At 56.8% G+C, this 57,671-nt stretch carries 54 protein-coding genes and 1 other RNA gene (2 of these 55 cut by a window edge); 31 read left to right on the forward strand and 24 right to left on the reverse strand.

Annotation, left to right across the window (positions count from 1 at the left end; translation table 11 throughout):
• From kdsC to RZ35_RS14755, 3 genes are all read right to left on the reverse strand, one after another.
• Positions 1 to 546 carry the 5' portion of a 3-deoxy-manno-octulosonate-8-phosphatase KdsC gene (kdsC, locus tag RZ35_RS14745; protein ID WP_026744014.1) on the reverse strand. 21 nt of this gene lie to the left of the window's left edge, so the window shows 546 of its 567 coding nt (coding positions 1-546); the start codon lies at positions 544 to 546; its stop codon lies beyond the left edge, outside the window.
• Positions 547 to 617: 71 nt separating this feature from the next.
• Entirely contained in the window at positions 618 to 1,604 is a 987-nt protein-coding gene (kdsD, locus tag RZ35_RS14750; RefSeq protein ID WP_026744015.1) for an arabinose-5-phosphate isomerase KdsD, read from the reverse strand.
• Between the two features lie 32 nt (positions 1,605 to 1,636).
• Positions 1,637 to 2,599, reverse strand: a complete 963-nt coding sequence (locus tag RZ35_RS14755; RefSeq protein WP_026744016.1) for a calcium/sodium antiporter — start codon at positions 2,597 to 2,599, stop codon at positions 1,637 to 1,639.
• Positions 2,600 to 2,877: 278 nt separating this feature from the next.
• Between RZ35_RS14755 and mlaF the strand changes: the two genes are divergently transcribed.
• The 7 genes from mlaF to murA all read left to right on the forward strand — a co-directional run bounded on the left by mlaF (position 2,878) and on the right by murA (position 7,671).
• Positions 2,878 to 3,690, forward strand: coding sequence for a phospholipid ABC transporter ATP-binding protein MlaF (gene mlaF, locus RZ35_RS14760; RefSeq protein WP_026744017.1), 813 nt, complete (start codon positions 2,878 to 2,880; stop codon positions 3,688 to 3,690).
• A 7-nt stretch (positions 3,691 to 3,697) separates the two neighbouring features.
• Positions 3,698 to 4,480, forward strand: a complete 783-nt coding sequence (gene mlaE, locus RZ35_RS14765; RefSeq protein ID WP_026744018.1) for a lipid asymmetry maintenance ABC transporter permease subunit MlaE — start codon at positions 3,698 to 3,700, stop codon at positions 4,478 to 4,480.
• Positions 4,481 to 4,483: 3 nt separating this feature from the next.
• Entirely contained in the window at positions 4,484 to 5,035 is a 552-nt protein-coding gene (gene mlaD, locus RZ35_RS14770) for an outer membrane lipid asymmetry maintenance protein MlaD (RefSeq protein ID WP_026744019.1), read from the forward strand.
• 12 nt (positions 5,036 to 5,047) lie between these two features.
• Positions 5,048 to 5,683: a phospholipid-binding protein MlaC gene (gene mlaC, locus RZ35_RS14775; protein WP_026740701.1), complete on the forward strand. Its 636-nt coding sequence runs from the start codon at positions 5,048 to 5,050 to the stop codon at positions 5,681 to 5,683.
• Complete coding sequence (gene mlaB, locus RZ35_RS14780) at positions 5,676 to 5,978, forward strand: lipid asymmetry maintenance protein MlaB (RefSeq protein WP_026740702.1); 303 nt, start codon at positions 5,676 to 5,678, stop codon at positions 5,976 to 5,978. Before mlaC ends, mlaB begins: the two co-directional genes overlap by 8 nt.
• Before the next feature lie 132 nt (positions 5,979 to 6,110).
• The gene (gene ibaG, locus RZ35_RS14785) at positions 6,111 to 6,365 is read left to right on the forward strand and encodes a BolA family iron metabolism protein IbaG (protein WP_026740703.1); all 255 of its coding nucleotides are present in this window, start codon (positions 6,111 to 6,113) and stop codon (positions 6,363 to 6,365) included.
• A 43-nt stretch (positions 6,366 to 6,408) separates the two neighbouring features.
• Positions 6,409 to 7,671: a UDP-N-acetylglucosamine 1-carboxyvinyltransferase gene (gene murA / locus RZ35_RS14790; RefSeq protein WP_026744020.1), complete on the forward strand. Its 1,263-nt coding sequence runs from the start codon at positions 6,409 to 6,411 to the stop codon at positions 7,669 to 7,671.
• 88 nt (positions 7,672 to 7,759) lie between these two features.
• On the opposite strand, the gene degS is transcribed toward murA, so the two are convergent.
• The 3 genes from degS to zapG all read right to left on the reverse strand — a co-directional run bounded on the left by degS (position 7,760) and on the right by zapG (position 10,863).
• Positions 7,760 to 8,809, reverse strand: a complete 1,050-nt coding sequence (gene degS, locus RZ35_RS14795) for an outer membrane-stress sensor serine endopeptidase DegS (protein WP_026744021.1) — start codon at positions 8,807 to 8,809, stop codon at positions 7,760 to 7,762.
• A gap of 87 nt (positions 8,810 to 8,896) precedes the next feature.
• Positions 8,897 to 10,264, reverse strand: coding sequence for a serine endoprotease DegQ (degQ, locus tag RZ35_RS14800; RefSeq protein WP_026744022.1), 1,368 nt, complete (start codon positions 10,262 to 10,264; stop codon positions 8,897 to 8,899).
• Positions 10,265 to 10,458: 194 nt separating this feature from the next.
• A complete protein-coding gene (zapG, locus tag RZ35_RS14805) occupies positions 10,459 to 10,863 on the reverse strand; it encodes a Z-ring associated protein ZapG (RefSeq protein WP_026744023.1) in 405 nt (134 codons plus the stop codon).
• 222 nt (positions 10,864 to 11,085) lie between these two features.
• Between zapG and zapE the strand changes: the two genes are divergently transcribed.
• The 6 genes from zapE to RZ35_RS14835 all read left to right on the forward strand — a co-directional run bounded on the left by zapE (position 11,086) and on the right by RZ35_RS14835 (position 15,319).
• Positions 11,086 to 12,201 carry a cell division protein ZapE gene (gene zapE, locus RZ35_RS14810; protein WP_026744024.1) on the forward strand — a complete coding sequence of 372 codons (1,116 nt, stop codon included), beginning with the start codon at positions 11,086 to 11,088 and terminating at the stop codon, positions 12,199 to 12,201.
• A gap of 240 nt (positions 12,202 to 12,441) precedes the next feature.
• The gene (rplM, locus tag RZ35_RS14815; RefSeq protein ID WP_026744025.1) at positions 12,442 to 12,870 is read left to right on the forward strand and encodes a 50S ribosomal protein L13; all 429 of its coding nucleotides are present in this window, start codon (positions 12,442 to 12,444) and stop codon (positions 12,868 to 12,870) included.
• A gap of 15 nt (positions 12,871 to 12,885) precedes the next feature.
• A complete protein-coding gene (gene rpsI / locus RZ35_RS14820) occupies positions 12,886 to 13,278 on the forward strand; it encodes a 30S ribosomal protein S9 (protein WP_026744026.1) in 393 nt (130 codons plus the stop codon).
• Positions 13,279 to 13,604: 326 nt separating this feature from the next.
• Positions 13,605 to 14,246, forward strand: a complete 642-nt coding sequence (sspA, locus tag RZ35_RS14825) for a stringent starvation protein SspA (RefSeq protein ID WP_026744027.1) — start codon at positions 13,605 to 13,607, stop codon at positions 14,244 to 14,246.
• Between the two features lie 5 nt (positions 14,247 to 14,251).
• The gene (gene sspB, locus RZ35_RS14830; RefSeq protein ID WP_026744028.1) at positions 14,252 to 14,752 is read left to right on the forward strand and encodes a ClpXP protease specificity-enhancing factor; all 501 of its coding nucleotides are present in this window, start codon (positions 14,252 to 14,254) and stop codon (positions 14,750 to 14,752) included.
• A 159-nt stretch (positions 14,753 to 14,911) separates the two neighbouring features.
• Positions 14,912 to 15,319: a GFA family protein gene (locus tag RZ35_RS14835; protein ID WP_026744029.1), complete on the forward strand. Its 408-nt coding sequence runs from the start codon at positions 14,912 to 14,914 to the stop codon at positions 15,317 to 15,319.
• Between the two features lie 61 nt (positions 15,320 to 15,380).
• On the opposite strand, the gene RZ35_RS14840 is transcribed toward RZ35_RS14835, so the two are convergent.
• Positions 15,381 to 16,799, reverse strand: coding sequence for a glutamate synthase small subunit (locus RZ35_RS14840; RefSeq protein WP_026744030.1), 1,419 nt, complete (start codon positions 16,797 to 16,799; stop codon positions 15,381 to 15,383).
• A 9-nt stretch (positions 16,800 to 16,808) separates the two neighbouring features.
• The gene (gene gltB / locus RZ35_RS14845; RefSeq protein WP_026744031.1) at positions 16,809 to 21,272 is read right to left on the reverse strand and encodes a glutamate synthase large subunit; all 4,464 of its coding nucleotides are present in this window, start codon (positions 21,270 to 21,272) and stop codon (positions 16,809 to 16,811) included.
• A gap of 682 nt (positions 21,273 to 21,954) precedes the next feature.
• Between gltB and RZ35_RS14850 the strand changes: the two genes are divergently transcribed.
• From RZ35_RS14850 to mtgA, 4 genes are all read left to right on the forward strand, one after another.
• On the forward strand, positions 21,955 to 22,884 hold the full coding sequence (locus tag RZ35_RS14850; RefSeq protein ID WP_026744032.1) for a TIGR01212 family radical SAM protein: 930 nt from the start codon (positions 21,955 to 21,957) through the stop codon (positions 22,882 to 22,884).
• 92 nt (positions 22,885 to 22,976) lie between these two features.
• The gene (arcB, locus tag RZ35_RS14855; RefSeq protein WP_026744033.1) at positions 22,977 to 25,322 is read left to right on the forward strand and encodes an aerobic respiration two-component sensor histidine kinase ArcB; all 2,346 of its coding nucleotides are present in this window, start codon (positions 22,977 to 22,979) and stop codon (positions 25,320 to 25,322) included.
• Between the two features lie 230 nt (positions 25,323 to 25,552).
• Positions 25,553 to 26,206 (forward strand): isoprenoid biosynthesis glyoxalase ElbB, encoded by a 654-nt coding sequence (gene elbB / locus RZ35_RS14860; RefSeq protein ID WP_026744034.1) that lies wholly within the window; start codon positions 25,553 to 25,555, stop codon positions 26,204 to 26,206.
• On the forward strand, positions 26,203 to 26,937 hold the full coding sequence (mtgA, locus tag RZ35_RS14865) for a monofunctional biosynthetic peptidoglycan transglycosylase (protein ID WP_026744035.1): 735 nt from the start codon (positions 26,203 to 26,205) through the stop codon (positions 26,935 to 26,937). Before elbB ends, mtgA begins: the two co-directional genes overlap by 4 nt.
• A 299-nt stretch (positions 26,938 to 27,236) precedes the next feature.
• On the opposite strand, the gene dolP is transcribed toward mtgA, so the two are convergent.
• The 4 genes from dolP to RZ35_RS14885 all read right to left on the reverse strand — a co-directional run bounded on the left by dolP (position 27,237) and on the right by RZ35_RS14885 (position 30,848).
• Positions 27,237 to 27,812: a division/outer membrane stress-associated lipid-binding lipoprotein gene (gene dolP / locus RZ35_RS14870; protein ID WP_026744036.1), complete on the reverse strand. Its 576-nt coding sequence runs from the start codon at positions 27,810 to 27,812 to the stop codon at positions 27,237 to 27,239.
• A 10-nt stretch (positions 27,813 to 27,822) separates the two neighbouring features.
• Complete coding sequence (gene diaA / locus RZ35_RS14875; protein WP_026740721.1) at positions 27,823 to 28,413, reverse strand: DnaA initiator-associating protein DiaA; 591 nt, start codon at positions 28,411 to 28,413, stop codon at positions 27,823 to 27,825.
• 39 nt (positions 28,414 to 28,452) lie between these two features.
• Positions 28,453 to 28,809, reverse strand: coding sequence for a YraN family protein (locus RZ35_RS14880; protein WP_235195129.1), 357 nt, complete (start codon positions 28,807 to 28,809; stop codon positions 28,453 to 28,455).
• Positions 28,806 to 30,848: a penicillin-binding protein activator gene (locus RZ35_RS14885; RefSeq protein WP_026744038.1), complete on the reverse strand. Its 2,043-nt coding sequence runs from the start codon at positions 30,846 to 30,848 to the stop codon at positions 28,806 to 28,808. Before RZ35_RS14885 ends, RZ35_RS14880 begins: the two co-directional genes overlap by 4 nt.
• A 60-nt stretch (positions 30,849 to 30,908) precedes the next feature.
• Here RZ35_RS14885 and rsmI point away from each other — a divergent pair, with 60 nt between their 5' ends.
• From rsmI to ygiD, 3 genes are all read left to right on the forward strand, one after another.
• Positions 30,909 to 31,775 carry a 16S rRNA (cytidine(1402)-2'-O)-methyltransferase gene (gene rsmI / locus RZ35_RS14890; protein WP_026744039.1) on the forward strand — a complete coding sequence of 289 codons (867 nt, stop codon included), beginning with the start codon at positions 30,909 to 30,911 and terminating at the stop codon, positions 31,773 to 31,775.
• Positions 31,776 to 31,821: 46 nt separating this feature from the next.
• An RNA gene (rnpB, locus tag RZ35_RS16975) (RNase P RNA component class A) lies at positions 31,822 to 32,200 on the forward strand.
• A 200-nt stretch (positions 32,201 to 32,400) separates the two neighbouring features.
• Entirely contained in the window at positions 32,401 to 33,183 is a 783-nt protein-coding gene (gene ygiD / locus RZ35_RS14895) for a 4,5-DOPA-extradiol-dioxygenase (RefSeq protein WP_026744040.1), read from the forward strand.
• A 72-nt stretch (positions 33,184 to 33,255) separates the two neighbouring features.
• On the opposite strand, the gene RZ35_RS14900 is transcribed toward ygiD, so the two are convergent.
• The 4 genes from RZ35_RS14900 to tolC all read right to left on the reverse strand — a co-directional run bounded on the left by RZ35_RS14900 (position 33,256) and on the right by tolC (position 37,556).
• Positions 33,256 to 33,810: a tetratricopeptide repeat protein gene (locus RZ35_RS14900; protein WP_026744041.1), complete on the reverse strand. Its 555-nt coding sequence runs from the start codon at positions 33,808 to 33,810 to the stop codon at positions 33,256 to 33,258.
• 225 nt (positions 33,811 to 34,035) lie between these two features.
• Positions 34,036 to 35,196, reverse strand: coding sequence for a glutathionylspermidine synthase family protein (locus RZ35_RS14905; RefSeq protein WP_026744042.1), 1,161 nt, complete (start codon positions 35,194 to 35,196; stop codon positions 34,036 to 34,038).
• Between the two features lie 12 nt (positions 35,197 to 35,208).
• Positions 35,209 to 35,922, reverse strand: a complete 714-nt coding sequence (locus RZ35_RS14910) for a DUF1190 family protein (protein WP_026744043.1) — start codon at positions 35,920 to 35,922, stop codon at positions 35,209 to 35,211.
• 245 nt (positions 35,923 to 36,167) lie between these two features.
• A complete protein-coding gene (gene tolC / locus RZ35_RS14915; protein WP_026740730.1) occupies positions 36,168 to 37,556 on the reverse strand; it encodes an outer membrane channel protein TolC in 1,389 nt (462 codons plus the stop codon).
• A gap of 361 nt (positions 37,557 to 37,917) precedes the next feature.
• Here tolC and nudF point away from each other — a divergent pair, with 361 nt between their 5' ends.
• The 6 genes from nudF to RZ35_RS14945 all read left to right on the forward strand — a co-directional run bounded on the left by nudF (position 37,918) and on the right by RZ35_RS14945 (position 43,345).
• On the forward strand, positions 37,918 to 38,550 hold the full coding sequence (gene nudF / locus RZ35_RS14920) for an ADP-ribose diphosphatase (protein WP_026744044.1): 633 nt from the start codon (positions 37,918 to 37,920) through the stop codon (positions 38,548 to 38,550).
• A 4-nt stretch (positions 38,551 to 38,554) separates the two neighbouring features.
• The gene (locus tag RZ35_RS14925) at positions 38,555 to 38,977 is read left to right on the forward strand and encodes a DUF1249 family protein (protein ID WP_026744045.1); all 423 of its coding nucleotides are present in this window, start codon (positions 38,555 to 38,557) and stop codon (positions 38,975 to 38,977) included.
• A gap of 27 nt (positions 38,978 to 39,004) precedes the next feature.
• On the forward strand, positions 39,005 to 39,832 hold the full coding sequence (gene cpdA / locus RZ35_RS14930; RefSeq protein WP_026744046.1) for a 3',5'-cyclic-AMP phosphodiesterase: 828 nt from the start codon (positions 39,005 to 39,007) through the stop codon (positions 39,830 to 39,832).
• Positions 39,832 to 40,413 carry an esterase YqiA gene (yqiA, locus tag RZ35_RS14935; protein WP_026744047.1) on the forward strand — a complete coding sequence of 194 codons (582 nt, stop codon included), beginning with the start codon at positions 39,832 to 39,834 and terminating at the stop codon, positions 40,411 to 40,413. Before cpdA ends, yqiA begins: the two co-directional genes overlap by 1 nt.
• 117 nt (positions 40,414 to 40,530) lie before the next feature.
• On the forward strand, positions 40,531 to 42,426 hold the full coding sequence (gene parE / locus RZ35_RS14940) for a DNA topoisomerase IV subunit B (protein WP_026744048.1): 1,896 nt from the start codon (positions 40,531 to 40,533) through the stop codon (positions 42,424 to 42,426).
• 22 nt (positions 42,427 to 42,448) lie between these two features.
• Entirely contained in the window at positions 42,449 to 43,345 is an 897-nt protein-coding gene (locus RZ35_RS14945) for a LysR family transcriptional regulator (RefSeq protein WP_026744049.1), read from the forward strand.
• 35 nt (positions 43,346 to 43,380) lie between these two features.
• Here RZ35_RS14945 and RZ35_RS14950 read toward each other — a convergent pair whose 3' ends face one another.
• The gene (locus RZ35_RS14950; RefSeq protein WP_026744050.1) at positions 43,381 to 43,962 is read right to left on the reverse strand and encodes an NAD(P)H-dependent oxidoreductase; all 582 of its coding nucleotides are present in this window, start codon (positions 43,960 to 43,962) and stop codon (positions 43,381 to 43,383) included.
• Between the two features lie 258 nt (positions 43,963 to 44,220).
• Between RZ35_RS14950 and parC the strand changes: the two genes are divergently transcribed.
• The 3 genes from parC to ftsP all read left to right on the forward strand — a co-directional run bounded on the left by parC (position 44,221) and on the right by ftsP (position 48,960).
• A complete protein-coding gene (gene parC / locus RZ35_RS14955; RefSeq protein WP_026744051.1) occupies positions 44,221 to 46,494 on the forward strand; it encodes a DNA topoisomerase IV subunit A in 2,274 nt (757 codons plus the stop codon).
• A gap of 209 nt (positions 46,495 to 46,703) precedes the next feature.
• The gene (locus RZ35_RS14960) at positions 46,704 to 47,441 is read left to right on the forward strand and encodes a 1-acylglycerol-3-phosphate O-acyltransferase (protein WP_026744052.1); all 738 of its coding nucleotides are present in this window, start codon (positions 46,704 to 46,706) and stop codon (positions 47,439 to 47,441) included.
• A 103-nt stretch (positions 47,442 to 47,544) separates the two neighbouring features.
• Complete coding sequence (gene ftsP / locus RZ35_RS14965; RefSeq protein ID WP_026744053.1) at positions 47,545 to 48,960, forward strand: cell division protein FtsP; 1,416 nt, start codon at positions 47,545 to 47,547, stop codon at positions 48,958 to 48,960.
• 19 nt (positions 48,961 to 48,979) lie between these two features.
• On the opposite strand, the gene RZ35_RS14970 is transcribed toward ftsP, so the two are convergent.
• From RZ35_RS14970 to RZ35_RS14980, 3 genes are all read right to left on the reverse strand, one after another.
• A complete protein-coding gene (locus tag RZ35_RS14970; RefSeq protein WP_036153579.1) occupies positions 48,980 to 49,918 on the reverse strand; it encodes a PfkB family carbohydrate kinase in 939 nt (312 codons plus the stop codon).
• Positions 49,915 to 51,333: a purine-cytosine permease family protein gene (locus tag RZ35_RS14975; protein ID WP_026744055.1), complete on the reverse strand. Its 1,419-nt coding sequence runs from the start codon at positions 51,331 to 51,333 to the stop codon at positions 49,915 to 49,917. The genes RZ35_RS14970 and RZ35_RS14975 overlap by 4 nt, the downstream gene beginning before the upstream one ends.
• Positions 51,279 to 52,358 (reverse strand): ADP-ribosylglycohydrolase family protein, encoded by a 1,080-nt coding sequence (locus RZ35_RS14980; protein ID WP_051625593.1) that lies wholly within the window; start codon positions 52,356 to 52,358, stop codon positions 51,279 to 51,281. The genes RZ35_RS14975 and RZ35_RS14980 overlap by 55 nt, the downstream gene beginning before the upstream one ends.
• Positions 52,359 to 52,617: 259 nt before the next feature.
• On the opposite strand from RZ35_RS14980, the gene RZ35_RS14985 reads away from it, so the two are divergent.
• Entirely contained in the window at positions 52,618 to 53,295 is a 678-nt protein-coding gene (locus RZ35_RS14985; RefSeq protein ID WP_099049275.1) for a GntR family transcriptional regulator, read from the forward strand.
• A gap of 53 nt (positions 53,296 to 53,348) precedes the next feature.
• Here RZ35_RS14985 and dkgA read toward each other — a convergent pair whose 3' ends face one another.
• The 3 genes from dkgA to RZ35_RS15000 form a co-directional block, all read right to left on the reverse strand.
• Positions 53,349 to 54,194: a 2,5-didehydrogluconate reductase DkgA gene (dkgA, locus tag RZ35_RS14990; RefSeq protein ID WP_026744057.1), complete on the reverse strand. Its 846-nt coding sequence runs from the start codon at positions 54,192 to 54,194 to the stop codon at positions 53,349 to 53,351.
• 201 nt (positions 54,195 to 54,395) lie between these two features.
• The gene (gene yqhD / locus RZ35_RS14995) at positions 54,396 to 55,559 is read right to left on the reverse strand and encodes an alcohol dehydrogenase (protein ID WP_026744058.1); all 1,164 of its coding nucleotides are present in this window, start codon (positions 55,557 to 55,559) and stop codon (positions 54,396 to 54,398) included.
• Between the two features lie 3 nt (positions 55,560 to 55,562).
• The gene (locus RZ35_RS15000) at positions 55,563 to 56,303 is read right to left on the reverse strand and encodes a nitroreductase family protein (protein WP_026744059.1); all 741 of its coding nucleotides are present in this window, start codon (positions 56,301 to 56,303) and stop codon (positions 55,563 to 55,565) included.
• A gap of 208 nt (positions 56,304 to 56,511) precedes the next feature.
• Between RZ35_RS15000 and RZ35_RS15005 the strand changes: the two genes are divergently transcribed.
• Positions 56,512 to 57,426: an AraC family transcriptional regulator gene (locus tag RZ35_RS15005; protein WP_026744060.1), complete on the forward strand. Its 915-nt coding sequence runs from the start codon at positions 56,512 to 56,514 to the stop codon at positions 57,424 to 57,426.
• Between the two features lie 45 nt (positions 57,427 to 57,471).
• On the opposite strand, the gene RZ35_RS15010 is transcribed toward RZ35_RS15005, so the two are convergent.
• Positions 57,472 to 57,671 carry the final stretch of a DedA family protein gene (locus RZ35_RS15010; protein ID WP_026744061.1) on the reverse strand. It continues 460 nt past the right edge of the window, so the window shows 200 of its 660 coding nt (coding positions 461-660); its start codon lies beyond the right edge, outside the window — the gene reads right to left on this strand; it ends in the stop codon at positions 57,472 to 57,474.

Here is a 57,671-nt window from a genome sequence, read left to right on the forward strand (position 1 = left end):
GAACTCCAGCTTGTCCTGCGCCTGTAAAATCAGGTCGCAAATCTCGCGTACGGCGCCGCGCCCGCCTGCGGTGCGCGTCACATAATCCGAGCGGGGCAACAGCAGCGGATGGGCATCCGCCACCGCGACGCTCAGTCCGACTTCCGCCATCACCGGCCAGTCGATCAAATCGTCGCCGATATAGGCGACCTGATGGGCCTCAAGCGCCAGTTTATCCAACAGCTCGCGGAAGGCCAAAAGCTTATCAGACTGTCCCTGATATAGGTGAGAAATCCCCAGGGTCTTGCAGCGGTCTTCCAAGAGCTTGGCTGAACGACCGGTGATAATGGCGACGTCAATGTCAGACGTCAGCAGGCAGCGGATACCGTAGCCGTCCCGAACGTTGAACGTTTTCAGCTCTTCGCCCTGATTGCCCATGTAGATTAGGCCGTCGGACAGAACACCGTCCACGTCGCAGATGAGCAGTCGGATTTCTCGGGCCTTGTCCATCGCTACGCCGGCGACAGGGCCGTAGCAGGTCTCGGTATTCGGCGGGGTTTCACTCATTTCACGCTTGTCCTTGGTTTACAGCCGGGTTGAAGTCGTTGGGTCAATTCAGGGGTGACGGCGTGGCTGGATTAAACCACACCTGCACGCAGCATGTCGTGCATATGCACGACGCCGACCAGGCGATCGTCTTGCGCGACCATCAGTGCCGTCACATGACGCGATTGCATCAGGTTCAACGCATCCACGGCCAGCATTTGCGACGTGACGCGGATACCGCCGGCGGTCATGACGTCGACGATGCGCGCGCTGTTCAGATCGATATTCAGATCGAATATACGGCGCAGGTCGCCATCGGTGAATATTCCCTCGATAGTGCCGTCAGGAGCGCAGATGGCGGTCATTCCCAGATTCTTACGGGTGATCTCCAACAACGCGTCGCGCAGGGAGGCATCGCGAGGAACGCTGGGGATTTCGTCGCCGCTGTGCATGATATCGTTCACCCGCAGTAACAGTTTGCGGCCAAGTGCTCCGCCCGGATGGGACAGCGCGAAGTCCTCCGCGGTAAATCCTCGGGCCTGTAGCAGCGCCACGGCAATCGCGTCGCCCATTACCAGCGTAGCAGTTGTGCTGGAGGTAGGGGCCAAGCCCAGCGGGCAGGCTTCCTGCGAGACATGAATGCAGAGATGGTGGTCGGCGGCTTTTCCCATGGTGCTTTCGGGATTGCCGGTCATGCAGATCAACGGGACGTGCAGACGTTTGAGTACGGGGATCAGGGCCAGGATCTCATGGGATTCGCCGGAGTTGGAGATGGCGATAACAATATCCTGAGCGCTAATCATTCCCAGATCGCCGTGGCTGGCCTCGCCGGGATGCACGAAGAAAGACGGGGTTCCGGTACTGGCGAAAGTGGCGGCGATCTTNCAGCCGATATGACCGGATTTTCCCATTCCCATCACGACGACTTTGCCCGTGCAGCGGAAAATCATCTCGCAGACGCGGGTAAAATTATCATCAATATATTGATCCAATTGCGCCAACGTTTCGCGCTCAATGGATAAAACCTGTTTCCCTGCGCTCTGGAAATCGAAATCGGAGGGTAGCTCAAAGTGTGACATGTAAAACGTCCTGCGTGGCCGTTAAGGCCCGGCTATGAAAAAAAGAACAGCACGGTGAGGTAAGCGATAAACGCGCACAGCAATAGCGCGCCCGCGCCCTGACCGATGCACCGTTTCTGGCGTAGGCATAGTGCCGCCAGCAGTACGCTGGCCCCTAGCATCACCCAATAGTCGCGGCTGAATGCCAGTGGGTTCAACGCGCCGGGAGAAAGCAGCGCCGGTACGCCCAATACAATGCCGATGTTAAAAATGTTGGAACCGATCAGGTTGCCGAGCGCAATGTCGTCCTCTTTCTTCAGCGTGCCGACGATTNCGGTGGCGAGTTCAGGCAGGCTGGTGCCGATAGCCAGCACCGTCAGACCGATGGTCAATTCGCTGATATTGAAGCTGCGGGCGATCACGGTGGCATTGTCCACGACGATGCGGGTCGCCATCGGCAAAATAATGACGCCCAGTACCAGCCACAGCAAGGCGACGGCAGCGTTATTGTCTCGAGGCAGCTCATCCATCTGCTCGCGCGTTAGGCTATCAACCCCCGCTCGTTGGGCCGTGCGGGCCATGCGCAGTATCAGCGTGATGGAGATCGTGGCGGCCAGCAACAGTATTACGCCATCCAGTCGGCTGAGGGCATGGTCGTACAGCAACACTCCGCACAACGCGGTGACGATTAACATCAGCGGCAGTTCCCGGCGCACCAGCACCGAATGGAAGGTCAGCGGACGAATCAACGTGGCGCTGCCGAGGATTAGCAGGATGTTGGCGATATTGGAGCCGAGCACGTTGCCCACCGCCATATCGATCTGGTGATTCATCGCCGCGTTGACCGAGACCATCAGTTCCGGCAACGAGGTACCCAGTCCCACAATGGTAATGCCGATCACTATCGGCGGAATACCGAAGGCGCGGGCCAATACGGCGGCGCCGTAAACCAGACGGTCGGCACCATAAACCAGCAGAATCAAACCAACAATCAAGAGNACTGTCGCAAAAAGCATGCAGCGTCCTTTATTCAGGTATAATCACCGGTTTATTGGCGCACAAACCAGTATTTTTGGGACGAAGAGTGAATAAAAAAAATCATTTTTCATCTTTGGCGCTAATTTTGACTGTGTAGTGTGAAAAAGTAAAACCAATGGCAACTTTGGTCACGAATAAGTGATGGCCGTTTGTCACAGTGAATGCCCGATGCGTCATCCGGCGTTGAAGGGCGGTGCAACGTACGGTCTAAATGCTGATGACTGCGCCGAACGCGCAGTCGGAAAGGAAACACATGATGAATCCCGAAGTCTCTAACCTGGTTGAAGTTCGAGGGCTCAGTTTTCGCCGGGGGAATCGGCAGATTTTTAGCGATATTTCCCTGAACGTCCCTCAACGCAAAGTGACGGCCATCATGGGGCCGTCCGGCATCGGCAAAACCACGCTGCTGCGCCTGATTGGCGGCCAGCTGCCGCCGGATCAGGGCGAAGTCTGGTTCGACGGCGAAAATATTCCTGCGCTTTCTCGTTCCGGGCTGTACGAAGCCCGTAAAAAAATGAGCATGCTGTTTCAATCCGGCGCGCTGTTTACCGATCTCAATGTGTTTGACAACGTCGCCTGGCCGCTGCGGGAACACAGCCAGCTTCCGCCGGAATTACTGCATACTATCGTGATGATGAAGCTCGAAGCGGTAGGGCTGCGCGGAGCCGCCTCTATGATGCCGTCCGAATTATCCGGCGGCATGGCGCGGCGGGCGGCGCTGGCGCGGGCTATCGCGCTCGATCCGCAGCTCATCATGTTCGACGAGCCGTTCGTCGGGCAGGATCCCATCACGATGGGCGTGCTGGTCAAACTGATCGATGAACTCAATCATGCGCTCGGTGTCACCTGTATTGTGGTTTCCCACGACGTCCCCGAAGTGCTGAGCATTGCGGATTATGCTTATATCATCGCTGACCAGCGCGTCGTCGCTGAGGGCTCGCCGGACGATTTGCAACACAACGCCGACCCGCGCGTGCGTCAGTTCCTCGACGGTATCGCCGATGGGCCGGTGCCTTTCCGCTATCCTGCGGGAGATTACACACGCGAACTGTTGAAAGCTGGGAGTTAATGTATTCATGCTATTTCAGGCATTAGCGTCTTTTGGACGCGTCGGCATCAGCGTTTGTATGTCGTTCGGACGTGCGGGACTCATGCTGTTCAATGCGTTGGTGGGGAAACCGGAACCGGCCAGGCAGTGGCCGTTGCTGCGCCGTCAGCTCTACAGCGTGGGGGTGCAATCGCTGTTGATCATCATGGTGTCCGGCCTCTTTATCGGTATGGTGCTGGGGCTGCAGGGCTATCTGGTCCTAACGACCTATAGCGCGGAGGCCAGTCTCGGCATGATGGTGTCGCTGTCGCTGCTGCGCGAGCTGGGACCGGTGGTGACCGCGCTGCTGTTCGCCGGTCGCGCCGGGTCTGCCCTGACGGCGGAAATCGGATTGATGAAGGCTACGGAGCAGCTGTCCAGCATGGAAATGATGGCGGTAGATCCATTGCGCCGCGTCGTCGCGCCGCGATTCTGGGCTGGTGTGATTACGATGCCATTACTGACGGTGATTTTCGTCGCCGTGGGGATCTGGGGCGGCGCGCTGGTCGGCGTGGATTGGAAAGGCATCGACAGCGGTTTTTTCTGGTCGGCGATGCAAGGGGCGGTCGAATGGCGACTGGATATCGTAAACTGCATGCTGAAAAGTCTCGCCTTTGCGATCACCGTGACCTGGATCGCCCTGTTTAACGGATATGACGCCATCCCGACGTCGGAGGGCATCAGCCGTGCAACGACGCGAACCGTCGTGCATTCATCGCTGGCGGTTCTGGGATTGGATTTTTTGCTGACAGCACTGATGTTTGGGAACTAAGTGATGCAAACGAAGAAACATGAAATCTGGGTCGGCGTGTTTATGCTTATTGCGCTGGGCGCCATCATTTTTATCTGTCTGAAGGTCGCCGATCTGAACACGCTGGGACACCAGCAGACGTACCGTTTATCGGCGACATTCGATAACATCGGCGGACTGAAAACGCGTTCGCCGGTGAAAGTCGGCGGCGTCGTCATCGGTCGGGTGGACAGTATCGAGTTGGATCCTAACACCTACCTGCCGCGCGTTACGATGGCGATCGACAAGCGCTACGACCATATTCCTGATACCAGTTCATTGGCGATTCGTACGTCGGGCCTGCTGGGAGAACAGTATCTGGCGCTGAATATGGGCTTCGAAGACCCGGAGATGGGGACGTCGATCCTCAAGGACGGCGGTACCATCCAGGACACCAAATCGGCGATGGTGCTGGAAGATCTCATCGGGCAGTTCCTGTATAAGAGCGGCGGCGGCAACGAGCATACTGAGCCGAACGGCAGTGCGCCAGCCAGCGCTCCGGAATCCCAGAACAACCCCGTGACTCCACATTCTTAAGAGGATACCTGCATGTTGAAACGTTTACTCATGGCGGCGGCGCTACTGGTGATGGCCCCCGCGGCGCTTGCCGCCGACCAGACGAATCCTTACAGCCTGATGGCCGACGCCGCACAGAAAACCTTTGACCGCCTGAAGAATGAACAACCGGGTATCCGTCAGAATCCCAACTACCTGCGCAATATCGTACGTGAAGAGCTGCTGCCCTATGTGCAGGTGAAATATGCCGGCGCGCTGGTGCTGGGACAATATTACAAGGGCGCGACGCCCGCGCAACGCGAAGCCTATTTCAAGGCGTTTTCCGCTTATCTGGAACAAGCCTACGGCCAGGCGCTGGCGTTGTATCACGGCCAGACTTACCAGATTGCGCCACAACAGCCGCTGGGGGATGCCAACATCGTGTCTATCCGCGTGACGATTGTTGATAACGGCGGGCGCCCGCCGGTGCGGCTGGACTTCCAGTGGCGCAAGAACAGTCAGACCGGCCACTGGCAGGCCTATGACATGATCGCCGAAGGCGTGAGCATGATTACGACCAAACAAAACGAATGGGCGTCGATACTGCGCCAGCAGGGTGTCGACGGCCTGACCCGCCAGCTGCAAATTTCTGCGCAGCAGCCGATCACGCTGGACCAGAAAAATGGCTGATCCGCTGAGCTGGCAATCGCAGGAAGGCACGCTGACGCTGAAAGGCGATTTGGATCGTGAAACGTTGCTGCCGCTTTGGCAACAGCGCGAGGCATTACTGGAGAACGTGGTCGGACTGGACGTCAGCCAGCTACAGCGGGTGGACTCCGCGGGTCTGGCGCTATTGGTGCATTTTTATCACCAGCAGACGCAGAAGGGCCGCGAGCTGCGGATTATCGGGGTGAGCGACCGGCTGAAAACGCTGATCGACTTGTATAACCTGAACGACGTCATTCCGGTGCAATTAACCTGCTAATGCACGGTGTTTACGGCCCTCCGTCCCCTGTTGCCTTTTGCGCAACGGGGGATTTCTTTTGTTTAAGATAGCGGCGGATTCCTCTAAGATACCCGCTGTTTATCATCCCCCCCAGACGTAGAATTGAGAGCGATGGAAAATAAAGAAATCGAATCTGTGCTGATGAGCGCATTGGCACTTCAGGAAGTTCATGCATCCGGCGATGGAAGCCATTTTCAGGTGATTGTGGTCGGTGATTTATTCGCCGGCATGAGCCGCGTTAAACAGCAGCAGACGGTCTATGCGCCGCTGATGGAATATATCGCGGACAACCGTATTCACGCCCTGTCAATCAAGGCTTATACCCCCGAAGAGTGGCAGCGCGATCGCAAGCTCAGCGGCTTCTAAATAGCGCGGCGCTATTGAACTGAATTATTGAGAAATCGTCACTATGGATAAATTTCGTGTGCAGGGGCCGACCCGGCTCTCTGGTGAAGTCACTATCTCCGGGGCTAAAAATGCGGCTTTGCCGATCCTGTTTGCCGCTCTGTTGGCTGAAGAACCGGTAGAAATACAGAATGTCCCGAAACTGCGGGATATCGACACCACGATGAAGCTGCTCGGACAACTCGGTGCTCGTGTGGAACGCAACGGTTCCGTCCATGTCGATGCCAGCGGCGTCAACGTTTTTTGCGCGCCTTACGAGCTGGTGAAAACCATGCGCGCCTCTATCTGGGCCTTGGGGCCGTTGGTGGCACGCTTCGGTCAGGGACAGGTTTCGCTGCCGGGCGGATGCGCTATCGGCGCGCGTCCGGTCGACCTGCATATCAACGGTCTGGAGCAACTGGGCGCGAAGATTTCCCTGGAGGAAGGTTACGTCAAGGCCCATGTTGACGGACGTTTGCAGGGTGCGCATATCGTCATGGACAAGGTCAGCGTGGGCGCCACGGTGACGATCATGAGCGCGGCTACGCTGGCGGAAGGTCAGACGATTATCGAAAATGCGGCCCGTGAGCCGGAAATTGTCGATACGGCCAACTTTTTGAATACGCTGGGCGCCAAAATCAGCGGCGCGGGCAGCGACCGTATTGTCATCGATGGGGTAGCGCGTCTGGGCGGCGGCGTTTATCGCGTGCTGCCTGACCGCATTGAAACCGGCACCTTCCTGATCGCCGGCGCGATCTCTCGCGGTAAAGTCGTCTGCCACAGCACGCGCCCGGATACGCTGGATGCGGTGCTGGCTAAGCTGCGCGAAGCCGGAGCGGATATCGAAATCGGCGAAGACTGGATTAGTCTGGACATGCATGGTCAGCGTCCTAAAGCCGTGACGATCCGCACCGCGCCGCACCCAGGGTTCCCAACCGATATGCAGGCGCAGTTTAGCCTGCTGAACCTGGTGGCGGAAGGCACCGGCGTGATCACGGAAACCATCTTCGAAAACCGCTTCATGCATATCCCTGAGCTGATCCGTATGGGCGCGCAGGCGGAGATTGAGAGCAACACCGTTATCTGCCACGGCGTAGAAAAACTCTCGGGCGCACAGGTGATGGCGACCGACCTACGGGCATCGGCGAGTCTGGTGCTGGCGGGTTGTATCGCGGAAGGCGCGACGCTGGTCGATCGCATCTATCACATCGATCGCGGTTATGAGCGCATTGAAGATAAGCTGCGTGGTCTTGGCGCGAACATCGAACGCATCGCGGGCGCGGAGTAAGTTTCTTCGGCCATAAAAAACGGGACGATAGTCGTGAGGCTGTCGTCCCGTTTCTCGTTCTGTGACCGGCAACGCGTGACGTTACGCGCTAGTTCGCCGGGAATTCCTGAATGGTCACGTCGAGCGTCATCTCTTTATTGTCGCGGAAAATCACGACCGGGATCACCGTGCCGGGGCGCAGCTCCGCCACCTGGTCCATGGTTTCAATCACGGACCGCGCCGGTTTGTTGTTCACCTTCAACAGCAGATCGTCTTGCTTGATGCCCGCTTTGTCCGCCGGACCGTCCGGTTCGACCTTGCTGACGATGATGCCCTGCAGGCGCTCCAGTCCGGCATTCTTGTTGCCCACTCGTTCAATCTGGGCGCCGTTGATACCGATGTAACCACGGATGACCCGACCGTCGCGAATGAGCTTACCCATCACTTTCGTCGCCAGCGCGACAGGGATCGCAAAGCCAATTCCTTCCGGCGTTCCGCCATCGTTGCTCTTATCGAAAGACAGGGTATTAATGCCGACCAACTCTCCCAGCGTATTGACCAGTGCGCCGCCGGAGTTGCCCCGGTTGATGGAAGCGTCGGTCTGAAGAAAGTTCTGGCGGCCTGATGAGCTGAGTCCGACTCGCCCGGTGGCGCTGATGATGCCCTGTGTGATGGTTTGCCCCAGATTGTAGGGGTTGCCAATGGCCATCACGACGTCGCCGACGTGTGCGGTGCGATGATCGTTGATAGAGATAGCGGGCAAGCTGGTCGCTTCGATTTTTAGTACCGCCAGATCGGTCAGCGTATCCGATCCGACCAGCAACGCCTCGTATAGGCGGCCGTCCTGCAACGTGACGACGATTTGTTCGGCGTCTGTGATGACGTGTTTGTTGGTAAGAATATAGCCTTTGTTGTTCATGATAACGCCCGAACCCAGCGTGCGAACGTTGAGTTCGTCTTTGCCGCCGGCCCGATTATAGACGTTGACGACCGCTGGCGCGGCGCGGCGCACCCCCTGGTAATAGCTGACGGGGGCCTCATCCAGCGTCGACGCCTCCTCTTTCAGCAGATTGCTGGAGCGCAGTGCGGGGAGGGCCAACAGCAAGATCGCGGCTACGACGATACCAATCAATGCTGAACGTATCAGTTTGGTTAACATGAGCGTTTGGGACTTGAAGAAGAATAAATCGCAGAATAACAAAGATGGTAGGACGCCGCACGGCGCGGCGTCCAGTTTTTAGTGGGATTAGCGTAACAGCAGATAAATCGATTCGTCTCCGCGGATGATATTTAGAGCCAGTACGGTCGGCTTGGCTTCCAGTATCTTGCGCAATTGAGCGATGTTTTCCACGCGTTCACGGTTGACGCCGATGATGACGTCCCCTTTCTGCAGCCCAATTTTACTGGCGGCGCTGTCTTTGGCGATGTTGTCGATGGCTACGCCTTTGCTGCCGTTCTTCAATTGACCGTCGGTTAGCGTGGCGCCCTGCAGGCCAGGAGACAGCGTTTCCGCGTTAGTGGACGCGTTGGCGCTATTGTCCAGAACAACGGACACTTCTTGCTGTTTGCCGTCGCGAATAAGTCCGATTTTCACGGTTTTACCTGGAGCCGTAGTACCTACTTTGGCTCGCAGCTCGGCGAAGCTGTTGATCGTCTTACCGTCCAGAGAGACCAGAACGTCGCCGGCTTTGATACCGGCTTTGGCCGCCGCGGATTTCGGCAATACCTCGCTGACAAATGCGCCGCGCTGCGCATCCACCTTGAAGGCCTTAGCCATTTCAGAGGTCATCTCGCTGCCTTTGATGCCAAGCAGGCCGCGTTTGACTTCCCCGAACTCCAGCAACTGCTGAGTCAGGTTCTGCGCCATGTTGCTGGGGATGGNGAAGCCGATGCCGATATTGCCGCCGCCGGGCGCCAGAATTGCAGTATTAATCCCAATCAGCTCGCCGTTCAGGTTGACCAGCGCGCCGCCGGAATTACCGCGGTTGATGGAGGCATCGGTCTGAATGAAGTTTTCTAGCCCTTCCAGATTCAGCCCGCTACGACCCAGTGCAGAGATGATGCCGGAGGTGGCGGTTTGACCCAAACCAAAGGGGTTGCCTACGGCGACGGCGAAGTCGCCGACGCGGAGCTGATCGGAATCCGCCATCTTCACGGCGGTCAGGTTTTTCGCGTCGCTTAGCTGCAGCAGGGCGATATCCGTTTGCGCGTCGCGGCCGATGAGCTTGGCGTCGTATTCACGGCCGTCATTCAGCTGTACGCGAATTTTGTCCGCATTGTTGATCACATGGTTATTGGTCAGTACGTAACCCTTGGCGGCATCAATGATAACGCCCGAGCCAAGCCCTTCAAACGGACGGCTCTGTTTTTCGGCCGGCGCGTTGGGACCAAAAAAGAACTTAAACTCTTCCGGGATGCGCTGATTCTGAACCTGAGTGCCTTCCACGTGGACGCTGACCACGGCGGGCAGGACTTTTTCCAGCATGGGGGCCAGGCTCGGCAGCGATTGACCGGCGACTACCGCGGGCAGAGCGGCTTGGGCTACAGGCAGCGAAGATAGGGACAGTCCGATACTAATGGCTAGTGCGCTGAATAACATCGATGTTTTTTTCATTGATTGTTAACTCTCTCTCGACCTGCGTAGAAATAAAATGATGATATATAAACTCAATCTTGTGGTGAAGAGTCAGACCGACTATTCACGTGTAAAGTTCATTGCGGTTTTATTCGCGAAATGTAAGGAGCGGCCTGTGATGCGGAAAATAAGCGCGGGGCAAGGAATACCCCGCGCGTAGGGAATAAGGGGAATTATTTACGTAACGGCGTTTCGCCGCGCAGCAGTCCAGAGGCGCTTTCCGAGTAATCACGCGGGGGCATTTTCACCGGCACCTGATCGTTGTCTGATTCGGCTTCCGTCAGACGATAATTGAACGGATTTTCGCGTGACTGCTCTTCAGGAAGCAGCTCATTCGAGCTTTTAGCCATGTGCTGATACAGCTTGCGATAGTCGTCCGCCATGTTGTCCAGCAGTTCGGCGCTACGGGCGAAATGACTCACTAGCTCCTGACGATATTGCTCCAGATCGGCTTTGCTCTTCTCCAGCTCGTGTTGCAGTACCTGCTGCTGGCGCAGTTTGCGATTGCCGAAGCGCATCGCTACCGCACCGATGATGACACCGATAACAAGTCCAATCAGCGCGTACTCCCAGGTCATAATGACTCCTATTTGACTTCGTTGTTCCGTCGTATTTTTCACTCAATAATAGTCACTATAACCGCTAAGCTTGCCAGAGNGGAGTCCTGAAACAGGATGTAATAAACCAGTGGGTGAACATGCGCCGCCGCAGAAGCGGCAACTGCTATGATTTAGACGCTAAACTGAGGTTCTTCAACGAGAAAAGACCGTTTATCTCCTCTTAATAGGGATCTGGCCGCAATGCAGAATATGACGCCGATAACGCTTTACCAGCAGGCTTTAGCAACGCAGGATTATCAGCCGGATGAGGTGCAGCGCCAAACGGTGCTGCGACTTGACGATATCCACCGTGCATTGACGGCGCGTCAGCAGGCATCTACGGCGAGCAAGCCGTTAAGCTGGATCCAGCGTCTCTGCAGGAAAAAACAGCCAGCGCAGGCGCTGGTTGAAGGGCTTTATCTGTGGGGCGGAGTGGGGCGGGGAAAAACCTGGCTGATGGACCTGTTTTTCCACAGTTTGCCCGGCGAACGCAAGTTGCGTCTGCATTTCCATCGCTTCATGCTGCGAGTTCACGAAGCGCTGAATCGGCTACAGGGACACGAAAACCCGCTGGAGCAGGTAGCGGATGAATTCAAAGCGCAGACCGATGTGCTGTGCTTCGACGAATTTTTCGTCTCCGACATTACCGACGCGATGCTGCTGGCCGAGCTGCTCGGCGCGTTGTTCGCGCGAGGAATCACGCTGGTCGCGACGTCTAATATTCCGCCGGACGAGCTTTATCGCAACGGCCTTCAGCGGTCGCGATTTTTACCGGCCATTGAGCTGATTAAGCAGCACTGCGCTGTAGTCAATGTCGATGCGGGCATTGATTACCGACAGCGAACGCTGCGGCAAGCTCACCTTTATTTTTATCCGCTTGATACGCATGCCGATGATGCGATGCGGAAAATGTTCACGGATCTCTCTGGGCATACGTCCGAGGGTGAAACGCTGGAGATAAACCATCGTGCGATGCCCGTGTTGGGCAGTCGTAACGGCGTGTTGGCGGTAAGCTTCGCCACGTTGTGCGCCGATGCGCGCAGCCAGAACGACTACATCGCGTTATCTCAGCGTTATCACTGCGTTCTGCTGCATCACGTCACAGTGATGGGAGAGGCGGAGGAGGACGTCGCGCGGCGTTTTCTGGCGTTGGTCGATGAATTTTATGAGCGCCGGGTGAAGCTGATAATGTCGGCGCAGGCGCCGATGGTTGAACTCTATCAGGGCGCTCGCCTGGTGTTCGAATATCGCCGCTGCCTGTCCCGATTGCAGGAGATGCAAAGCGAAGACTACCTGCAACTGCCCCATTTGTCGTAAAGGGGGCTGCTGCCTTTTCTATCAATGTGGTAGAAAAAAGGTCGATTTTTGATGTCGGCTTCTCTATAATCCTGCGACCCCACGTTACAACAAAGTTTTTTTCCCGAAACTTTAATCGCGCTGGCAATAGCTATTCGAAGGGGTAGGTTTGCTGGACTAGATAGCCGTGTGAACCTCAACACTATTTATTGAAGCGTTTGTGTGTTCACCAACGTGTAACTTAAATTGGGTAAGCTTTTAATGAAAACTTTTACAGCTAAACCAGAAACCGTAAAACGCGACTGGTACGTTGTTGATGCGAGCGGTAAGACTTTGGGCCGTCTCGCTACTGAACTGGCTCGTCGTCTGCGCGGCAAGCATAAAGCGGAATACACTCCGCACGTTGATACTGGTGATTACATCATCGTCCTGAACGCTGAAAAAGTTGCTGTTACCGGCAACAAACGTTCTGACAAAGTGTACTACCACCACACCGGCCACATCGGCGGTATCAAACAGGCGACCTTTGAAGAGATGATTGCCCGCCGTCCTGAGCGTGTGATTGAAATCGCGGTTAAAGGCATGCTGCCGAAGGGCCCGCTGGGTCGTGCTATGTACCGTAAACTGAAAGNTTACGCGGGTAACGAGCACAATCACGCGGCACAGCAACCGCAAGTTCTGGACATTTAATCGGGATTATAGGCAATGGCTGAAAATCAATACTACGGCACTGGTCGCCGCAAAAGCTCCGCCGCTCGCGTGTTCATCAAACCGGGCAGTGGCAACATCGTTATCAACCAGCGCAGCCTGGATCAGTACTTCGGTCGTGAAACTGCCCGTATGGTAGTTCGTCAGCCGCTGGAACTGGTCGACATGGTTGGCAAACTGGATCTGTACATCACCGTTAAAGGTGGTGGTATTTCCGGTCAGGCTGGTGCAATCCGTCACGGTATCACCCGTGCACTGATGGAATATGATGAGTCTCTGCGTTCTGAGCTGCGTAAAGCTNGCTTCGTTACGCGTGATGCTCGTCAGGTTGAACGTAAGAAAGTCGGTCTGCGTAAAGCACGTCGTCGTCCTCAGTTCTCCAAACGTTAATTTCCGGCTGCTTTGCAGCGAAATCAGCGTCAGAAACCCGGTGCTCGTCACCGGGTTTTTTTTGCCTGTTTCTCCGTGCGTCTAAAAAATTGTCTTTAATTCCTTACGGTTAACAATGAATTGGCGCTTATATCCCCCCAAAACGCACAAAATCTGATACACTAATCGCCGGTTTTGTACCTGTTTGCCAGCTAGTAAGTTTTGATAAAACGACAGCTGTCGTCAGCGGTTTCTTACCCCAGTAAGAAGTTCAAACGCGGCAAGGCCTGCAGGATAATATTCGATCGGTTCTATGCCGTATTTTCTCGATAAACTTGGAGGTTTTCATGGCTGTCGCTGCCAACAAACGTTCGGTAATGACGCTGTTTTCCGGCCCGTCCGATATTTTCAGCCATCAGGTACGTATAGTGCTGGCGGAAAAAGGAGTGAGTGTCGAGATCGAACAGGTAGATGCGGATAATCTGCCGCAGGATCTCATTGACCTCAATCCCTACGGTTCTGTCCCGACGTTGGTGGATCGTGAACTGACGCTGTATGAATCCCGCATCATCATGGAATATCTGGATGAGCGTTTCCCGCATCCGCCATTAATGCCGGTCTATCCAGTCGCACGCGGCAACAGCCGTCTGATGATGCATCGCATCGAGCAGGACTGGTATTCGCTGTTGAAAACCATCTCCACTGGTACGGCGGCGCAGGCCGACGCAGCACGTAAACAACTGCGTGAAGAGTTGCTGGCCATTGCGCCGGTATTCAATGAAACGCCTTATTTCATGAGCGAAGAGTTCAGCCTGGTGGATTGCTACCTGGCACCGCTGTTGTGGCGTTTGCCGTTGCTGGGCATCGAGCTGAGCGGAGCGGGTTCTAAGGAGCTGAAAGGTTACATGACGCGCGTCTTTGAACGCGACGCTTTCCTGGCTTCTCTGACCGAAGCCGAGCGTGAAATCCGGTTACAGACCCGAGGTTAAGATACATGGCTCTGTCTCAGCTATCACCGCGCCGACCGTACTTGTTACGCGCTTTCTATGACTGGTTACTTGATAACCAGCTTACGCCGCATCTGGTGGTGGATGTTTCTTTGCCCGGCGTGCAGGTGCCGATGGAGTTCGCCCGCGATGGACAGATAGTGCTCAACATTGCGCCGCTTGCCGTGGGCAATCTCGAATTGGCTGACGATCTTGTACGCTTTAACGCTCGTTTCGGTGGTGTGCCTCGCCAGGTGATGGTTCCGATGGCGGCGGTCATGGCGATCTACGCCCGTGAAAACGGCGCTGGCACCATGTTTGAGCCTGAACCCGCCTATGAAGCCGGTGAAATCCCCGATGACGCGCTGGAGCAGGATGATGAGCCGCACAAGCCGTCGTTACGCACGGTCGACGATGTTGCCACGCCCCCTTCCGGCAATGAAACGCCGGACGACGAACCCCCTTCGCCGCCTCGCGGCGGGCGTCCTGCGCTGCGGGTGGTGAAGTAACTCAGTACAAAAGGGCACGACTCTGGTGCCCTTTTTTATATCCACAAATCCTTTCGATATTGCTTTCCCGATTTCATCTCCACGTCCCCTCAGCATTGTCTATATAAAAATATAGAGACAAACTGATGTCCTGAAACCGATCTTTATAGGAGAAAGGAAATGGAAGGGCATTGTTTATGCGGTGCGGTCACGCTGTCTACTGAATGTGATACCCATGACGTTTCCGTTTGCCACTGCAGTATGTGCCAGACCTGGAGCGGTGGTCCGCTGATGTCAATCGACTGCAAAGATGATCTTGTTATCGACGGCAAAGACTTTGTTGCTTATTTCCGGTCTTCAGCGTGGGCGGAGCGCGCATTTTGCCGTCAGTGCGGCTCGCACTTGTTTTACAAGCAGCTGACGCCGGTGACCTATTTCGTGCCGGTAGGACTGTTCGGCAGCGATGAGAACACCCGCATGGTGTCGCAAATCTATATCGACAAAAAGCCGTGCTTTTATGCCTTTACCCAGCAAACGCCGGAAATGACGGAGCAAGATATTTTGGATTCGTACCAATCTCAGGGTTAGCCTGGCTGGCCAGTAAAAAGGGCGGCCCAATGGCCGCCCTTGCGCTATTAAAGATTGCTAATCACACGTCGAGATAGTTCAGGATCCCGTCTGCGGCCTTGCGGCCTTCAGCAATGGCGGTCACGACCAGGTCCGAGCCGCGAACCGCATCTCCGCCGGCGAAGATTTTCGGGTTGCTGGTCTGGAAAGCGCTGTCGTTCTCTTCCGGAGCGACAATACGTCCCTGATCATCCAAGGCTACATCGTGATCGGTCAGCCACGCCATTCTGTGCGGACGAAAACCGAATGCCGTGATGACCGCGTCGGCCTCCAAAATGTGCTCCGATCCCGCAACGATCTCCGGTCGGCGACGCCCGTTGACATCCGGCGCACCCAATTCGGTGCGCGCCATGCGCACGCCGCAGACCTTGCCCGCGTCGTTGATTTCGATGCTTATCGGCTGCAGATTGAACCGGAACTCAACGCCTTCTTCACGCGCATTCTTCACCTCACGGCGCGAACCCGGCATGTTCTCTTCGTCACGACGATAGGCGCACGTCACATGCGTCGCGCCCTGACGGATAGAAGTTCGCACACAGTCCATCGCCGTATCGCCCCCGCCTAGTACGATGACGCGTTTGCCCTCCATCGAGACATAGGCTTCCGGCGCGGCCGTTTCGAAACCCATCAGCTGTTTGGTGTTGGCGATCAGGAACGGTAGCGCGTCGTATACCCCCGGCGCATCCTCGTTCTCCAGCCCCCCGCGCATGGACTGATAGGTACCCACGCCGAGGAAAACGGCGTCGTGGTGGGCTAGCAGGTCGGTCAGCTGTATGTCTTTGCCCACTTCGGTATTCAAATGGAACTCAATGCCCATGCCGGAGAAAATTTCGCGGCGTTTGGTCATCACGCTTTTTTCCAACTTGAAGGCGGGAATACCAAATGTCAGCAGGCCGCCGATCTCCGGATGACGGTCGTAGACATGGGCTTTAACGCCGTTGCGGGCCAAGACGTCTGCACAGGCCAGACCGGCTGGACCCGCGCCGATAATCGCCACGTTCTTGCCGGTGCCCTGAACGCCGGACATATCCGGTTTCCAGCCCATCTCGATGGCTTTATCGTTGATGTAGCGCTCGATGTTGCCGATTGTGACCGCGCCGAACTCATCGTTCAGCGTGCAGGAACCTTCACACAGGCGATCCTGCGGACAAACGCGCCCGCAGACCTCAGGCAGGCTGTTGGTCCGGTGAGAAAGCTCGGCGGCTTCGATAATACGTCCCTCATTGGCAAGCTTAAGCCAGTTGGGAATGTAGTTATGCACCGGGCACTTCCATTCGCAGTAAGGGTTGCCGCAGGACAGACAACGGTCTGCCTGGGCTTTGGACTGACTTTCTGAAAATGGCTCGTAAATTTCAATAAACTCAATTTTCCGGACTTTCAGCGGTTTCTTCGGCGGATCTACGCGCTGTAAGTCGATAAATTGATAAACGTTTTGACTCATGATGACCTCTTACTGCGCCAGAACCCGCAGCTCGGCTGCGGAACGACTACGATGACCCAACAGCGCCTGCACATCACTGGACTTTGGTTTCACCAGTGCAAACTTCGCCGCCCATACCGGCCAGTTGGCGAGGATTTCTTCGCCGCGTGAGGAGCCGGTGTGCTGAACATGTTCGGTAATCATGCCGCGCAGATGTTCTTCGTGGATCGCCAGGCTATCGACATCCAGGACTTCGACCAGCTCCGGGTTGACGCGCTTACGGAACTCACCGTCTTCATCCAGCACGTAGGCGAAGCCGCCGGTCATCCCGGCGCCGAAATTCACGCCGGTGCGCCCCAGAATACAGACGATGCCGCCGGTCATATATTCACAGCCGTTGTCGCCAATGCCTTCCACCACCGTGATGGCGCCGGAGTTACGCACGGCGAAGCGTTCCCCTGCGCGCCCGGCGGCAAACAGCTTGCCTCCGGTGGCGCCGTAGAGGCAGGTATTGCCGATGATGCTGGCGTCGTGGCTACGGAAGGCGGAGCCGACGGGCGGGCGTATGGCAATCATGCCTCCCGCCATGCCTTTACCGACATAGTCGTTGGCGTCGCCGGTCAGCGTCAGCTCTACACCACCGGCGTTCCAGACGCCAAAGCTCTGACCTGCGGTGCCGGTGAAATAGGCTTTGATCGGATCGCTTGCCAGTCCCTGATCGCCGTATTTTTCAGCGATAGCGCCGGAGAGTGTCGCGCCGACGGCACGGTCGGTGNTGCGAATGTCGAAGTAAAGCGTCTTGCTCTGTTTGGCTTCGATGTAGGGCTGGGCCTGTTCGTGCAGGGCTTTATTCAACACCCCTTTGTCGAACGGCGGGTTGGTCTCGGTGCAGTACAGCGCCTTGCCGGGATGCGGTGTTGCTGTCTCTAACAGCGGCGCCAGATCCAGTTTATTCTGCTTGGCGGTAAACCCGTCCAGCTCCGTCAGCAGGTCGGTGCGGCCAATCAGGTCCACCAACTGGCTGATGCCCAGCTCGGCCATCAGCTCACGAGTTTCCCGCGCGATGAAATGGAAATAGTTGATCACGCGTTCCGGCAGACCGTGATAGTGATCGCGGCGGAGCTTGTCGTCCTGAGTGGCCACGCCGGTGGCGCAGTTGTTCAGGTGGCAGATACGCAGATATTTACAGCCGAGCGCCACCATCGGTCCGGTGCCAAAGCCAAAGCTTTCCGCCCCCAGAATGGCGGCCTTGATGATATCCAGCCCGGTTTTGAGTCCGCCATCCACCTGCAGGCGGATTTTGTGACGCAAACCGTTTGCGACCAGCGCCTGCTGCGTTTCGACCAGACCCAGTTCCCACGGACAGCCCGCATATTTTACTGAGGTCAGCGGGCTGGCGCCGGTGCCGCCGTCATAGCCGGCGATGGTGATCAGGTCGGCATAGGCTTTCGCGACGCCGGTGGCGATGGTGCCCACGCCGGGTTCGGAAACCAGCTTCACCGAAATCATCGCTGTCGGATTGATTTGCTTCAGGTCGAAAATCAACTGCGCCAGATCTTCGATGGAGTAGATGTCATGATGCGGCGGCGGCGAAATCAGCGTCACGCCGGGGACGGAATAACGCAATCTGGCGATGTACGGCGTCACCTTGTCGCCCGGCAACTGGCCGCCTTCGCCCGGTTTTGCGCCCTGAGCCACCTTAATCTGAATCACGTCGGCGTTGACCAGATAGGCCGGAGTAACGCCGAAGCGGCCCGAGGCCACCTGTTTGATGCGCGAAACCTTGTTGGTGCGATAACGCGCCGGATCTTCGCCGCCTTCGCCGGAGTTGGAGTAGCCGCCCAGCGTATTCATGGCCTCTGCCAGCGACTCGNGCGCTTCCGGACTGAGCGCGCCGATGGACATGGCGGCGGTGTCGAAGCGTTTGAACAGCTCCGACGCAGGTTCTACCTGATCGAGAGCGATAGCCGTACTTTTCTCCTGCGGCTTCAGCGCCAGCAGGTCGCGCAGCGTCGCCGCCGGGCGTTCGTTGACCAGTTTGGCGTAGCGCTGATAGTCGTCGTATTCGCCGCTCTGGACTGCCGTTTGCAGCGTTTTCACGACGTCCGGGTTATAGGCGTGGTATTCGCCGTTATAGACGAATTTCAGCAGGCCGCCATGTTCGAGCGGTTGCCGTTTCAGCCAGGCGCGTTTAGCCAGATTTCGCAGATCTTGCTCGAAGTCGCTGAAGTTGGCGCCGCCGATGCGGCTCACCACGCCGGGGAAGCAGCTGCGAGTGATGTCCTCATGCAGGCCGACCGCTTCGAACAGCCGTGAGCAACGGTAGGAAGCCACGCTGGAGATGCCCATTTTGGACATGATCTTGTACAGGCCTTTGTTGATGCCGTTGCGGTAGTTCAGCATGACGGCGCGGTGCGCTTTATCGATAGTGCGGTTGTCCACCATGCGCGATAGCGTTTCGTAAGCCAGATAGGGATAAATCGCGGTCGCGCCGAAACCGAGTAACACGGCGAAATGGTGCGGGTCGCGGGCGCTCGCGGTTTCAACAATGATGTTGGCGTCACAGCGCAGGCTCTGTTCGACCAGACGGCTATGAATGGCTCCCACCGCCATAGGAGCGGGCACCGGCAGGCGATCTTTGGCGATCGCGCGGTCGGTCAGCACCAGTAGCACCGTGCCGTCGCGGACTTTGCTTTCCGCTTCGTCGCACAGTTTCCCTATCGTTTCCTGCAGCGTCTGCCGCTGAGGATCGAACGTGAGATCAATCTGGTCGGCGCGGTAGTGCTCCTGATCCTGATGGATCAGCTGATTAAAATCGGAGTAGAGCAGAATCGGCGATTTGAAGGTAAGACGATAGGCCTGTCCTTCCGCTTCGCTGAAGACGTTCATTTCACGTCCAATGCAGGTGGCGAGCGACATCACGTGCGCTTCCCGCAGCGGGTCGATCGGCGGGTTGGTGACCTGCGCGAACTGCTGTCGGAAATAGTCATAGACGATACGTGGACGACTGGAGAGCACCGCAAACGGCGTATCGTCGCCCATCGAGCCGGTGGCTTCCTGGCCGTTCTCGCCGAGCACGCGCAGGATTTGGTCCAGCTCTTCGTTGCTGTAGCCAAACTGCTTCTGATAGGCCTCAAGCTGCACGTCGTCCAGATCGCGTTGTCCGACCTGATCGTCCGGCATCTCTTCGAACGGCACCAGACGTTTGACGTTCCTCTCCATCCACTCTTTGTAGGGATGGCGGCTTTTCAGGTCGTTGTCGGTTTCGCCAGAGTGAAGGATGCGTCCTTCCTGCGTGTCGATAACCATGAGTTCGCCGGGACCGACGCGGCCTTTTTCCNCCACTTCATCCGGCTGGTAGTCCCAGATCCCGACCTCGGAAGCACAGGTAATCAGCTTGTCGGTGGTGATGACGTAACGCGCTGGGCGTAGCCCGTTGCGATCAAGGTTACAGGCGGCGTAGCGGCCGTCAGACAATACGACGCCAGCCGGACCGTCCCACGGTTCCATATGCATGGAGTTGAAGTCGAAGAACGCGCGCAGCTCAGGGTCCATGTCTGGGTTATTCTGCCAGGCGGGNGGCACCAGCAGGCGCATGGCGCGCACGATGTCCATACCGCCGGCGAGGAACAACTCCAGCATATTGTCGAGCGAGCTTGAGTCCGAGCCGGTTTCATTGACGAACGGCGCCGCATCGCGCAGATCCGGGATCAGCGGCGTTTTGAATTTGTAAGCACGTGCGCGAGCCCACTGGCGGTTGCCGGCGATCGTGTTGATTTCGCCGTTGTGGGCCAGATAACGGAATGGCTGCGCCAGCGGCCAGCGCGGCACGGTATTGGTCGAAAAACGCTGATGGAACAGGCAAATAGCCGATTCCAGACGAAGGTCGGCGAGGTCCAGATAGAAGCGCGGCAGATCCGCCGGCATGCACAGACCTTTATAGATCGTCACCAGATTGGAGAAGCTGCACACGTAGAAATCTTTATCCTGCACGCGTTTTTCAATGCGGCGGCGAGCCATGAACAGGCGTCGCTCCATATCGCGCTGGCGCCAGCCGGCAGGGGCGTTAACAAAAATCTGTTCGATACGCGGCAGGGAGGAGAGGGCGATTTCGCCCAGAACATCCGGATTGGTCGGCACTTCGCGCCAGCCCAGAACGGACAGCGTCTCGTTCTGCAGCTCTTCTTCCACAATTCGGCGGGTCGCTTTGGCGACAGCTTCGTCCTGGCTGAGGAACATCATGCCGACGGAGTAATTTTTCGCCAGCCGCCAGCCGCGCTCTTCCGCGACCAGGCGGAAGAAACGATCGGGCTTCTGAAGTAATAAGCCGCAGCCGTCGCCTGTCTTGCCGTCGGCGAGGATCGCGCCACGGTGTTGCATACGGGCCAGTGCGTGAATGGCGGTACGCACGACCTTGTGGCTTGGCTCGCCTTCTATATGGGCGATGAGTCCGAAGCCACAGTTGTCTTTTTCTTGGGATGCATCGTACAACATATGAATGAACCTCCCCAGGCTCTGTATGACTGCCTCATCGCCAGTCCAATGCAGGCGACTTTACCGCGAGCGACCCCTCACTGAGAGTGAATATCTCAGCGGAAAATGTCGCTCTCTGTTTCCGGACTCTCGTGACGGTCTCACAAGGGGTGATGACTTGCTTGATGAGGGAGTCTTCTTGTTACTGCATAAATATGACGAGTCGTAGTCTCGTCAGGAAAGCTTCCAGCCATTTCCCAAATTAGCGAGAAACCCAGTTCAGGTCAAATCCCCTACACAAATCGGTATTTCAGGGATAATGTTTACTTATGATTATGATAAGTAAGGGTTTTACCAACAAAAAGAAGACAGGGTATCTACGCGAGACGCAGATGAAATGTGAGTTGTATCACTACAAGAAAGCCGGATTTCTGTCCCGACGTGCTGCGTTATCTCGACTTAATGGCATCTTATTCTGGTAGTTTTCCGTTTTTTAACTCATGTCACTGTTTTTTTATCTCTGGTCAACTTCTAATGCGACGCGAGCAGGTTATTAGCAAAATTAATTAGTCTATTTATGACTTTATTTGCACTAAAAAAGAATAATTATTCAAGTTGGGCGGGGGCGGACTTGATCGGCGTCATCGCAGGCTGAGTGAGGAAAAGGTAGGCTGCACCTCCCGCGGAGGAGGAAAGNCAGAATATGCAATTACAAAGATTAATCAATATGTTTGGCGGCGATCTTCAGCGTCGCTATGGCGAGAAAATTCACAAGTTGACTCTGCATGGCGGCTTTAGTTGCCCAAATCGCGACGGCACATTAGGTCGGGGAGGTTGCACGTTTTGCCATGTGGCTTCGTTCGCCGACGAACAGATGCAGCAGCGCAGTATCGCCGAACAGCTGTCCGCCCAGGCCGGTAAAGTCAACCGCGCCAAGCGTTATTTGGCCTATTTCCAGGCCTATACCAGCACGTATGCCGAAGTGCAGGTTCTGGCAGCCATGTATCGCGAAGCGCTGACACAGGCCGATATGGTGGGCCTGTGCGTGGGCACCCGGCCTGACTGCGTGCCGGACGCCGTGCTGGATCTGCTGTCAGAGTATCGCCAGCAGGGTTATGAGGTTTGGCTGGAGTTGGGACTGCAAACGGCCAACGACAAGACATTACACCGTATCAACCGCGGCCACACTTTTGACTGTTACCAGCAGACAACGCGCCGCGCCAGAGAACGCGGTCTTAAAGTGTGCACACACCTGATCGTCGGCCTGCCGGGAGAGGACGAGAGNGCCTGCCTGTCGACGNTGCGCCGAGTCGTCGACGGTGGGGTAGACGGTTTGAAGCTGCATCCGCTGCATATCGTTGACGGCAGCATCATGGGCAAAGCCTGGCGTGCGGGACGATTGCCGGAACTCCCGCTGGCGCAATATGTGAAAACGGCTGGTGAAATGATTCGCCATNCGCCCGCGGACGTGGTCTTCCACCGGATCTCCGCCAGCGCCCGTCGTCCGACCCTGCTGGCGCCCCTGTGGTGCGAAAATCGCTGGACCGCTATGGTGGAGATCGACCGCTATCTGTCGCAGTATGGCGTTCAGGGTTCCGCTCTGGGCGACGCCTTTTGTTTTGTTCCCGCCTGACGTTATACCTCGTTCTTAAATCCTCTGCTCATTTCCCGCGCATCATGACTTTTACGGTATGATTTGCGGGATCTCGATGAAGGAAAAATTCTATGAAGCAAATCCGGCTATTAGCCCAGTATTACGTTGATTTAATGGTGAGACTTGGGCTGGTTCGCTTTTCCATTCTGCTCGCTTCCGTGCTGGTGCTGTTGGCGCTGGTGGTCCAGATGGCGGTGACCCTGCTGCTCAGCGGTCAGGTCGAACGCATCGATGTGGTGCGTTCCATCTTTTTTGGCCTTCTAATCACGCCTTGGGCAGTTTATTTCCTGTCGGTAGTGGTCGAGCAGCTTGAAGAGTCTCGACAGCGCCTGTCGCGTTTGGTGGCCAAATTAGAGGTGATGCGACATCGCGATCAGGAGCTGAACGCCAAACTGCAGAACAACATTGCTCAGCTTAATCAGGAAATCACCGACCGAATCAAGGCTGAAAAGTCGCGCCTTGAGATGCTCAGCAAACTGCGCGAAGAAATGGCGCGGCGCGAACAGGCGCAGGTGGAACTGGAGCAGCAGTCGGCGCTGTTGCGCTCCTTCCTTGATGCGTCGCCGGATCTGGTTTACTACCGCAATGAAAATAAGGCGTTTTCCGGCTGCAACCGCGCGATGGAACTGCTGTTGGGCAAGAGCCAGAAACAAATGATCGGCCTGACGCCCTTCGACGTTTATCCGCAGGATATCGCGGCCAAAGTCGTCGAGACGGACGAAAAGGTGTTTCGCCACAACGTGTCCCTGACCTACGAACAGTGGCTGGTGTATCCGGACGGTCGCAAATCCTGTTTCGAGTTGCGCAAGGTGCCGTTTTACGACCGACAGGGCAAGCGACATGGGCTGATGGGTTTTGGCCGCGATATAACCGAGCGCAAGCGTTACCAGGACGCGTTAGAGAAGGCCAGCAGGGAGAAGACGACCTTCATCTCAACGATCAGCCACGAGCTTCGTACGCCGCTTAACGGCATTGTCGGTCTCAGCCGCATTCTGCTCGACACCCATCTGGATGCGGAGCAGCGAAAATACCTCAAAACTATTCACGTCAGCGCCATCACCCTCGGCAATATCTTCAACGACGTGATTGAAATGGACAAGCAGGAGCGGCGTAAAGTTCAGCTGGATAATCAGCCGGTGGATTTCATTGGATTCGTCGCCGACCTGGAAAATCTGGGCGGCCTTCTGGCCGAACCCAAAGGCTTGCAGTTGGACGTGGTCCTTGAGCAGCCGCTGCCGAAAAGCATCATCACCGATGGCACACGTTTGCGGCAGATTCTTTGGAACCTGCTGAGCAACGCCGTGAAATTTACCCAAAGCGGTAAGGTGGTGATCCGCGTCGGGCACGATCAGCGTAATGTTTTGCGTTTCGAGGTCGCGGATTCAGGCATGGGTATTCCGGATGAGGAGCTCGAAAAAATCTTTTCCATGTATTACCAGGTGAAGGATAAGAACGGCGGTAAACCGGCTACCGGAACCGGCATTGGTCTGGCCGTTTCCAAACGGCTCGCGCAAAACATGGGCGGTGATATTCAGGTCGCCAGCAAATTGGGCGAAGGCTCCTGCTTCACGCTGACGGTGTCCGCGCCGATGGTGGAAGAGGCGAAAACGAATGAGAACGGCGATGAAACACTGCCGCTGCCTGCATTGCATGTCATGCTGGTGGAAGATATCGAACTGAACGTGGTCGTCGCGCGCTCGGTGCTGGAAAAGCTGGGCAGTAGCGTTGAAGTGGCGATGACCGGTCAGGAAGCGTTGGCGATGTTCGACCCCGACGAGTTCGATCTGGTGCTGCTGGATATCCAACTGCCGGACATGACCGGATTGGATGTGGCCCGCGNGCTGCGCGCCCGCTACGGACAGCAGACGTTGCCGCCGCTCGTGGCGCTAACCGCCAACGTACTGAAGGACAAAAAAGACTATCTGGATGCGGGCATGGACGATGTGCTGAGCAAACCGCTGGCGGTTCCCGCGCTCACGGCGATCATCAAACAGTATTGGGATACGCCCGAAAATAGCGAGCCGGAGGCTGTCGCCGATGGAGCTGTCGATGCCTCTGCGGCCGAATCGATGCTGGATGTCGCCATGTTGCAGCAGTATCTGGATCTGGTCGGCCCCTCATTGATTCGCCAAAGCCTGGAGATGTTCGAGCAAATGATGCCGGGTTACCTGGCGGTGCTGGAGTCCAACATGACGGCGCGCGACCAGAAGGGCATCGCAGAGGAAGGTCACAAAATCAAAGGCGCTGCGGGTTCCGTCGGGTTACGGCATTTGCAGCAGGTGGCTCAACAGATTCAAACAACGACGTTGCCTGCATGGTGGGACAATGTGCATGAGTGGATTGACGAATTGAAACAAGATTGGCGTCATGACGTTGAGGTGTTGAAAGCGNGGGTCGATCAGGCTGAAAAAAAATGACCCCGACCGAAGCCGGGGTGCGCGAATTATGCGCCAACACCAGGGAAACTGGTACACCTGCAATTGATTTCAGGTTTGTTAGCTCGCAAGTGCGGTAAGTACATTTCACGTAACTGACAACATAACAAAACGTCGTTGCTCGTTACGAGTATCCTTAAAATGTGTGATGTAGATTAGTGTTTGTCAATTAAAAAATCAATTAGTTGATGTAATGAAATGAGGACTTAATGATGAAAAAAGTCGGTGNCGTACTCAGCGGATGTGGTGTTTATGATGGTTCAGAAATCCACGAAGCGGTTTTGACTCTACTTGCAATCGACCGTGCTGGAGCTGAAGCCATCTGCTTTGCGCCGGACAAAGATCAGCTGCATGTCGTCAATCATCTTAGCGGCCAAGTGACTGACGAAAAGCGTAATGTCCTTGCGGAATCAGCACGGATCGCACGTGGAAAAATCCAGCCTCTTTCCGCGGCTGACGCGGAACAGCTCGATGCGCTGATTGTTCCTGGTGGTTTCGGCGCAGCGAAAAATTTAAGTGATTTTGCGACCCGTGGAAGCGAGTGTCAGGTCGACGAAGAATTAAAAATACTCACCCAGGAAATTTATAAGAAAAGTAAACCAATTGGCTTTATTTGCATCTCCCCGGCCATGTTGCCGAGACTGCTTGGTCTTCCTGTCAGGCTTACAATTGGTAACGATATTGATACAGCTGAAGCCATCGAAGCGATGGGAGGAATGCATGTGACTTGTCCGGTTGACGACATTGTCGTGGATGCCGAACACAAGGTGGTGACGACGCCGGCCTACATGCTGGCGAATTCCATCGGCGAGGTGGCTCTGGGGATTGAGAAACTGGTTGCCCATGTTTTGGAATTGACTGAATGAAATCAGGCCGAGTCCTAAGCCTATTCGTCGGTGGCATCAAACGCGCGATCGTCCGAGTCATTGTCATCGTGTTGGGGAGCTGGTTACTGGCTATTACGCTGTTTGCATTCCTGCCGGTACCCTTTTCCGCGGTAATGATCGATCGTCAGATTAGCGCATGGCTGCGCGGTGACTTTTCTTATGTCGCGCATTCTGACTGGGTTTCGATGGATGAGATAGCCTATGTCATGCCGCTGGCCGTGATCGCGGCGGAAGACCAAAAGTTTCCACAACATTGGGGATTCGACCTCGATGCGATCGATGCCGCTTTGCGACATAACGAGGAAAATGAAGGACGCATTCGCGGCGCTTCCACGCTGTCTCAGCAAACGGTCAAGAATTTGCTGTTGTGGGACGGGCGCAGTTGGGTGCGCAAAGGACTTGAGGCCGGCCTGACGACGGTGATGGAGCTGGCGTGGACCAAGCGTCGGATTCTGACCGTTTACCTGAATATCGCGGAGTTTGGTCCTGGGATTTTTGGCGTTGAAGCTGCTTCTCGGCATTTTTTCCACAAGTCTGTCAGTCGCTTAACCGCCAGCGAGGCAGCGCTTTTGGCCGCCGTGCTGCCTAACCCAATCCGGTTTCGCGTCGATCGTCCATCAGGTTACGTGATCCGTCGTCAGCAATGGATACTGCGACAAATGCGCCAGATGGGCGGGGATGCCTTCCTCAAAAACAACAAGTTACGATAATGCTACGGGTCTGTTTTGTAAAAAACAGGCACCAGGGAAGGCGTTTGTCTTTCCTCACAGAATAGAAGGCGTTGAGAGAGCCAAAAAAAACAATAGCCAAGCTAATGTATTCGCAAATCCAGCATGATGTTCTGTTGTTTAACGGTGTTTCCAGGCGATGCGTCGGAGCATAAAAAGGGTATGCGGGGCATATTTGGCGGGTGTAAAGAGAAGTACGCCACGGCGTGAGTCGCCAGGNGGGGCTGTAAGGGCCTGAGCCCGCCGCTGAGGCGGGTCAGGCAGCTTGGAAGAGCGGAGGGTTATTCGAGATAGGTAAATGCCGTGGTGACGTGTTTGACGCCGCTGACTTTGCTGGCGATTTCCGCAGCGGCGGCTCCCTCGCGGCGAGTCACCAGACCTAACAGAAAGACCTCGCTGTTTTCCGTGGTCACTTTGACGTTAGAAGACTTGACCTGATCGCTGGCCAGCAACTGAGAGCGCACTTTGGTGGTGATCCAGGTATCCATTGACGCGGTGCCCAGGCTAATCGGCGTCCCCTGGCGGATTTCGTTATACACCTCCGTCGTCCCTTCCACGCCCAGCGCAATCTGCTTGGCTCGGCTGGACAGCTCTGTATTCGGCGACTGACCGGTCAACAGGACTTTGCCCTGGTACACCGTCGCGATGATGCGGGCTTCCTTACTTAACTGCTGGTCTTTTGCCAATGTATTGGATACGCGCATTTCTAACGTACCATCATCAACCTGAGTCCCTACCGTACGGGGATCGGTCGCGGTTTTGGTCGCGACGGCTGCGCTGCCGATAGCGACCGCGCCGATACAACCTTGTAGCAGCAGAGCGGCAGACAGCACGGCAATGCAAGAATATATCCTCATGAGGTACTCCTTAATCGTTCTGGTGTGGGAAGAGCGTGTTGTCTATCAGATCGCACAAGCAATTTACCGTCAACATGTGCATTTCCTGAATGCGAGCGCTGCGGTGCGATGGGATGCGGATTTCCACATCCTGTTGTCCCAGCAGGCCCGCAAGTTCGCCGCCATCGTAGCCGGTTAACGCAACGATAGTCATGTCACGGGTCACGGCGGCTTCTACCGCTTTGACAATGTCGCGGCTGTTTCCATGCGTGGATATCGCCAAGAGGATATCCCCCGTTTGTCCCAAGGCCCGAACCTGTTTCGCATAAATCTCCTCATGCAACCGGTCGTTCGAAATCGCCGTCAGCACCACGTTGTCGGCATTCAGCGCAATAGCGGGCAAGCTGGGACGCTCCGTCTCGAAGCGGTTAATCATGTTGGCGGCAAAATGCTGGGCGTTGGCGGCGGAAGTGCCGTTCCCGCAACTCAGGATCTTGTTGCCATTCAGCAAAGATTGCACCATCGCGACGGCTGCCCGCGAGATCGCATCCGGCAAAGCTTCTGCCGCGGCGATCTGGGTTTGGATGCTCTCGGTAAAACAGACTTTAATTCTATCCAGCACGTTTGGGTAACCTATTCTTTTGTTTTCGGAATTAACCAATTATTCCTGATTGCCGAACGCGTTCGGCAACCACTCCAGCTGGTCGCCGGTGATGGCCAGTACGTCGAAACGACAGTCGGTATGTTCGAAGCCGCCGCCTTGACGCGATAACCACACGGCGGCCGCCTGCAGTAACCTCTGCTGTTTGCGCCGGGTTACGCTGGCGGCTGCACCGCCAAAGTCCGCGTTGCGACGGTAGCGCNCTTCGACGAAAACCCATATCGGACCGTCGCGCATTATCAAATCCAGCTCGCCGCCGCGTAGCGCCACGTTGCCCGCAACAAACGTCAGGCCGGCGCGCTCAAGATAGCGCCGAGCCTGTCGTTCGTAATCGTTGCCGGTTTCTCGGGTCTTCAGGATGCCGGCACCAGCTGTCCCTGGCGGAACTGCAGCCAAGTGAGTTTGCGGTTCACGACGCAATCCGGCGTGGCGCTCAGTTGCCCCGTTGAACCCTCCAGATGATAGCCCGGCTGTTGACGTAATGAGGAGAAGTTGTTCGCCAGCGTCCAGGCATCCATTCCCATGGCGAAGAGGCGCACCAGCGAGTAGTCGTTGCGGAACTGTGCCGTCGTCTGCTGCATCAGCGACGGATTCGCGCCCGTCAGCAGCGGAATATCGCTAAACTGCAGCCCTTCCATTTCCAGACGGAAATCAGGTCCCAGACCTGCCTGGTAGCTGCGCGAACTGGCATAAAGCGCGGCGCGTACGCGTGATTTGTTGCGCAAGTCGATCATGGGTTTGATTAACGATAGTTCGTCGGGTGTGGCGATGATATAGACCGCGTCTACGCCGCCCGCGCTAGTCTCCGCTGGGGNAGGCGGCACCTGCGCCGGAATATTCAGGCCGCCGATAGTGGTGCCTGAGGGTGGCTGAGGTGACGTTGACTCGGTGACGATCGGCTGTCCGTTAAGCGCAATACCGGCGCCGTTATTAATGGCCTGTTTCAACTCGGCGGCGCCACCGATGCGCTGCTGCAGCGGCGTGGCGCCGCCTTGTTGCTGCCAGGCGGCGGCGAAAGCGGCCGTGACGCGATCGCCCAGNCCNCCGCGCGGTGCCAGGACCAGCGGCTGCTGTTTGCCCTGGCTGTGAATAAATTGCGCCGCATCCCGAGCTTCATCTTCCGGCGACAGGGCAAAATAGCAGATGTTGGGGCTAGGCTGGATATGCTCCGGCTGATTCAGCGCCAGCACCTGCAGCGTGGTTTGGGTCGCTGGTAATTGCTCGACATCGCTTTTCAGCAGTGGTCCCACAATCATGGTGGCGCCGTCTTTTTGTGCCTGAGCAATGATGTCGGTCAACGGCTGTCCGGTCGTATCGTAGACCTTCACCGCCACATTGCCGGACGCTGGAGCAGGCGCTGCGGCTGCGTTGTTGGGGGCAGGGACAGGTGCGTCGGAAGCCGGTGGTTCCTGCGTCGGCGACGATGGCGTTGGCGCCTGATTCGCCGTCGCGGCGGTCTCGGCGTCTCCCGGCGCTGGGGCAACGGCGGCGGTGGCTGGCGCTTGCACCGGGGCGTTCTGTATGGCCTGACCGTCCCGTGCTGCGCTGAAACCGGCCTGAATGGCTTTCGAATAGACCTGCGCTTGACCGCTCAGCGGCAACAGCAACGCAATACCGCCGGAGGTCGACAGATTTGGCCCGGTGCCCTGCGGCTGTGTTAATACCGTCGGCAATGTTTTCGCGGCCGGATGACGCGGATAGCGCGTTTGCCAGTCGGCAATCGCCGTTTTCAGTTCGGCAGGCGCAGCGACGTGGCTTTGATAGGTCGTCAGCAGGTCGAGCCAACCCGCCAGGGTATTCTCGTCGGCGTTGATCGCGATGGCGCTGATGGTCTGTGGGCTGAGGCGAGTGAGTGCGAACCAGGTCAGATCGATGTTGCGCTGATGGGCATCGCCTTGTAACTGCGGTTCCTGAGCGATATAAGCGCGGATCAGGGTCAGCGATGGCTGAGCCTGATTGGCGCTAATCAACGCCTGATAGTAGCGATCTCGTTGCTGGCTGGATAGCGCTTTGACATCCAGCTGGGACAACGTGCTGTTGGCGGCGTTCATATCATTGCGCGCGACCGCCAGTTCTGCGTTCAGCAGACGCTGTTCGAGCTGTTGTCTGTCGTTGAGCGAAGCGGGCAGGGCGCTCCACTGCGCGAGGGCCTGAGGCAGCTTGCCTTCCTGTATCAGGGCATGAATAGCAAGTAATTGCCAGTCAGCCTTGTTATCATCCCCGCTTTGCTGCACCTGCTGCAGGTAATAATCAGATGTGGCGCCAGCCTTGAGGGCTACTTGCTGGTTGGAAGGGCTTTGGGGCGCCAAGCTCGGACAGCCAGCGAGAACGAGCGCCGCCAGCATGACAGGAATGACTCGGCCTGTATGGGGGCGGACAGAATTTAAGGGAAGCATACTGTATCCAGTGATAAATTCAGAGATGCTCAATATTAAATCGGCAACCCGGATGAAACAATGAATCAAGACCAACAAGCGGAGATTTCTGCCTCCACCCTTTACATTGTCCCGACGCCTATCGGCAACCTGGGAGACATCACTCAGCGCGCGTTGGACGTTCTGAAGAGCGTCGATCTCATTGCGGCAGAGGATACTCGCCATACCGGTTTATTGTTACAGCATTTCGCGATCAATGCGCGGCTGTTCGCACTGCACGATCACAATGAACAACAGAAAGCAGAGCAATTACTGAGCCGTTTGCAAAGTGGAATGAGCGTGGCGCTGGTTTCGGACGCCGGAACGCCGTTGATTAACGATCCGGGTTATCACGTGGTAAGGCTTTGCCGCGAAGCCGGCGTGCGCGTCGTGCCGCTGCCGGGCGCGTGTGCGGCGATTGCCGCGCTGTCCGCCGCCGGGCTGGCGTCGGACCGTTTCTGTTATGAAGGCTTCCTGCCGGCGAAAACCAAGGCGAGAAAAGACACGTTGCAGGCGATGCTGGAAGAACCGCGTACGCTAATTTATTACGAATCCACGCATCGCTTGTTGGACAGCCTGCGCGATATGGTCGCCGTACTGGGACCGCAGCGTTATGTCGTGCTGGCGCGTGAGCTGACTAAAACCTGGGAGTCCATTTATGGCGCGCCAGTGGCCGAGCTTCTGGCGTGGGTAGAAGAGGACGATAACCGCCGCAAAGGCGAAATGGTACTGATTGTTGAAGGATATCACCGAGACGACAGCGCGTTGCCCGCGGAAGCGCTGAGAACGCTGGCGTTGCTGCAAGCCGAGCTGCCGCTGAAAAAGGCGGCGGCGCTGGCCGCCGAGATCCACGGCGTGAAAAAGAACGCCCTGTACCGTCATGCGCTGGAGCAAGACGGGGAAAAGTGAGCCAATAGGGATGACAAGGGCGGCGATTTGCCCTATCATCCGCGCCGGAGTTGACCAGACAGTCGCCGCTTCGTTGCCGTCCCTTTCGGGGGAGACAGATGGAGGGGAGGAAAGTCCGGGCTCCATAGGGCAGGGTGCCAGGTAACGCCTGGGGGGCGCGAGCCCACGACAAGTGCAACAGAGAGCAAACCGCCGATGGCCCGCGCAAGCGGGATCAGGTAAGGGTGAAAGGGTGCGGTAAGAGCGCACCGCGCGGCTGGCAACAGTTCGTGGCATGGTAAACTCCACCCGGAGCAAGGCCAAATAGGGGTTCACATGGTACGGCCCGTACTGAACCCGGGTAGGCTGCTTGAGCCAGTGAGCGATTGCTGGCCTAGAGGAATGACTGTCCACGACAGAACCCGGCTTAACGGTCAACTCCCTCACTTTCGACCGGCGTGTTGCTGATGCAATGCGCCGGTTTTTTTATGCCTGCCATTTCCCTTCGAACGCCTCGCTCGTGACGGCTTCAATTCAAATTTTTTGACGTTTTTGGTCATTGTTATCCGACTGTTTTCCAACGATCTGACGCGTAGAGTAACGACTGTGCACTCACGCTATTTCGATGCTAACCAAAGGTCCTGTTATGAACGTTTCCCGGATGCCCGCATTTTTCCTCGGTCATGGTAGCCCGATGAACGTGCTGGAAGACAATATCTACACGGAGACCTGGCGGAAACTGGGTGAAACGTTGCCCCGTCCGAAGGCGATAGNGGCGGTATCCGCCCATTGGTTTACCCTCGGCACCGCCGTGACGGCGATGGACGCGCCGCGTACGATCCATGATTTCGGCGGTTTTCCACAGGCGTTGTTTGATACCCAGTATCCTGCACCGGGATCTCCGGCGCTTGCTCGGCAGATTCAGCAGCTGTTGTCGCCCGTGCCGGTGCATCTCGACGAACGCGATTGGGGGCTGGATCATGGCAGTTGGGGGGTCTTAATCAAGGCGTTCCCGCAGGCGGATATTCCGGTGGTGCAGTTGAGCGTCGATGGTACGCAACCGGCGGATTATCACTATCAACTGGGGCAGCGTCTGTCCACGCTGCGCGATCAGGGGGTGATGATGGTCGCCAGCGGCAACGTCGTCCACAACCTGCGTCAGGTGAAGAGAGAGGGCGAAGCGGCGCCGTATCCTTGGGCTAGCGCCTTTAACCAGTTTGTCCGAGATCATCTGACTTATCGCGGCGACAACCATCCGCTGGTGGATTTCATGCAGCACCCGGAGGCGGCGCTCGCTAACCCGTCCCCGGATCACTTCCTGCCGCTGTTATATGTCTTGGGATGTCGACAGGGTAAAGAGCCGGTGTCAATACTGATCGACGGTATCGAAATGGGCTCTCTCAGCATGCTTTCGGTGCAGGTTGGTTGATCAGGACTCACGCAGGAGAGCCGCCGCGTTGACGACGGGCTGTTGTGCGCGCTTTCGCCGCGCTAGGCCGCCTCAAGGGGCCTTATTTCCGTCAATAAAGGCGATCATGTTATCTGCGCCCTCTTTCAACTGCGGCGTGGCGTCCGGGTTGTTTAAGGCTTTTTCCGCCCACTGCTTGGCCTGTTCAAAATCTCTCGGCAACTGCGGGTGTTTGCTCAATATGACAGACATCAGCAGTTGAGCGGGAGCAAAACCGGCTTCAGCCGACTTTTTCAGGTAAATCAGTCCACTTTCCGGATCGTTTTCATTTGGCATTCTGCCAAGGTAAATCTTGGCCAGTCGGAATTGCGCATGCACGTCGTTGGCGTCAGCTTCCTGCTTCAACCATTTAATACCTTCCGCCCGATAGGGCGGCCAGTTACTGCGAAGCAGCTGATCGGTGAGCTGATGTCGGTCTTCTGCGCTGCCGTTCTCCGCCTTGTCCCTCAACGTGTTGAGCCGTTGTTCTTCCTGCGTGATTTCCTGTGCCAAAGAGTGGGGCGTCGAGTCTTGCGCGGCGGGTTCGTTTTGTGCGTAAGCAGCCGTATGAAGACCGACCAGGAGTGCCATCACTAGCGTTTTTTTCATGTTCGTCCCTTGTGTTCAAGTCCATCAAAAAATCAAAACAGCCCTCATCGTGATGAATCTGGTCATCAATGATTGCTACTGCGGCTAGATGAAATATTTAACCAAACGGAGACGTTTTCAAAGCGCGAATAAAAGGGCGAAAATGATTTTCTTGCTGAGAACAGGACCAATAAGGAAGAAAAGAGAAGGCGCAGACGACGGGGTGTGCCGCCGTCTGCGGGAGCGTTAATCCAGAATAGAGTGCGGATAAAAACGCGATAAGTCCTGTGTAATTAATGAGGTATCTTCTCGTAAACCGATGCCGCAGGCTTTGTCGCCGACCAGCCAACTGCCTATCAGCGTGTAGCTGTCGCCGAATTTCGGCAGCGGATGGTATTGCTGCACGATTTTCCCCTCTTCGCCGTAAGGACCGTCGGCAGAGGCGATTTTATGACCGTTCTGGACAATCTCGATATTCGCGCCTTCACGAGAAAACAGCGGTTTGACGACGTAATTTTCCATCGCCGGATGCGCATCTTCCGCGAAGTAAGCGGGAAGCAGGTTCGGATGGTTGGGGAACATCTGCCAAAGCAGAGGCAGCAGCGCCTTGTTGGAGATAATGCTTTTCCAGCCTGGCTCCAGCCAGCGTACGCCCGCGTCGGCCAGCTTGGTGGAAAACGTTTCCCGCAGCATGAATTCCCACGGATAGAGCTTGAACAAATTGCTAATCACCTGATCCTGAGGATCGGTAAACTGGCCGCGTTCGCCCAGACCGATTTCGTCGATATACAGAAAATCCGTCGCGATGCCCGCTTCCTCAGCGCAATCCTGCAGATATCGGACGGTGCCGCGATCTTCCTCGGTGTCCTGACAGCAGGTGAAGTGCAGCAGGCCGAAGCCATGCTGCTGACGCAGCGCGGCGAAGCGTTCGATCAGCTGTTCCTGAATGCTGTTGTACTGGTCGGCATTCTGCGGCAGTTTTCCGGCGTTGATCTGATCTTCCAGCCATCCCCACTGGAAGAACGCCGCTTCGTAGAGCGAGGTGGGCGTGTCGGCGTTGTTTTCCAGCAGCTTCGCCGGATTGACGCCGTCGTAGGCCAGATCCAATCGGGAATACAGCGCGGGCTGTTGGCTTTTCCACGATTCACGCACAAAATCCCAGGTGTGTTTGGGGATACGAAACTGGGTCAACAGCGCTTCGCTGTTGACGACATTCTCCACCACCTGTAGACACATTTGATTCAGCTCTTCCGTCGTTGACTCCAGCTCTTCGATCTGCGCCAGCGTGAACTGATAGTAAGCTTCTTCGCACCAGTAAGGTTCGTCATACATCGTGTGGAAATTGAAGCCGAACTCGGCGGCTTTTTCACGCCAGTCAGGGCGTTCCGCTATCGCTATTCTCTTCATTGTGTCAGCGCCTTACCCACCCATTGAACTGTGGCTGCGGTAGGTTGAACCAGAGCGTGAAGAAGTGCTGTCTTTCCCTTTTCTAAGCTGCTGTTGCTGTCTGGCGATGGACTCGCCAAAGCCGCCGCGCATTGTCGTGGTGGTGGTCGCGGGTTTCGGCGTCATCGCGGTTTTCGGTACGGTGATCGTGCGGCCGCTTGTGGCGCTGCCATAGCTTTTGCCGCTCGCATCGACGAACTGACCGTTAGCCGGGCTGGCCGCCGAACGTGGACTGAACAGCGGCTGCTGGGCATATCCGCCGCCGCCCATCATGCGACCCATCATATAGCCCGCCATTAACGGCATCCAGAAGCTGCCGCTTTCGTGCGGCTGCGCCGTCATACCGGCCTGGGCCGGTGCGTTTTGGTTCGAAGCGGTGGTCGCGGGCGTCTGCATACACTGCGCTTCGCCGAATTCAGCGGCGCAATCTTCCTGACTCCGATACTTCGGCGCGGTCTTCTCGGCTTCTTTCAGTGCGTTGTTATAGGTTGTGGTGCACTGGTCTTTCATGGACGGGTTAGCGCGAGTACAGTCGTCCGCGTTTTGATAGAGCGAAACGGTTTCATCCGTCTTTTCGCAGCCGGCTAGCATGAATACGGAACCCATGGCCAGCGTCAGCGGCGCCAGAGGAAAGCGACGCCAACTTTTACGGAAGCGGTCGTAGTTGATGTTGCGTGTTCTTTTCATTGTGTGGCGTCTTCCTGAGGAGAGGGCATCTTGCCCAACATAGCAATAAAGGTTTGTAGAATAGGTGAACAGCTTGACTTTTAAAAGCCAGGCCGAGGTGGGCGCAAGCATTTTACGCAGCTATACAATTCGCTCTGAAAGAAAATTTTCGTTTTAGAGTAAATTCGCTGTGAAGGGCGTTGTTGTTAAACGATGCGGCGAAGGCAGGCTACCGCCGCATCATGCTCAGGCTGGGTAAAACGCGATCAGTTACCGGCGGCGAAAACGGTGCGGGTGCTGTCGTCTGCGGTAGGCGCCGGAGTCGTGGAAACCGGTTTGCCTAACGTGGCGTTCAGCGTGCGCAGATCATTTTCGTTCAGCGTTCCCAACGCGTATTTCAAGTTCAGCTCGTTGATCAGATAGTCGTAACGCGCGCCGGATAGTTGCTGCTTCGCGTTATACAGCGTGGTTGTCGCATCCAGAACATCAACGATGGTGCGGGTCCCTACCTGATAGCCGGCTTCCATGGCGTCCAAAGAACTTTGCGCGGAAACGACGGCCTGCTTGTAGGCCGCGATGCTGCTGATGGACGCGGCGATGTTGTTGTGAGACGAACGCAATGTCTGAATCATGCTGCGGTGCGCGCTCTCCAGATTTTCGCTGGCGGCCACGTAGCTATGCTGAGCCTGTTTGACCTGAGAGTTGGTCGCGCCTCCGCTGTACAACGGCAGGGAGAAACTCAGGCCGACCTGATTCTGGCCGATATCGCTGTCGTTGTAGCTGCCTTCTGTTGCGCGAGACCCGGAATAACGGGAGTTGCTCACGCCGGTCGAGGCGGATAAATCCAACGTCGGCATGTAGCCGGTCTGCGCCGAACGAATCTGCTCGCGGGCCAGATCCTGGCTCAAACGGGAGGATAAGAGGCTGAGGTTGCGGCTTTCCGCCGTTTTCATCAGCGTATTGATCGGCTCCGGTTTTTTAGGCGCGAAGTTGTCGGTATTCACGCTGGCCAGTTCAGGATAGACATTGCCGGTCACCTGACGCAGCACTTCCAGGTAGTTGTCCAGCGCATTGCGAGCGGTGACTTCGCTTGCCAGCACGCTGTCGTACTGCGCACGGGCATTCTGCACATCGGTGATGGCGACCAGACCTACGTTATAGCGCTGAGTGGTTTGATCCAGCTCGCGATAAATAGAGGCTTTCTGGGCGGTGACATACGACAGCGAATCAATCGCTCGCAGGACGTTGAAATAGGCGGTGGCGGAGTTCAACAACAGCGTTTGCTGCGCGGTCTGATAGGTGACGTCTTCGATGCCGGCCTGTTTTTCCTGCAGCGTCAGCGCGCGCCACTTGGACATATCAAACAGGGTTTGAGTCAACTGTAGCGAAGCGCTCTTCACGTTGTTGTTCACGTCTTTGCTGTCACGGAAACCGCTGGTATAGGTATAATCCGCACCCAGACCCAGCTGCGGCAACAAAGGAGAACGCGCTTCATTGATTTTCTCAAAGGCGGCGTCACGAGTCGCTGCAGAACTGCGTAAATCGGGGTTTGTCGTTTTAGCCTGTTGATAAATCTGTAACAGATCTTCCGCCTGGCTCATGAAGCTGAAGCCGCTCAGACCCAAGCCGATAAGAAGAGGGAGCAATTTCTTCATTTGCATTCCTTGTTGTGCAGCAAAGTTGCTATGGTAGCGCCATCTGGAGACGATAAGTTGCCGATTCTAGCAGAATCTTACAATACGATGAGGTGGCTGAATGTGCCATCCTACGGCGACATCAGCGCCCTGATGCATATTATCGACCGCCGCAGAGTGGGAACAATTTCCCGTTGATGCATCCGGTTCCGTCAAAAAGCCGTGAGCATAAATGCTCCGTTTCTGACGGTTTCGTCCTGTCTTGACGGTAACGTCGGACGTCAGGTTCGGGTCAATAGCGTTTCAATCGCCGGGTACGCCGGCCAGCATCCCCAGTAGCAATATACACTGAGATTACGAGACTTATCACAGGAGTACAAAGATGGCGTCTTCAAAAACTCGTCCGTTCACCTTTACCAAAGACGATGTTGAAATTATTGCACGTGAAACGCTGTACAAAGNTTTTTTTTCGCTGGACCGCTACCGTTATCGTCACCGTCTGTTCAAGGGCGGTATGAGCGGCGAAGTCAGCCGTGAGATTCTCGAGCGCGGCCATGCGGTCGTCCTGTTGCCGTACGATCCTGTGCGAGACGAGGTGGTGTTGATTGAACAGATTCGTATTGCCGCCTACGATACCAGTGATTCTCCGTGGCTGTTTGAGCTGGTCGCTGGCATTATTGATCCCGGCGAAAGCCATGAAGACGTAGCCCGGCGTGAAGCGCAGGAAGAAGCAGGCCTGACGGTGGGGCGTTGCCGTGAGGTGCTCAGCTATCTGGCGAGTCCGGGCGGAACAAGCGAGCGCCTGACCATTATGGTGGGAGAAGTGGATACCCGTACCGCACAGGGCGTGCACGGGCTGGCCGAGGAGAACGAAGATATACGCGTTCAGGTGGTCAGCCGCGAACAGAGTTATCGCTGGGTCGAAGAGGGAGTGATTGATAACGCAGCCTCTGTCATTGCCTTGCAATGGCTGGCGTTGCACCATGAAAAACTGAAAACCGAGTGGGTGGATTGAATTCATGAAACGTTATACTCCCGACTTTCCCGAAATGATGCGGCTATGCGAAATGAACTTCGCGCAGTTGCGCCGTCTGCTGCCGCGTCAGGATGAGGTGGGTGAAAAAGTGGAGTATCACGTACAGCAGGCTCGCTATCGTTTAACGATTCTTGAGTCTACCCGCTATACCTCGCTGGTGGAGATCCAACAGATTGCGCCAGCGGTAAGTTACTGGAGTCTGCCGACGCTGGTTGTGCGGCTCTATCACGATGCGATGGTCGCGGAAGTGTGTTCCAGCCAGCAGATATTTCGCTTTAAGGCACGTTATGATTATCCCAATAAAAAGTTACACCAACGTGACGAAAAGCATCAAATCAATCAGTTCCTTGCTGATTGGCTAAAATACTGTTTAGCGTATGGTTCGATGTCGGTTCCGGTTTATTAGGCAGATTTCACAGACCAAGGACACCATTTGGAAAGCCAGTTGACACTTCCTGTGGCGCGTGGGGCCAGAATCAGGATTTTACAGATCACAGATACCCACCTGTTTGCTGGCAAGCAGGAAACNCTGCTTGGTGTAGATACCTATCACAGTTACCACGCGGTGCTGGAGGCTATCGCCGCACGGCAGCACGACTTCGACCTGATCGCCGCTACGGGCGATTTGGCGCAGGACCAATCGCTGGCTGCGTATGAACACTTCGCTGAAGGGATCCGCCGCTTTGACGTGCCCTGCGTCTGGCTGCCCGGCAATCATGACTTCCAACCGGCGATGGTGGATGCGCTAGCGTTGGCCGGCATCGCGCCCTCGAAACATGTGTTGTTGGGAGATCACTGGCAGGTGATCTTGCTGGACAGCCAGGTCTTCGGCGTACCGCATGGCGAGTTGAGCGACTATCAGCTGGAGTGGCTGGAGCGGCTACTGGACCGCCACTCCAATCGCTATACCCTGTTGATGCTGCNCCATCACCCTCTGCCTTCGGGCTGCACCTGGCTTGACCAGCACAGCCTGCGCAATGCTCACAGTCTTGACGCCGTATTGTCCCGCTATCCCAACGTCAACACGGTGCTTTGCGGGCATATTCATCAGGAGCTGGATCTGGACTGGCACGGTCGACGCCTGTTGGCGACGCCCTCCACCTGCGTGCAGTTCAGACCGCATTGCACCAACTTCACCATAGACAACGTCGCTCCGGGCTGGCGTTATCTGGAGCTCTTGCCGGACGGCGGCGTTGAAACGCAGGTTGTCCGCCTGGAAGGCAATGCCTTTCTGCCTGATATGGATTCGGACGGTTACTGATGCCTACCTTGCTTTACCTTCATGGGTTCAATAGTTCGCCTCACTCCGCGAAGGCAACGGCGCTGGGCCGTTGGCTGGCTGAACATCATCCCGACATCGATATGATCGTTCCCCAATTGCCGGCCTATCCGGCGGAAGCGGCGGAATTGATGGAGAGTCTGGTCATGGAGCGCGCGGGTCGGCCGCTGGGCATTGTGGGTTCCTCGCTGGGCGGATATTACGCCACCTGGCTGTCCCAGTGCTTCATGCTGCCTGCGGTGGTGGTGAACCCCGCCGTCAGGCCGTTCGAGCTGTTGATCGATCATCTGGGGCCTCAGCACAATCCCTACACCGATGAACAATATGTGCTAGAGTCTCGGCACGTTTACGATCTTAAAACCATGCAGGTCGAACCGCTGGAATCCCCGGATCTGCTTTGGTGCTTGCTGCAATCCGGTGATGAAATCCTGGACTATCGGCAGGCCGTGGCCTATTACACCGCCTGTCGTCAGACGGTGGAGTCCGGCGGCAATCACGCGTTTATGGGATTTGAGCACTTTTTTGCGCCTATCGTTGATTTTCTAGGGCTGAACAGGCGCTGACTGCCATGACGTTAATGGCGGGGAACGGGCCGGAGCCACAGCGCAGGGGGNCCGTCATCCGAGTGCCGGTTGCACGACGTCATATCATTTCAAACAACGACTTAACTCATTCAAACCATGACACAATCAAGTTATAACGCTGACGCCATTGAAGTCCTCAGCGGACTGGAGCCGGTGCGCCGTCGTCCAGGTATGTATACGGACACCTCCCGCCCGAACCACTTGGGACAAGAAGTGATCGATAACAGCGTCGATGAAGCGCTGGCCGGTCATGCTCGTCGCATTGAGGTGATTTTGCATGCCGACCAATCGCTGGAGGTTATTGACGACGGCCGAGGAATGCCGGTCGATATCCACCCAGAAGAGGGGGTGCCTGCGGTCGAACTGATCCTATGCCGCCTGCATGCAGGCGGTAAATTCTCCAACAAAAGCTATCAGTTCTCCGGCGGTTTGCACGGCGTGGGGATCTCGGTGGTCAACGCCTTGTCAACACGTGTCGAAGTGACCGTCCGTCGCGGCGGTCAAGTCTACGATATGGCGTTTGAGAACGGCGATAAAGTCCAGGATCTGACGGTAACCGGCACCTGCGGCCGTCGCAACACTGGTACGCGCGTTCATTTCTGGCCTGACGGCAGCTTCTTCGACAGCCCGCGCTTCTCCGTTTCCCGACTAACGCATCTGCTGAAAGCTAAAGCGGTGCTGTGCCCGGGCGTAGAGATCATCTTCAAAGACGGTGTCAACAATACCGAGCAGCGCTGGTGCTATCAGGATGGCCTTAACGACTACCTAAGCGAAGCGGTCAACGGCCTGCCCACGCTGCCGGAGAAACCGTTTACCGGTGCGATCAAGGGCGACAGCGAGGCGGTCGAGTGGGCGTTGTTGTGGCTGCCGGAAGGCGGAGAGCTGCTGACGGAAAGCTATGTCAACCTGATCCCGACGCTGCAAGGCGGTACGCACGTCAACGGCCTGCGTCAGGGACTGCTGGACGCGATGCGGGAGTTTTGCGAATTCCGCAATATTTTGCCGCGTGGCGTCAAGCTAAGCGCGGACGATATCTGGGAGCGCTGCGCTTATGTCCTGTCTGTGAAAATGCAGGACCCGCAGTTCGCGGGGCAGACCAAAGAGCGTCTGTCGTCGCGTCAGTGCGCGGGCTTCGTTTCCGGCGTCGTCAAAGACGCTTTCAGCCTGTGGCTGAACCAGAACGTACAGGCGGCTGAGCAGCTGGCGGAAATGGCGATATCCAGCGCCCAGCGCCGTCTGCGCGCCGCGAAGAAAGTGGTGCGTAAAAAGCTGACCAGCGGACCGGCGCTGCCGGGCAAACTGGCGGACTGCACGGCGCAGGATCTGAATAAAACCGAACTGTTTCTGGTGGAAGGGGATTCCGCGGGCGGCTCTGCTAAACAGGCGCGTGACCGTGAGTATCAGGCGATCATGCCGCTGAAGGGCAAGATCCTGAATACCTGGGAAGTCTCCTCCGACGAGGTGCTGGCGTCGCAGGAAGTCCACGACATCTCCGTGGCGATCGGCATCGATCCGGACAGTGAGGACCTGAGCCAGCTGCGCTATGGCAAGATCTGCATTCTGGCGGATGCCGACTCGGATGGTCTGCATATCGCTACGCTGCTGTGCGCGCTGTTTGTCCGACACTTCCGTTCGCTGGTCGCTGGCGGTCATGTGTATGTGGCGATGCCGCCGCTGTACCGTATCGACCTTGGAAAAGAGGTGCACTACGCGCTGGATGAAGAGGAAAAAAATAGCATTCTGGAGCGCCTCAAACGTAAAAAAGGCAAGCCTAACGTTCAGCGTTTCAAAGGTCTGGGCGAAATGAACCCGCTCCAGCTGCGTGAAACGACGCTGGACCCGAACACGCGCCGTCTGGTGCAGTTGACCATCGGCGAAGAAGATGTCGAAAAGACGATGGCGACGATGGACATGCTATTGGCGAAGAAGCGCTCGGAAGATCGCCGCAACTGGTTGCAGGAGAAAGGCGATGAAGCGGAAATTGAGGTCTGACTGCTAACGCAGTGGCATGCCGATGAAAGTCACGCTGGAAGAAATGCAGGCGTTTGTCGTGGTGGCGGACAGTGGCTCCTTCACCGCCGCCGCCGATCAACTAGGTCAAACCACCTCCGGCATCAGCCGTGCGTTAAGCCGGCTGGAGAACAAACTCGGCGTCACGTTGTTGCACCGCACGACGCGTCGGTTGGTCTTATCCGAAGAAGGCCAGCTGTTTTTAGTGCATGCTCGCGGCGTCATTCAGGCGGTCGAGCAGGCTGAAGAACAGCTGATGCTCTCCCGAGAGCAGCCCTGCGGCCGCCTGCGGATCAATGCCGCGACGACCTTTATGCAGCACGTGATCGTTCCCCTTATCCCAGAATTCCGCCGCCGTTATCCGCACATCCTCCTGGAGTTGAATACGGATGAAGTCTTTATCGATCTGCTCGAACAGCATACCGATATCGCCATCCGCATCGGTGCGCTGCGGGATTCCTCGATCCACGCCCGACGGCTCGGCGCCAGTCAGGTGAGAGTCCTGGCCAGCCCAGACTATTTGCGGCGACAGGGCGCTCCGCGCNCAGTAGAAGCGCTGAATGAGCACACGCTGCTGGGGTTTACTCAGTCAGAGAGCCTGAATCAGTGGCCGCTGCGGCATGCCGGCGGAGAGTTCTTAACGATCACGCCGACCATTTCGGCCTCTAACGGCGAAATGCTGCGGCAGTTGGCGCTGCGGGGAGAGGGAATAACCCGGCTGTCGGACTTTATGACCTGCGAGGATGTGGCGGCGGGTCGATTGGTGCAGATTCTGCCGGAGCATACCGTTGATATGCGCCTGCCGGTGAATGCGGTGTATTACCGAACGCACCCGTTGGCAGGGAGAATCGCCTGTTTTCTTGATTTTTTGAGNGAAGAGATGGCGCAGCACCCGCTATAAACAGGACACAGGAGCGAAGGCTGCGCCGATGAGGATTAGTCGAAAATTTTATCCAGGTGCTCGCGGTAACGGGCGACGNCGCCGTCGATATCGGGCTGCTTGATCACGTCGTTGCAGATGAACGTCGGGAGGGCAGCCAGTCCGATGAACTCGTTGGCCTTATGGAACGGCAGGTAGACGCCGTCCACACCGACGCCGTGGAAGAACTGATCTTTGTCGGTAAATGCTTCCAACGGCGCGTTCCAGGTCAGAGAAAGCATGTAGGTCTTGCCTTGCAGCAAACCGCCTGAGCCATACTTTTTACTGTCGTCGGAACGGGTACGACCGTCGCTGGCATACAGTGAGCCGTGGCCTTCGGTGAAGACTTCATCGATATATTTTTTCAGCGTCCACGGCGCGCCCATCCACCATCCGGGCATTTGATAGATGATGGTGTCGGCCCACAGGTAATTTTGTACTTCCTGCTGGATATCGTAACCATCGTCTACCTTAGTAACGCGGACATCATAGCCTTTTTCTCGCAGGAAATTGGTCGCCACGTCCGCCATCGTGTCGTTCAGCTGTCCTTTGGAATGGGCAAAAGCCTTGCTCGCATTGATAAGCAAAATGTTATGCATAGCCGAGATCTCACTTTTCGATGAGTCGTTAATGAATTAAGAGGTAGTGTACTCAGCGGCATTGAGGAGAAAAATGCATGGTGGCGCATAACACTCTTGACTGATAAGCAACAATCACAGGTAAACGCCAGGNGCAACAGCCATATCGGGCACTGTGACAGTCAACCATAAGTTGCGGTACTATCGCGGGCAGCTTCTATCACACTGACGGGGTTGATCTGTTTGAAAACAGCCAGCGCCACGGTTTAAGGATAATCAATGAGTGAATTGACTCATGACGGCGCAGAACGCCTTGCGCTGCACACGTTTACAGAGAACGCCTATCTCAACTACTCCATGTACGTCATCATGGACAGGGCGCTGCCGTTTATCGGCGACGGCCTGAAGCCGGTTCAGCGCCGCATCGTTTATGCGATGTCGGAGTTGGGATTGAACGCCAGCGCCAAATTCAAGAAATCCGCGCGTACCGTCGGCGACGTGCTGGGTAAATACCATCCGCACGGCGACAGCGCCTGTTATGAAGCGATGGTGCTGATGGCCCAGCCGTTTTCCTATCGCTATCCGCTGGTCGACGGCCAGGGAAACTGGGGGGCGCCGGATGATCCAAAGTCCTTCGCCGCGATGCGTTATACCGAATCTCGCCTGTCTAAGTACGCCGAAGTACTATTGGGAGAGCTGGGTCAGGGCACGGTGGACTATACGCCGAACTTCGACGGCACAATGCAGGAGCCGAAAATGCTGCCGGCTCGGCTGCCGAACGTGCTGCTGAACGGTACCACCGGCATCGCCGTCGGGATGGCGACGGATATTCCGCCGCATAACGTGCGTGAAGTCGCCGCCGCCACGGTGGCGCTGATCGACAATCCGGATGCGACGCTCGACGAACTGCTGGAACGGGTACAAGGCCCAGACTTCCCGACCGAAGCGGAAATCATCACGCCGCGCGAAGAGCTGCGAAAGATGTACCGGACAGGTCGCGGATCCGTCCGTATGCGCGCCGTGTGGAAGAAAGAAGAGGGGTCTGCCGTCATCACCGCGCTGCCGCATCAGGTGTCCGGCGCTAAGGNGCTGGAACAGATCGCCAGCCAGATGCGAGCCAAGAAGCTGCCGATGCTGGAAGACCTGCGGGATGAGTCGGACCACGAAAACCCCACGCGTCTGGTGCTGGTTCCTCGCTCGAACCGTATCGATATGGAGATGGTGATGAACCACCTGTTCGTCACCACCGATCTGGAAAAAAGCTACCGCATCAACATGAACATGATCGGTCTGGATGCTCGCCCCAGCGTTAAAGGGCTACGCGAAATCCTGACCGAATGGCTTGTCTTCCGTCGCGCTNCCGTCCGCCGTCGACTCAATTACCGTCTGGAAAAGGTACTCAAACGCCTGCATATTCTGGAAGGTCTGCTGGTCGCGTTCCTGAATATCGACGAAGTGATCCATATCATTCGTACCGAGGACGAACCTAAGCCGGTGCTGATTAAGCAGTTCAGCCTAAGCGAAACGCAGGCGGAAGCGATTCTGGAATTGAAACTTCGTCACCTCGCCAAACTGGAAGAGATGAAGATTCGCGGCGAACAGGACGACTTGGCGAAAGAGCGAGATCAGTTGCAGGCGCTGCTGGCCTCCGAGCGTAAACTCAACACGCTGCTGAAAAAAGAGATCGAAGCCGATGCCAAAGCGTATGGCGACGAGCGTCGTTCTCCGCTGCGCGAGCGTGGCGAAGCGAAGGCGATGAATGAGCACGACTTGCTGCCCTCCGAGCCGGTGACGATCGTGCTGTCCGAAATGGGGTGGGTGCGCAGCGCCAAAGGTCATGATATCGATCCCGCCGGGCTGAGCTATCGCGCCGGCGATACGTTCCGCGCTGCTGCGCGCGGGAAGAGCAACCAGCCGGTGGTCTTCATCGACACCACCGGCCGAAGTTATGCGCTCGACCCGCTGACGTTGCCATCGGCCAGAGGGCAGGGCGAGCCGCTGACTGGCAAGCTGACCCCACCGCCGGGCGCGACGGTAGAGCAGGTGTTGATGGCGGCGGATGACCAGCGCTTGTTGCTCTCTTCCGACGCTGGCTACGGCTTCATATGCACCTTCAGCGATCTGGTGGCGCGCAACCGCGTTGGNAAAAGCGTGCTGACGTTGCCGAACAACGCGAAGGTCATGCCGCCGCTCAGCGTACAAAGCGACGACGATTTGCTGCTGACGATCACCGCCGCCGGGCGGATGCTGCTCTTCCCTGTAGCGGACCTGCCGCAGTTGTCGAAAGGCAAGGGNAACAAGATCGTCTCCATCCCTGCCGCTCAGGCGGCCAGCGGCGAAGACAAAATCGGCTGGCTGTTTATCATCACGTCGAAGTCTTCTGTGACGCTGTATGTCGGAAAACGCAAGCTGACCCTGCGGCCGGAAGATTTGCAGAAATTCCGNGCGGAACGCGGCCGTAAAGGCACGCTGTTGCCGCGCGGCCTGCAACGGGTGGATCGGGTGGAAGTGGTATCTCCGCCGGCCCCTGAGGATAAGAACGGCGACGCGTAACGCGCGCGTTGTCAGCGCCGCGGCGACCGCGGATGAGATAACTGACGCCTTATTTTTCGGTGTGTTTCACCGGGGGATAAGGCGTTTTTAGGTTGTGCTTCTGACCACGGCGTTCATGCTGAATATTGGATACATTCGGAAGCAAGGTTCGCCGTGTGTTTTGGAAGGAAGCCGCTATACTACGGCGGCAGTTGGCTAATGAGGTTGTTATGGTATTTCTTCTTCGCTTGGTGGTCGTGATAGTGTCTGCGATCCTAATTTGTCTGTTTGGCTTTATCTATTGTTTATTCAGCCCGAAAAATCCGCAGCACGTATCGACGTTTGGTCGTATGTTTGGGCGGCTTTCGTGGGTATTTGGCCTGAAGGTCGAAATTCGCGTTCCTGACGATGCCTCTCGCTACGGCGATTGTATCTACATCGCCAATCATCAGAATAACTATGACATGATCACGGCGGCCAACGTCGTACAGCCTCGCACCATTACGGTCGGGAAAAAGAGCCTGGCCTGGATCCCGTTTTTCGGCCCATTGTACTGGATTACCGGCAACCTGCTGATTGACCGCGACAACCGCGCGCGCGCGCATGGCACCATCGCGCAGGTGGTGCAGCACATCAAAGAACAACACATTTCCGTGTGGATGTTTCCGGAAGGTACCCGCAGCCGCGGGCGTGGGCTGATGCCGTTTAAAACCGGCGCTTTCCATGCGGCCATCGGCGCGGGCGTGCCCGTAGTGCCGATCTGCATTTCCAACACGCATAACAAAGTGAAGCTCAATCGTTGGAACAACGGTTTGGTCATTGTCGAAATGCTGCCGCCGGTCGATTGCAGCGCCTACGGCAAGGATCAGGTCCGGGAACTGGCGGCGCACTGTCACGATGTGATGGCGGAAAAAATTCGGCAGCTCGATGCGGAAGTCGCCGCGCGGGAAGCCGCTAAAAAACGATAGCCGTTAGTCCAGCCGCACAGTCCGGTGGCGGCGTATCAGCAGACCTGAACTTCCTTCGTGAAGTCATAGGTAGCATGCGGNTTTACAGGTTTTCGGAGTGATTATGTCATTAAGCCGACGTCAGTTTCTTCGGGCATCTGGTGTGGCCCTGTGTTCCAGTGCCATACCGTTGACGGCCAAGGCCGATGTTTCTACCAACATGTTACCTATTCCCCCTCTTATCGAGTCCCGACGCGGGCAGCCGGTCTTTCTGACCTTGCAGCGCGCGCACTGGGCTTTTTCAGGCAATCGCAAAGTCCCGGTTTGGGGGATCAATGGCCGCTATCTTGGCCCCACCGTTCGGGTTTACAGCGATGATGACGTCAAGCTGATCTACAGCAACCGCTTGACTGAGCCGGTGTCGATGACTGTCAGCGGTCTACAGGTGCCTGGCTCGTTAATGGGGGGCGCTAGCCGCATCATACCGGCCGGTATGGATTGGTCGCCGGTACTGCCTATCCGCCAGCCCGCCGCCACCTGCTGGTATCACGCCAATACGCCGAACCGCATGGCACCGCACGTCTACAATGGTCTTGCGGGCCTGTGGCTGGTGGAAGATCGCATCAGCCGATCGTTGCCGATCCCCAATCATTACGGCGTCGATGATTTCCCGCTGATGATTCAGGACAAGCAGCTCGACGGATTTGGCACGCCGCAGTNCGACCCGCCGAGCCGCGGCGGTTTCGTCGGCGACATCCTGTTGGTCAATGGCATGCAGACGCCGTTTGTCGAGGTGTCGCGCGGCTGGGTGAGACTGCGATTGCTCAACGCTTCCAACGCGCGTCGTTACGTTTTACAAATGAGCGATAACCGGCCTATGTATCTGATCGCCAGCGATCAGGGCTTCCTGCCCGCGCCGTTGGGGCTGAATCAGCTGCCGATCGCGCCGGGCGAGCGTCGTGAAATCTTGATTGATATGTCGAATGGCGACGAGGTGACGCTGACCGCAGGTGAGTCGGCCGGCATCATGGACCGCCTGCGCGGCCTGTTTGAGCCGTCCTCGATACTGGTGTCCGGCCAGGTTCTAACCTTGAAGCCGACCGGCATGCTGCCGTTGGTGACTGACACGCTGCCTATGCGGTTGATGGCCGACAACATTGTGGATAGCGCTATCAGCCGTACCCGTGAATTCCGGCTGGGCGACACCCTGCCGGGCATCAACGGCGCGATGTGGGATATGAACCGGACGGATGTGCAGACGCAGGTTGGACGCTGTGAGCGCTGGCTCGTGCATGCGGATACGCCGCAGCCCTTCCATATTCAGGGCGCTGCTTTCCTGGTGCGCAGCGTTAACGGCGGCAGAATTCCGCCGGAGGATAATGGCTGGAAAGATACGGTATGGGTGGAGAACGACGTGGAGCTGCTGGTGTACTTCAATCAGCCCTCGGTCGACCGCTTCCCGTTCCTGTATTACAGCCATACGCTGGAGATGGCCGACAAAGGGTCGGCCGGACAACTTGTGGTGCAGGCGAACGCCTAAACGCGTTCGCCCGATGAGGTTAGNGATGCGGGGCTGAGGAGAAACGCTGCTGCAACTCCTGCCAGTCCGGCGCGCCATTCGCGCCGGGCCGGGATACCACGCAGGCGGCGACGCGATTTGCTAGATCCACCGCGTCGGCCAGCGGCCAGTGTGCCGACAGCGCGGCCAGCAGCCCGCCGCTATGCGCATCGCCGGCGCCAATGGTATCGACGACGTCCACCGGATAGATCGGCGCGTGGCGAGGGGGCTGGCCCGGTGCGCACAGCCAGGCGCCGTCTTTGTCCAGGCGGCAAATCAGCGTCAGCTGATGGCGGGCGGCGTACTCTGTGGACAGGGCGATAGGATCGCCGTCGCCGCACAGAAAGCGGGTTTCGTCCCGGTTCAGCGTCAGCAACACGTTGGTATTGTCCAGCGCTGTGATGAAGGCGGTCGGCACATCCGCAATACGCGGTCCGAGATCCACCAGCTTAGGTTGAGGCTGCGCCAGCAGCCAGTCGCGCAGCAGCGCGCCATGCTCACCGCTCAGCTCGTAGCCGCTGGCATAGATCAGCGCGTCTTCCGGAATGACCAACTGCGCCAGCTTCTCCTTCGACCACTGCGACTCGCAGCCGGACACCGATATGAACGTGCGTTCGCCGTTCTCTTCGGCCAGTGCGAGGCACCAGCCGTTATCCTGATCATCGCAGCGGAGCTGCACCTCCAACCCCAGCGCGGCCATCTCCGCCGCGACGCGTTGACTCCACGGTCCGTTGCCTACGGTCATTCCATTGATGACCGGCACCTGAAGTCGACGGAGGGCGCGGGCGACGTTGAATGCGCAGCCGCCGATTTGGTAGCCCAGATCTTTCGCTTCAATATCCTCTCCGCTCTTCGGCAGCCGCTTCACGGCCATGACGTTGTCGCCGACAGCCGCGCCGATCACCACCACAGGCGTGGTGGCCTGAAAGTCCTGCTTCATGATTTCTCCTTGGGTTTACATAGCAAATACAGACCGTACGTCGCCAGGCTAATGCCAAAAGAGAGGAAAATGCCCAGGCTGGAATTGGCGAAGATCCCGACCGCCAGCGGACCGTCGATGAACCCGGTTTTGGTGACCAACAGGCCGCAAACCGATCCTAATAGCCAGCAGCCCAGCGGGATCCAGCGTACGCCGCGGTTTTCTCCATTTAGGCCGAAGAGCGNCGCGGCGGAATAGCCGCGATGCTGCCGCAGGCTCAAATAGTCAAGGATGAACATCGCCGCCCATGAGCCGAGGAACACGCCGCAAAAGATCAGGAATGAAATAAACGGCGTGAGAAAANCGCCGGAAACGAACAGGACGTAAATCGCCACGCCCAGCATCAGAATGGCGTCGATGGTCACGGCTACCGACTGGCGGACTTTAATGCCGATGGTCAGCAGATTGAGGCTGGCGGAGTAAAGGCTCAGTACCGCAATGGTGACGACGCCAGCGGTGGCGGTTAACAGATAGGGGACGGACATCCACGGCGGAAGCACGGTGCCGATCAGCGCGATGGGGTTGGCAGAACTGGCGAGATCGGTCAGCTGAGAAGAGAGCAGTATGCCCGCCAGCATCAGCAGAACCAACGGCAGGCTGGCGCCGCCGACCACGGCGGCGAAGATGCTTCGGCGCGGCGTGGCAGGGTGAAGATAGCGGCTATAGTCCGCGCCCGCGATGGTCCAGCCGACCCCGGTGCCTGCGGCAATCACGGAAAGCGCTGGCAGGAAACCGGTCAGCCAACTGCCGGACGGCATCGCCAGCACCTGCTGCCACGGCGTATTGAACAGAATGAAGATGACGACAATCAGCGTCATAGTGCCGAAAATCTTGCTGAACCAATTTTGCATCGCGAACAGCACATTTTGACCGAGCAGGCTGACGATGATGGTCAGGCCGGCGAACAGCACCAGACAGATAGCGGTCAGCGTATGGCTGGCGTTGAAGCCCACCGCCGTAAATAGCGCGGCCAGCGTCATAGTACCGGTGATGACGTTGACGGCTTCCCAGCCGATCAGGCAGAACCAACTGAACGCAGTAGGGGCGATATTGCCGCGTAACCCGAAAATGACGCGGGAAAGCGTCAAGGTCGAGGTCCGGCCCGTTTGTCCGGCAAAGGAGGTGTAGCCCACAAGAGAGAAGCTGGCGACGCCGATGACGGCGGCCAGAACGGACTGTATGAAGGAGAGTCCGAAGGAGACGATGATGGCGCCGTAAACGATGCCGAGAATGCCGATATTCGCGGCGCACCAGATCCAGAAAAGCTGTAGCGGGGTGNCCGTTCGTTCGGCCTCGGGCACCAGATCAATACCTGTTTCTTCTACCTTCCAACCTTTGGGTTCAGGTTGTGTATCACCTCGTTGCGTTCCATCCATTCCAATGTGCTCCTCTTTATTCTGAATGCATAAAGTTTTGCAGCATGAGGAGTTAAGTCAATCTCATTGGCCTGATTGATGATGGAGACCCATGCTGCGGGAAAGGCGTTGATGCCATGAAGCGCACCGCAAATCGCGGTGGCCATCGCGCCAATTGTATCCGTATCGCCGCCAAGATTGGCAGCTAATATCGCACAGCGTTGAGGTTGAGTGACGGCGAGGTCGACGAGCGCCAGCGCCATTGGCACGGATTCCAGCGTATCCATGCCTGCGCCCAGCGTATCGTACAGTTCTGAAAGCGCCAGAGCGTCAGGCACATTACGCAGCGTAGCGGCCTGGGTGAAAGCCTGTTCGATGCGGCGGCTCAGTTTTGGACTGAAGGTGGTGATGCGCTGAAGTTGGACTTCCTCCGCCAAGCGAGGCAATTCGTTTTTGATCGTCTTCCACTCCGCGCCGTCGATGGCGCGGCTGATGGCCCAGGCAATGACTACTGCNCCCGCAACGGCGATATCGGACTGATGCGTCGGGCTGCAGGAGAGCCGTACCGCGTGGATAAACGCGGCCTTATCGGCGGTGGACATTAGGCAGCCCATTGGCGCTACGCGCATGGCGGCGCCGTTAGTCACGCCGTTAGCGTTGATTTCATGCACGGGGGTGCCGGAACGAATGGCGTTCAACGCGGCCTTGGAACTGGGGCCAAGAACGTTTTTTTCAAATGCGTTGATGCGCGTCGCCCACGCCAGAATGTGTCGGGCTATGCGTTCAGGCTCGACGGCGCCTTTGGCTTCGATCACGGCGTTAATCAGCGCGATGGCCTGTTGGGTGTCGTCGGTGAATTCTCCTGCGATGAGACCGCAGGCGGCGATATTGACGTCTGGTCCTGGCAGAAAGCAATCGATCCAGCCAAAGTGCTGGCGGACCCGTTCCTGCGGCCAAAGTTCTGATGGCATCCCCATCGCGTCACCCGCCGCTTGCCCATAGAGACAACCGAGGATGGCGTCGTGGGGATGTTTTATTACGGTCATGAAGACCCCTGGTGTTGGCTTAGTTTCCTAATACCGTGGCTAATGTATAAAAAGCGTGCGTTAATTGCAAGTCCAATTTAAAGCCTTTATGATGCCAATGTAAATCCTAGGTACGTTACCCTGCATATTATAAGTATCCAGGCGGTGGGGAATTGATAAAAATTGCCTCATCAAAGATCCCAACCACAAGGCAGCTATGGAAGAATTTTTTATTCAGTTACGGTCCTTGCTGGACAAACCGTCATCTGCTCCGCGCTACATGCAACTGGCTAAAGCGCTCGAACATACTATTCAGCAACGGCGTGACCTAAGTGGTCATTTTTTACCGCCGGAGCGTCAGCTTGTGCAACTGTTGGGGCTGTCCCGCGTCACCGTTTCTCGTTCTCTTGCGCTGCTTGAGCAGAAAGGGTTGATTCTCCGCCAGCAGGGCGTCGGCACGCGCATCGCCCTCCAGCTCGACTATGCGTTAACCAGCGATGAACCAGGTTTTTCCGCGCTGGTTCAACAGCGGGGCGGCGTAGCCAGCAATAACGGGTTGGAACGTATTACCGACGTTGCCATGACTCCTGCGCTGTCATTGGCGATGAATCTTCCGGAAAGCGAAGTGCTGACCAAACTTCGTCGCGTCAGACTACTGAACAATGAGCCAGCGTCGCTCGAGACGGTATGGATCCCTCAGCGGTGGTTACCTCAACCGGAAGAAATTGAACATTCGCTATACGGTTATTGGCGCGAGCGGCACATCTTTCCAGAAAATCGGCGTTATCGCCTACGCGCCGTCAGCGCAACGCGGGAAGTGTCGAAACTGCTGAAAGTGCCGAACGGCATGCCGTTGCTCTTCAGCCGCCAACNCACCTTCGACGCCAAGGGCGAATTACTGGAATATTGCGAAATTTATTGCCGTAGTGATATCTACGAATTTGAAGTGTCTGACTAAACGTGCCTGCCGGTGCGCAGCGCCGGCCTGNCCGGCGCTGCGACGGGAGGCTATTACGCGTCTGCGGGGGGCTGATCCGGATCGGGGCCGAGACGCTTGCCGCTGTCTAGCGTAGCGATCTGGCTTAACTCCTCTTTTTCCAGTTCGAAATCAAACACATCGAAGTTCTCACGGATGCGGGTCGGCGTCACGGATTTCGGGATCACGACTAACCCGTTATCAAGATGCCAGCGGATAACGATCTGCGCTGGCGTCTTACCGTATTTTTTCGCCAAATCGCGGATGACGGGCGTATCAAATACGCCTTTCCCGCCCTGCGCCAGTGGACTCCAGGACTCTGTCTGAATGTGATGCGTGGTATTCCAGGCATGCAGCGAGCGCTGTTGCAGCAGCGGATGCAGTTCGATCTGGTTAATGACCGGCATCACGCCGGTGGCTTCCTTGAGACGCTGCAGATGGTGCGGATGAAAGTTGCTGACGCCAATGCTTTTGGTCAGCCCCTGTTCCTGCAGTCGAATCAAGCCCCGCCATGCCTCGATATAGGTATCGTCTGGGCTGCCTTTGGGCGGCCAGGGCCAGTGGATCAGGTAGAGGTCGACATAGTCCAGCTTCAGCTTGCGAAGGCTCTCCGTCAGCGCCTGTACCGGGCGACCTTGATCGCTGTTCCAGAGTTTGGTGGTGATATACAGCTCATTACGTGGCAGCCCGGCAGACTTCAACGCTTCGCCCACAGCGGCTTCATTTTGATAAATGGCCGCGGTATCGACGGCCTTGTACCCCGTTTTCAGCGCTTCATTCACCGCAACGATCGTGTCTTCATGGCTGGCTTGCCATACGCCCAGTCCCAACTGCGGGATGGTTTTGCCGTCACTCAGTTTAATGATGGGTTGTGTCGTCATAGCATTCTCCTTGTTCCGGCCCGACCACGGAGCGCGGTCGATGCCGACTGCAGGTCCGCTTTACGGCTTGCCGTAAAGCGAATAACGGCGGTTTACGCAATGCGAAAAGCCGCCGGAGTGCGTGTTACCGCGGGGGAATGTTTTCCCGATTGGCAGCGCTAAACAGCAGTGTAGCTGAAAGCTGAAGGGGGGCGATTTGCCTTAGCGGGCGGCCTCGTAGACGCGTTGGCTGTCGGCCAGCGTAATGTCCTTGTGTTCGCCCAGCGCCGTCATACCATGTTCCTCAAGCTTTTCCACCAGCGCCGGGATGCTGCTGCCGTCTAACTGATAGTCCGACATCCGCGTGGGGACGCCCATACGTTCGAAGAACCCGCGGGTGGCTTCAATCGCGCCGTCAATGCGGCCCTCTTCGCTGCCATCGCGGAGGTTCCATACCCGCTCAGCGTACTGTAGCAGTTTCTCCCGTTTCTGCGCTTTACGGTCACGCAGCATGGCAGGCAGAACGACCGCCAATGTCTGCGCATGGTCCAGACCGTGCATGGCGGTCAGCTCATGTCCCAGCATATGGGTGGACCAGTCTTGCGGGACACCGGCGCCGATCAATCCGTTCAAAGCCAGCGTGGCGCTCCACATCACGTTGGCGCGCACGGCATAATTATCCGGCTCTTCCAGCGCGCGCGGACCTTCCTCGACCAGCGTCAGCAGCAGCCCTTCGGCGAAGCGATCCTGAACCTTCGCGTCGACCGGGTAGGTCAGGTACTGCTCCAACGTGTGGACAAAGGCATCAACGACGCCATTGGCAATCTGGCGTTCAGGCAAAGTATAGGNGACGACCGGGTCCAGCACGGCAAACTGCGGACGTACCAACGTCGAGTGAAACGCTTGTTTGTCGCCGCTGGCTTTCCGTGTGATCACCGCGCCGCTGTTGGACTCGGAACCGGTAGCCGGGAGCGTGAGCACCACGCCGATCGGCAGCGCCTGAGTGATGTCCTGTCCGCCGGTTTGCAGGATATGCCACGGATCGTCCGACGCCGTGTAGTTTGCCGCCGCCGCAATGAATTTGGTGCCGTCCGCCACTGAACCGCCGCCGACGGCAAGCAGGAAATTGATGTGCTCCCGATGCACGACCTCCACGGCCTTCATCAGCGTTTCATACGTCGGATTGGGTTCAACGCCGGAAAACTCGGCGATGCTGCGGCCCGCCAGCGCGGCGTGGACCTGGTCGAGCACGCCGTTGCGTTTGATGCTGCCGCCGCCGTAGACGATCAGAATGCGCGCGTTTTGAGGGATTTCAGCGGCGATGCCGGCGATTTGTCCTTCTCCGAACAGAATCTTGGTAGGGGTATGCAGGGTAAAATTATTCATAGATTACTTATCCAGTTTGAAGCCTTGCTGAAGCAGGGCGGGTAGGACTTCGGGGAAGTAGATGTGCTGGTAATAGTCCGCAGTGTTAGGTCCCCAGGCGGCGCCGTCGGTGCGGCCGATTTCTTCCCAATGTTTCGTCAGCGTTTCATCGTATTGTTTGATGGCGTCGTCCAGCGAGTCGTCCTGATACACTTCTTCATGACGGAAGGTGCTGATGGGCAGACGGGGCTTCTGATGCGCCGGTTGGTCGACGTAGCCCAGGACCAGACCCGCGACAGGGAACGTGTGTTCCGGCAGTTCAAGGAGTTTGATCATCGTCTGCGGATCGCGGCGGACGGCGCCGATGGGGACGATGCCCAGTCCATAGGAATGTGCTGCGGCGATCAGGCTGCCCAGGGCAATGCCCACATCGGTACTGCCGGAAACGATGCTCTCCACGCTTTCGTGCGCGTGCTGTTCAAAGCCCGCCAGGGCGATGGCTCGTTCGCTTTTATGCATGTCCAGCACCAGCGTCAGGAAGACCGGGGCCTGCGCAATCCAGGCTTGTCCGCCGGCCAGTTCGGCGATGCGGGCGCGNCGCGCCGGATCGCGAGTGACGACAACGGAAACCTGTTGTGAATTAACGGAAGTCGGGGCGCGGTAGGCGGTTTCGATGATCGCGGAAAGGACGTCTTCAGGAATCGCCTTGTCCAGATAGCTGCGTTCGCTGCGATGGCTCGTCAATAACTTGATTGTCTCGTTCATTCTTTCCATCCCTTCGTTGTTTTGATTTTCTTTAGTCCATCGGAGTGTCCGACGGCGTGGTCTGATATTCATTCTCGGGATCTGGCGGCGAGGGTACAATGCTCATTTCTGTTTCGTTATTGCCTATTTCTGCAAAGGAGTGCAGGAATTGATGCTTGACGGCCGCATTTATGTCATTTTATTGCCATATTCTGCAAAGGATGAAGATATGCAAAGTGAAACACAACGCCAGCGGCTGGCGCGCATGGCCAGGCAATATGTGGGACAAAGCTGCGTCACCGTCACGCCGATCCCGCAGGTCAGGGTCATCTATGCCGAAGAGCACTGTGTGCGTCGGCCGGTGATGTATGACCCCAGTATCGTCATGATGTTTCAGGGCCACAAAGTGGGTTTCATGGGCGAAAAGACCTTCCGCTATGATCCGGACAACTATTTGCTGATGACGGTGCCGTTGCCGTTTGAATGCGAAACCTTCGCTACGCCGGAGCAACCGCTGATTGGCCTTTCGATACGTATGGAAAGCGCGATGTTGCAGGATCTGCTGATGGACATTGGCGACGATGAGTGCCCGGAACGTCCGAGCGCCGACACCACCGGGGTATGCAGCGTACCGCTTGGCGACAAAATGCTGTGTGCGGCGGAACGGTTGCTGGAGGCGATGGCGACGCCCAAAGACGCCAAAGTGCTGGGGCCGGGCATCGTGCGTGAGATCATCTATTACGTGCTCTGCGGCGTAGGCGGGGCGGCGCTGCAAGCGGTGGTCAACCGGCATACCCACTTCAGCCAGATCGCGCGCGCGTTGCGGCGCATCGAACACGACTATGCGGACAGCCTGAACGTCGAGCAGTTGGCTGCGGACGTGAATATGAGCGTGTCGGCCTTCCATCACAATTTCAAGGCGGTGACGAATACCTCGCCGCTGCAATATCTGAAATCTTATCGTTTGCACAAGGCGCGATTAATGATGCTGCATGATGGACTAAAGGCCAGCGCCGCCGCGCTGCGGGTCGGGTATGAAAGCCCGTCGCAGTTCAGCCGGGAGTTTAAACGCTATTTCGGCACGACGCCGGGCGACGAGGTGGTGCGGCTACGGTCGGGCAGCGCGCTGGTGGAAGGTAATTAACAGACGTCGCCGCGCAGGCGTTCAGCCCGGCGGCGAAAGGCGGCATTAAACGCTGACGCGTTTTTTACGCCATAGCATGATGGCGATACCGACCAAACTGCTGAGCAGCAGCACGACGGGCAGCAGGCACAGTCCGGTCATCACCTGGTCTTCGTAGCGTTTCACCAGGGGTATATGGCTGATGGCGTAGCCCAGCGATACGATGCCGCAGACCCACAGCATTCCGCTCAGCCAATTGAAAACCT

Source organism: Lonsdalea quercina subsp. quercina (genome assembly GCF_000688655.1).
Lineage (GTDB): Bacteria > Pseudomonadota > Gammaproteobacteria > Enterobacterales > Enterobacteriaceae > Lonsdalea > Lonsdalea quercina.

Bases quoted from the DNA above. Each gene is read 5' to 3' on its own strand.
- mlaF (WP_026744017.1), top strand. From the start codon at position 2,878: ATGAATCCCGAAGTCTCTAACCTGGTTGAAGTTCGAGGGCTCAGTTTT.
- zapG (WP_026744023.1), bottom strand. From the start codon at position 10,863: ATGACCTGGGAGTACGCGCTGATTGGACTTGTTATCGGTGTCATCATC.
- mlaB (WP_026740702.1), top strand. From the start codon at position 5,676: ATGGCTGATCCGCTGAGCTGGCAATCGCAGGAAGGCACGCTGACGCTG.
- sspB (WP_026744028.1), top strand. From the start codon at position 14,252: ATGGCTCTGTCTCAGCTATCACCGCGCCGACCGTACTTGTTACGCGCT.
- dolP (WP_026744036.1), bottom strand. From the start codon at position 27,812: ATGAGGATATATTCTTGCATTGCCGTGCTGTCTGCCGCTCTGCTGCTA.
- dkgA (WP_026744057.1), bottom strand. From the start codon at position 54,194: ATGACGACACAACCCATCATTAAACTGAGTGACGGCAAAACCATCCCG.
- murA (WP_026744020.1), top strand. From the start codon at position 6,409: ATGGATAAATTTCGTGTGCAGGGGCCGACCCGGCTCTCTGGTGAAGTC.
- mlaC (WP_026740701.1), top strand. From the start codon at position 5,048: ATGTTGAAACGTTTACTCATGGCGGCGGCGCTACTGGTGATGGCCCCC.
- mtgA (WP_026744035.1), top strand. From the start codon at position 26,203: ATGAAATCAGGCCGAGTCCTAAGCCTATTCGTCGGTGGCATCAAACGC.
- ibaG (WP_026740703.1), top strand. From the start codon at position 6,111: ATGGAAAATAAAGAAATCGAATCTGTGCTGATGAGCGCATTGGCACTT.
- RZ35_RS14925 (WP_026744045.1), top strand. From the start codon at position 38,555: ATGAAACGTTATACTCCCGACTTTCCCGAAATGATGCGGCTATGCGAA.
- RZ35_RS15005 (WP_026744060.1), top strand. From the start codon at position 56,512: ATGCAAAGTGAAACACAACGCCAGCGGCTGGCGCGCATGGCCAGGCAA.
- RZ35_RS14840 (WP_026744030.1), bottom strand. From the start codon at position 16,799: ATGAGTCAAAACGTTTATCAATTTATCGACTTACAGCGCGTAGATCCG.
- mlaE (WP_026744018.1), top strand. From the start codon at position 3,698: ATGCTATTTCAGGCATTAGCGTCTTTTGGACGCGTCGGCATCAGCGTT.
- RZ35_RS14960 (WP_026744052.1), top strand. From the start codon at position 46,704: ATGGTATTTCTTCTTCGCTTGGTGGTCGTGATAGTGTCTGCGATCCTA.
- RZ35_RS14910 (WP_026744043.1), bottom strand. From the start codon at position 35,922: ATGAAAAGAACACGCAACATCAACTACGACCGCTTCCGTAAAAGTTGG.
- tolC (WP_026740730.1), bottom strand. From the start codon at position 37,556: ATGAAGAAATTGCTCCCTCTTCTTATCGGCTTGGGTCTGAGCGGCTTC.
- RZ35_RS14835 (WP_026744029.1), top strand. From the start codon at position 14,912: ATGGAAGGGCATTGTTTATGCGGTGCGGTCACGCTGTCTACTGAATGT.
- parE (WP_026744048.1), top strand. From the start codon at position 40,531: ATGACACAATCAAGTTATAACGCTGACGCCATTGAAGTCCTCAGCGGA.
- zapE (WP_026744024.1), top strand. From the start codon at position 11,086: ATGCAGAATATGACGCCGATAACGCTTTACCAGCAGGCTTTAGCAACG.
- mlaD (WP_026744019.1), top strand. From the start codon at position 4,484: ATGCAAACGAAGAAACATGAAATCTGGGTCGGCGTGTTTATGCTTATT.
- RZ35_RS14905 (WP_026744042.1), bottom strand. From the start codon at position 35,196: ATGAAGAGAATAGCGATAGCGGAACGCCCTGACTGGCGTGAAAAAGCC.
- sspA (WP_026744027.1), top strand. From the start codon at position 13,605: ATGGCTGTCGCTGCCAACAAACGTTCGGTAATGACGCTGTTTTCCGGC.
- rsmI (WP_026744039.1), top strand. From the start codon at position 30,909: ATGAATCAAGACCAACAAGCGGAGATTTCTGCCTCCACCCTTTACATT.
- yqiA (WP_026744047.1), top strand. From the start codon at position 39,832: ATGCCTACCTTGCTTTACCTTCATGGGTTCAATAGTTCGCCTCACTCC.
- RZ35_RS14900 (WP_026744041.1), bottom strand. From the start codon at position 33,810: ATGAAAAAAACGCTAGTGATGGCACTCCTGGTCGGTCTTCATACGGCT.
- degS (WP_026744021.1), bottom strand. From the start codon at position 8,809: ATGTTAACCAAACTGATACGTTCAGCATTGATTGGTATCGTCGTAGCC.